The organism is Brevibacillus massiliensis, from assembly GCF_000311785.1.
Taxonomy (GTDB): Bacteria; Bacillota; Bacilli; order Brevibacillales; family Brevibacillaceae; genus Brevibacillus_C; species Brevibacillus_C massiliensis.
Map to the genome: position 1 here is coordinate 113,723 of NZ_HE978540.1, position 57,671 is coordinate 171,393.

Consider the following 57,671-nt stretch of genomic DNA (forward strand, 5'->3'; position numbering starts at 1 on the left):
ATCTGCCGCTGGCAAATCTCCATGGCGTAGTCACAGCGGGCAGCAAACGGACAGCCGTGCGGCGGATTGAACAAATCCGGCGGCGCTCCCTCGATCGGCACCAGCCGTTCTTTGGCTCCGTCGATGCGCGGCATCGACTTCATCAGCCCCCACGTGTACGGATGCTTCGGCCGGGCGAATATTTCTTCTACCGGTCCTGTCTCCACCACGATCCCCGCATACATGACGACTGCGCGCTGGGCTGCCTCGGCGACCACGCCCAGATCGTGGGTGATCAGCACGATGGCCAGGTTGTTTTGTTGCTGTAAATCCCTCATCAAATCAAGAATTTGGGCTTGCACCGTCACGTCGAGCGCGGTGGTCGGCTCATCGGCGATCACCAGCTCCGGACTGCAAGCCAGGGCAATCGCGATGACGACGCGCTGCCGCATGCCTCCGCTGAACTCGTGCGGATACTGTTCGGCGCGTTTCGCCGCGTCGGGAATCCCGACCAGCTTCAACATTTCAACCGCTTTTTGCTTTGCTTCCTGTTTGCCCAGATTTCGATGGCGGATCAACCCTTCGGCGATCTGGGAGCCTACCTTCATCGTCGGATTAAGCGCGGTCATGGGATCCTGAAAGACCATCCCGATCTGGGTGCCGCGGATTCGATGCAGTTCCTCCTTGGACATAGCAGTGATTTCCTGGCCGTTGAAGCGAATGCTGCCATCCACGATGCGTCCCGGCGGACTGGGAATGAGGCCCATGATCGCCTGGGCCGTAACGCTTTTCCCGCAGCCGCTCTCGCCCACAATGGCCACTGTCTCTCCCTTGTCGACGTGGAAGGTGACTCCGCGGACAGCTTTTACCTCGCCGCCAAATGTCTTGAAGTTCACTTTGAGATTTTCCACTTGCAGTAAATGTTCCACTGTCATCCCCTCCTAATCGCGCAGCCGCGGATCCAACGCGTCCTGCAGTCCGTCGCCAAACACGTTAAAGGCAAACATCGTCAGCGAGATCATCAGTCCCGGGAAAAACAATCTCCACCAATCGCCGGTCAGGATTACCCCCAAGGCATCGTTCGTCATCGTTCCCCAACTGGCGACGGGAGCTTGTACACCCAGCCCGAGGAAGCTCAAAAAAGACTCGGAGAAGATGGCAGACGGAATCGTAAATGTCAGATTGACGATAATCACCCCGATCGTATTCGGGATCAAGTGCTTTAAGAGAATCCGCGTGAACGACGCCCCCAGCACTTGCGACGCCAGGATGAAGTCCTGCGACTTGAGCTGCAGAATCTGCCCTCGCACCAACCGGGCCATCCCGACCCAGCCGGTAGCCGACAGCGCGAGGATAATGGTCAAGAGGCCCGGCTCCATCACGACCATCAACAGGATCACCACCAGCAGGTACGGGAGTCCGTACAGGATCTCGATGACCCGCATGATCAGCGTGTCGATGCGGTCCCCTTTTTTGCCGCGGCCGGCCCAGTACCCGGCGATTCCGCCGACAGTAACCCCAATGACCAAATCGATCAGGGCGGCTACAACCCCGATGGTCAGGGAAATGCGTGCGCCGTACCACGTGCGGGCAAACATGTCGCGGCCCAGGTCATCCGTGCCAAACCAGTGTTCCGCTGAAACAGGCTGGTTGGTGTCGAGCAGGCTCTGCTCGGAGTAACTGTAGGGAGTGAGATGAGGACCGATAATCGCCATCACCACCATCAGTACGATCAGCAGAAAACCGGCCATCGCCAGTTTGTTTTTGATCAGCTTGCGAACGACTTCCTGAAAGTACGTGAGACTTGGCCGCTCTGCCAGCGGCACCACCTGCTGCTTGGTCAACGGCCGAAACAACGCATCTGTATTTTGATCAGCGGCCATCCCTTATCCCTCCCTGCTGCTAAGCTTGATACGCGGATCAATGAGCGTATAAGCGATGTCAATAATCAGTATCGTGGTGATTAAAATCGTGCTGTAGAAGATGGTCGTTCCCAAAATGACCGGATAATCACGGTTGAAGATGCCGTCGACAAAGTATTTTCCGATGCCGGGAACCGCGAAGATCTTTTCCACGACGAACGTCCCGGTGATCAAGGAGGCGATCAGCGGCCCCAAAAAGGTGACGACCGGCAGGATCGCGTTGCGGATACCGTGCCTGATCACCACCAAAGCGGTGGGGATTCCTTTCGCCTCGGCCGTGCGGATGTAGTTTTGATTCATCACCTCAATCATGCTGCTGCGCATGTAGCGGGTGATGATCGCCAATGGGCTGAAGGCGAGGGCCAGCGAAGGCAGCACGGTATGCATCCAGGTCCCCCACGTCGCCACCGGAAACAGCGGTATTTTGATCGCCAGGAAGTTGATCAAGAGCGGCGCCATGAGGAAACTGGGGATGGCAATCCCCACAACGGCCAGGCCGAGAAACAGGTAATCGGGCCACTTGTTGCGGTTTAGCGCAGCGATTATGCCGAACAAAATGCCAAAGCAAAGCGCGATTACAATCGCCTGCAAGCCGAGCGTGGCCGAGGCGGAAAAGCCGTCGCCAATCATGTCGTTGACGCTGCGGGTATCCGATTTGAGCGACGGGCCCAAATCGAACGACAGCAGATTTTTCAAATAGATTCCGTACTGTACCGGGAGCGGTTGATCGAGATGGTACTTCGCCTGCAGGTTGGCCAAAACTTGCGGCGGCAATCGGTCCGACTCGGAGGCGAACGGATCGCCGGGAATCAGGTGCATGACCGCAAATGTCAAAGTCACTATGATCCAGAGCGTAAGTATCATCATCAAGAATCGCTTGAATAAATATCGAGCCATCACATTTCCCCCTTCTTTGTCACTTCGCCAGTTCGTATATCGCTTGTGCGTAGATGGCCATTGCCGCAATCAAATCGTTGATCTCCGCATATTCGTCTTTCATGTGGGCAGTCGCCTCTTTTCCGGGGAAAACGGGGCCGAATGCCACACCGGCTTTCAGCGTCTTGGCGTAAGTCGCTCCACCGGTAGACAGCAGGGTCGCCGGCAGGCCGGTCTGCTCTTCGTATACTTTTTGCAGCGTCAGGACGCAGGGATGGTCCTTCGGAACGTAGTGCCCGCTTGAGGTGCGCAGCCGGTCGATCTTCCACCCCAATGAAGCGACCGCCTGCCGCAGCCTCTGCACGCATTCATCGGCGTTGACTGTCGCGGGGTAGCGGATGTTCAGGTGTACCGACGCCCCTTCATCCTGCTTGTACGTCAAAATTCCGGCATTGACCGTCAGTTTTCCGGTCGCCTCGTCCTCGCAAGCGATGCCGAGCTTCGCGCCGAAGTAATCCTCGTAGAGGACGGCCGAAAGCAGCTCCAGAAAGCGTCTGTCATCTCCGCCGAACGGCTGGCCGGCCAAAAAACGGGCCAGGAGCAGTCCGGCGTTCCTTCCTTCGCACGGCTCCATGCCGTGGGCTGCTTGTCCGTCCAGTCTCAGTACGAGTCCGCGCCCATCCTGCCGTTCAGCACGTCCCGAAACCCCCTGCCGAGCGAGGAACTCCTGGTAGTCGCTGACGAGCCCTTCCACAAGAGAGTCATCGCCTGCTTCGGCGGCAAGCACGATCGCCGCTTCAGCGCGGTCAGGCACCATGTTGCCCCGCTCGCCCGCTTGAAAGGAACGCAGCAGCCACCTGGCCGGGGCAGGGTCGCACTTCGCGCCGGCGGCCCGCTCGTCCAAGCGCAGCAGCGGATTGATTTGCCCTTTTTCCGCGTGAATGATCGGAAAAGAAGCGTCCGGCGAAAACCCGATTTCGGGAATCGGTTCCAACTCCGCATACCGCTTCATGCACAGCCAGCCGCTTTCCTCATCCGTGCCGATAATAAAGCGCACCCGCTTGGAGAGCGGCAGGCCGGAATCGCGAACCATCCGAAACGCGAAATAAGCGGCCAACGCCGGTCCTTTATCGTCGATGGCGCCGCGCGCAAAGATCTTGCCGTCGCGGATATCCGGGGAGAACGGCGGCGTCGTCCAGCCTTCGCCGGCCGGTACCACGTCGACATGGACCAGCACTGCTACTTCCTCCCCTTGGCCGAACTCGATATAGCCGGCATAGCCTTCCAGATTCCTCGTGCGAAATCCGTCCTGCTCGCCTAAGGCCAGCATGTACTCGAGCGCTTCCGCCACGCCTTGGCCAAATGGCTTCCCCTCGCCTGCAGTCGACATGTCCTCGACGCTGTCAATCGCCAAAAATTCTTTCAACTTGGCCACAAACACGGCTTGCTGCCGTTTGGCTTGTTCCATCCAATCGTTGCTCAACCGTCCCACATCCTATCTGTGAGTATCTAAAAACCGCAGAAATTCTCTGCCTTTTGCCGTGATGCTGCTTCCCTGCCTGCCCCTGCCCACTTTGATCATCCCGTCGGACTGCAGGATCTTCAGGCGATAGCGAAGCTGTTGTTCGGTGATCGCCAGGCTGCCGGCATGCAGCCTGGCCAGAATCGAGTGGCGGCCGCCGTCCCCGGACAGTTCATCCAAAACGCTCAGAATCGCCTGCATCTCCGCCAAAAATCCCCTGCTTTGATAAGCGAAGCGCCTGACGGAAAACTCCGGATCATCTTCCGCATCGGCAAGCTGGGGAAACGATCCATTTTGAAAGAAGGGAAGATGATAGGGGTACATGACATCTTCGACGACGTGGGCCAGGTATTCGATGACGTTTTCCAATTCGCGGATGTTGCCCGGCCAATCGTATTCAAGCAGTTCCCGCAATCCTTCCGGCGAAATGGTGAACTTGGGGCGGCGCAAATAGGCGCAGTACTTGGTGATAAACAGCTGTGCCAGTTGGGGAATGTCTTCCTTTCGCTTGCGCAGCGGCGGCAGGTGAATCGGGAGGATGTTCAGACGATAGTAAAGATCGGCCCGGAATGTTCCATCCTCTACCTTCTGCAGCAGATTTTGATTGGTCGCTGCGATGACCCGTATATCGATGGGGATCACTTGTGTGCCGCCCACCCGCCTGAGCTGCCGTTCCTGCAGGACCCGCAGCAGCCTGTTCTGGATCAGCCAGGTGGCATCGCCGATCTCGTCCAGGAAGATCGTTCCCTTGTGCGCCTGTTCAAACCAGCCGATGTGACCGCCTTTTCGCGCTCCGGTAAAGGCCCCTTCTTCATATCCAAACAACTCGCTCTCCAGCAGCGACTCGGTGATCGCGGCGAAATTAACGCCGACAAACGGCTCCTTGCGCCGCTTGGACGCATTGTGGATCGCCTGTGCCAGCAGTTCTTTGCCGGTGCCCGACTCCCCCAACAGCAGCACGGTGGAGTGGCTGCGAGCCACCTTCTTGGCGATCTGCAGCACTTTTTGAAAGGTGCTGCACTGTCCGTGGATATCGTCAAAGGTGTACTTGGCGACCAGCCCGTTGCTGGTCATGCGCATCCGGTAATCGTGTTCCAGCTTTTGGATCTCGTCTGCCTTGCGAAACAAAATGACCGTGCCAAACAGCTGTCCTTCGAGGAGAATCTGCATTTTTCGCAGAAAATAGGTGCTGCCTCGCCAGTCCAACATATGCTCTTCGTGATTTGGCAGCGTGGAGACGAGCTGGTACAGATCAGCGGGCAAGCATTCGGCCGCCGTCCTGCCTGTCAGTGCCATGCCGTTTAAATGAAGGGTTTCCGTCGCCTTATGATTGATAAATTGGATGATTTCTGCGTGATCGAGTGCAATGACGGCATCTTCAATCCGATCGACAATCGCACTGAGGTAATTTTGGAGGATAGAGGCCCGCTGAATTTCATTGCTTAGTTCCTTTGATATATACACCAAAGATTGAATAAACCTGCCTGTCACCTTCAGCAGGTTGCGGCTTTCAAAACGAAAATGGGCGTATATCTCGACCCAGGTCGACAAGTCGACTGCCCGCGGGCCGATGTCAACAACCTTGCGAATTCCCGGCGGAACGTATTTTGCCTCGCCAGGTGTGACAGCGATCTGGATGTCTTCCGGATACGACGCTCCGGGGTAGTACGGATAGAAGTCCAGACCCATTCCCGCTTCGTTTAACTGAAACACCGCTTCTTCGGCTGTCTCTTTCCTGTCGCTGACCAGAAGGACCCTGGTTCCTCTGGGGATTTCCAACATTCCGCGGATGTTCAGGTACTGAACCGTCCGTTTGGCGATGATCACCTTGACCCCTGCCGGGATATAGGGTTGAACCATCGGTTCGATTATTTCAGTCGACAGAACGACCAGCGACCCCTGTGGAATCGGATGGATGGCAAGCTGCTGGATCGTGCGAGCCTCAATGTGAAAGTCTCGGGATACGCCTAAATCCCGCGCTTGTTCTATCAGCAGCAGCAGAGTCTCTTCCATTAAAGCGACAAACGTAATGACTTTTTGCTCCATCCAATCATCTCCATAAAATGGAAGAAGAGGGTACAAGTGTACCCCTTTCTTCACCTGATCGATCCATTACTTCTTGAGAATCTCTGCCCACTTGTAGTCAATCGCAGTAACGGGATGACGCAGGATGCCTTTCACGTTAGGCTGCTGCATGTACACTCTCGTATTGTAGTAGATCGGTACAATCGGCATGTCGTCCATGAACACTTTTTCCGCTTCGTGCATCAGTGCAAAGCGTTTCGTCTCATCGCCCTCGTTTTTGATCTGCTCCAGCAATTCATCGTACTTCGGATTGCTGTAGTGGATCCGGTTGCCCTGATGGCCTGTCTGATAAAGCTCCAGGAAGTTGTACGGATCGCCGTAGTCGGCGGGGATCGTCGAGCGGGAGAACTGCAGCTGTCCCGCGCGCTGCTCAGCCAAAAAAACCTTCCACTCTTTGCTTTCCAGTTTCACGTCGACGCCAAGGTTTTTCTTGTACATTTCCTGCAGCACCTGTGCGATCGCTTTATGGGAGTCGTCCGTATTGTAGGTCATGGTGATCGGCGGAAGCGTGGTGTAGCCTTCTTCCTCCATTCCCTTTTTCAGATACTCCTTCGCTTTTTCCACATCGTTGTCCTTAATAAAGCTGCCGCCCACTTCGCGGAAGTCTCTGCCGTCCGGTTCAGGGAATCCGAATGGAACGTGGGCCAAGGCCGGTGTCTGTTTTCCCTGCACTACTTTGTCGATCAACAGTTGGCGATCGATAGCCAGGGCGAACGCTTTGCGGATGTTGGCGTTGTTGAACGGCGGCATTTTCGTGTTCATGCGGTAGTAATAGATCGAAGCCTCCGACACGTAATTCGCTTCGCCGGAATCGAGCAGCTTCTTCTTCATATCGTTTGGGACGGTTTCAATGCTGTCCAGCTGTCCGGTCTTGAACATCTGGTACTGGGTGTTCTGATCGTTCACCATCCCCCAGTCGATCCCGGCCAGCTTCACGTTGTCCTTATCCCAGTAACCGTCATTTTTCACTACTTTGATGGATTGGTCGTGTACCCACTCCGACATTTTAAACGGACCGTTGGTGACGAAGGTGGACGCCTCCGCTGCAAAATTCGGATTGCTCTCCACCGTTTTTTTGTGCACCGGAGAAAACGCCGGGTTGGTCAGGATGTTTAAAAAGTAACCGGTCGGCGCGCGCAGGGTGATCTCCAGCGTTTTTTCATCGAGCGCCTTTACTTTTACGTCATCTGCGCTGCCTTTGCCCTCATTGTACGCTTCGGCTCCTTCAATGTAGAAGGCGAGGAAGGCAGCCGGGAAGGCGTTTTGCGGATCAAGCATCCGTTTGAAGGCGTATTCGAAATCTCCGGCTGTCACCGGATCCCCGTTAGACCATTTGCTGTCGCGGAGGTGGAAGGTGTACGTCTTCCCATCCTCGCTGAGATCCCACTTCTCAGCCATGGCCGGCTGTGGTACGTGGTTTTCGTCAAGGCGGGTCAACCCTTCCATCACTGCCGTAAGCACTTCGTTCGATACGCTGTCATAGCCTTTTGGCGGATCCAGCGATGGCGGTTCGGTTTTCAGATTGGCGCGCAGATGGGCCGTCGTGTCGACCGTGCCACCTGCGGCTGATTCTTGCCCGGAACCTCCTTGTGCTGCATTGTTTGTTGCGCCAGAACTGCACCCTGACATGACGGCAGTGGCTAACAGCACTGCGGCGCTCAGGGCTTTAAGTCCCTTTTTCATCTGCTTTGCCCCCTTAAAGTGTAATGTATGTCAATATGCAACTCCTAAAATAGGCCGCATATTGCTACAGTTTGGAATTCACAGCCTGCAGCGTGAAATCTGTTTCAATGCGTCCAACGACGATGCCGCTCATGTTTTTCACTTCCGGATTGGTGTACGCCTGAAGCTTGTCAAGCGGGCCGTCGGTGCCAATCCCCAATTGACGCAAGACTTCGTTGACGACGGCGTATACCGCACGAGCGCCGCCATCTTCAATTTTCACGGCGATGCCAAGCCCCCGCTCCCGGTCACCCAGGCAGTACACCGCCTCTGCCCCTGCTTTCCCGATCACTCTTCCGGCAAAGGCACTCATCAAGTCGGTGCAGTAACGCTCTTTGCCGCCAACCATCTCCGGATGCGCCGTCATGGCGTCGGTAATCCGGCGAACGGCGGCCTGGCGGATTGGGCTTGTGATCGTCTCCGGCCGGGCCAGTCGGGCGTAGCCCCAAGCGTAGTTGGCTAACGGCAGCCGGTGCACAGGTACGCCGCAGCCGTCAATCCCCATGTGAATCTTTTCTTTTGGATAGCAAACGATGTCCGCCACGGCATCCAGAATCCGCTGCTGAACAGGGTGTTCCGGCAGGTTGTAATCGGTCGGGTCCTCGCCCATGTGGACCGCTGTTGCCACCATGCCGGCATGTTTGCCCGAACAGTTGCTGAAGATCGGCGTCAATTCCTTGCCGTCGCGAATCAGTTGTTTGTAGCTCTCCTCATCGCGGGGAACATGTGTCCCGCAGCGCAGAACAGATTCCGGCTGCCCGGCGGCATTGAGCATCTTCATCGCCCTTGAGCGATGCCGCGGTTCACCGCTGTGAGATGCACAGCACAGGGAAATGTCGGCAGGCTCGAAACCGAAGCGATCGGCGGCTCCTGTCTCGATAACCGGGATCGTCTGAATCGGTTTCATCGACGACCGGGCATACGTCAGCCGGAACGGGTCTCCGTATTGGTAGAGAAGGGTTCCGGAACCGTCAACGACTGCCACGTGGCCCAGGTGAGTGCTCTCGACGACACCGCCCCGGTAAGCTTTGGCGATCACATTCATAACTGGTTGTCTCCTTTGTCACGCAAATAGATATTTTGCTGTATTGAATGTTTGCAGGAGAATGAACGCAATTTTCATGCCAATAGTAAAGGAGTGTAAAAAATATGCTAACATTGCTAATGTTTATAACCAATTGACGTCCTATTCGTTTATGTATCAACAAAAAAACAAACAATAGGATTATACCCAATTAACCAATTACTCTTCCACAAAAAATAAACAGGGTAACCAAAAACCAACCTATTCTTTTTCCCGGATGACAGCTGGCTTGCTGAATAATCCTCCACCTGCGGAGCAAACTACCAGTTAACCCCAAACAGAGGAGTGATTACCAACGATGACGGACAAAAATGCTCCCTCACAGATGGCAAAAGAGGAACTGGAAACGCTGGGCACACATGCCACAGGCTCCCCCGACCAATACAAAACACGCAAGACGGACGATGTCCAAACGATCGACCCTCCCGACCACCCTGGCGGAGCCGGTTCCTCTGGTGTGTATTGAGCAGCAAAACGGCAAAAAGAGGGCATCCTGCAAGAGCCTATACGGCTTGCAGGATGCCCTCCGCTTCTGCAGCTTGACTTCAGATTCATTCCTGTTCGACAGGGGGCATTTTTCTGGTGGAGATGGCAATTCGGTTCCACGCGTTAATGGTTACAATCGCCATGATGAGCTCCGCCGTTTGGGTTTCGTCGAAGTAGCGGCGCACTTCGCTGTAGACTTCATCCGGCACATGTCCTTCCGTGATCAACGTAACTCCTTCTGTCAAAGCCAGAACAGCCCGCTCTTCGGGAGTAAAGAAAGGGGTCTCCCGCCATGCATTGAGGGCGTAGATCCGCTGCTCCGTTTCGCCCATTTTGCGGGCGTCTTTGGTGTGCTTATCAATACAGAAGGCACAGCCGTTGATTTGGGAGGCGCGAATCTTGATCAGTTCTTTCAACTTTTGATCGATACTGGCGGTCTGCAGGTACTTTTCCAGCCCGATCGTGGCTGCGTAGCCGTTGGGGTTTACTTTGCCGGCGGATTTGTGACATAAAAAACAAAGAGACGAAAAAGTACTCCGGCTGACATCGCCAATCTGTATGATTGGAGTGAAATTCAGAAAGCATGCGTAGTCGATCGGGGGGATTGCCAAAGTGGGAAAAATAGGACAATATACCGAAAAAGATGGAGTCTCACCATTGGTAATTTCGTTACTGTACAAACTTGTCACCCTTTTCATACTATAGGGTTACCGCTTCCAAATTTTTACAAAACCGTTTAAAGGGGTGTGACAAACATGGTGACAAAAGAAAGGCATAAGCGCATCTTTCGGCAATTCACCATCCGGACAGTAGCCATTTCGATGGCGGGATTGCTCTGTTTTGTCGGACAGGCTTTCGCTGCGGAAGCAGACTTTCAGGTAAAGTGGGAAAAACGTTGTGTCAAAGAGGAGACGCGGGAATTGGTGAAAATGGTCGTACCTGCTCAAGACGGCGGGGGGCTGGTCTGGGCAGACGTGACGGACTACCAATTTAAGATACTCCCCCCGATGCTGCTGAAAGTGGATGCAGCCGGCCAGGAAGAATGGACGAAGCGGATGCCTGAGGACTTTTTGATCTCCGATGTCAACCAGGCAAAATCAGGCAGGTTTCTTGTCATGGGAGTCCTGCGCCCGGAGCCGGAAAAGCTGCAGCTGATCAAATTAAGCGGCGGCGAAGACACGGAGTGGATGAAAGCGATCGAAGTGGAAGGCGGGGCGATCAACCCTGGGAGTTACAACGTGTACTGGCATTTCAGCAAAGCGCCTGACGGCGGTTTGGTCGCGCTGGGTCCAGAGCGTCTGGTAAAGATCGGGGCATCGGGAGAAATCGAATGGGAAAAGCAGGTAAACAATGCGAGTCACTCCTATCACAAGGTACTCGTTACCGATAGTGGGGACATGTATTTACAGGGCAATGAAATTTCAGAGGATGTTCAGTTGTACATCGCCAAGCTGAACAAAGAAGGGGACCTGCTGTGGGAAAACAGCTATCCAGAGGCCCGGGGGAAGATGACATCCTTGCACTGCACATCGATTCCGGGGGCAATGTCGTCTGGCAGAAGCGTTACGGTGAATATGCCACCGGAGAAAGAGGCTTATCTCTGTCTGAGACAGAAGATGGCGGCTATATGCTGATTGCACAATTGAAGTCGGAGTATACAGAGCCATCCGAATGAAGTTTCCTGAAACTGGATCATTCCGGCGACAAATTGTGGGAGAAAACGATCTCATTCCCGCAAGTAACCGTTAAGCGGGCCGCTCCACTGGGAAATGACCAATTTTTACTGTTGGAGGAATATTGGAAAAAAAGTACTACGTTTGCCGACAGGCTCGTTTTTACCAAGGTAACGAAGCCGCTATAGTAACTCATGCGCTCTCGCGCAACGATGCGACTGCCCGTCGCACACGTAAGCCCCGCTAGCCAGGCTAGCAGGGCCTTATCCTTACTGGGAGTGAGCTGCGCTCTCCTCTTCCCGTTGTCACGATTGTCTGTTACAGTCCAAAGGAAACAAACTTGGTTTCCAGATACTCATCCATTCCGTAATGACCGCCTTCGCGGCCGATCCCGCTTTCCTTGAAGCCGCCAAACGGCGCCTGCGTCTGGGTCGGCGAGCCGTCATTGATGCCGACGATGCCGTACTCCAGCAGCTCGGCCATGCGGAAGCAGCGCTGGTTGTCCCGGGTGTAGACATAGGCTGCCAGACCGTAGCGGGTGTTGTTAGCCTGCTGTACCACTTCTGCTTCATCCCTGAAGCGGACGATGGGCACGACCGGGCCAAACGTTTCTTCGTAGGAGATTTTCATCTCGTCAGTCACGCCCGTGATCACGGTCGGCTCGCAGTAGAAGCCTTTCGCGTACTCGCCCTCGGTCAGGCGGTTGCCGCCGTAAACCACCTGGCCGCCCTTGTCCTTGGCGTCCTCGATATGCTCCAGCACCTTGTTCAGCGCGCGCTCATTTACCAGTGGGCCGATCTCCGTTTCTTTCTGGCGGCCGTCACCCACCTTCGTCTGCTTCAGGCGCTCCACCAATTTCTCGGTAAAGGCATCCGCCACTTCCTCATGAACGTACAGGCGGTTGGTACAGATGCACATTTGACCGGAGTTGCGGAATTTGCTTTCAAACAGTCCTTTGACAGCTGCATCCAGATCGGCGTCGGCGAACACGATGAATGGTGCATGGCCGCCCAGCTCCATGCTGACGCGCTTCACCTGCTTCGCTGCCCCTTCCATCAGGAGCTTGCCGACGCGGGTGGAACCGGTAAAGGCAATTTTGCTCAGCTTGGGATTATCGATGAACTCCTGACCAATCGCTTCCGGTTTGCCGATGACGAGGTTGACGACGCCTTTCGGGAACCCGGCCTGCTCGATCAGTTCAAACAGGCGAATCGCAGACAGCGGTGTGCTTTCCGCCGGTTTCAGCACCACAGTACAGCCTGCGGCCAGTGCCGGAGAGATCTTGCGCGCGACCATGTTGACCGGGAAGTTCCACGGCGTGATGGCGCCTACTGGACCAACGGGCTGCTTGAGCACCATGATTCGTTTGTTCGCCAAGGAGGATGGGATCGTTTCGCCGTATACCCGCTTCGCTTCCTCGGCGTACCAGACGAAGTTGTCGGCAGCTCCCAGCACCTCTCCCTTGGCTTCGCCCAGCGGCTTGCCCATCTCGGCGGAAATGATGCCCGCCAGCTCATCGCGGTTCTTTTTCACCAGCTCGGACAGGTTGTATAGGAATTTGGAACGCTCGCGCGCAGTCAGACGGGACCAGCCAGCAAATGCCTGGTGCGCCGCTTCAATCGCCTTGTTGGCATCGCGGCCATCGCCAAAAGCGACAGTCCCGATCATTTCTCCTGTAGCCGGGTTCACGACCTGAAGCGTCTCCCCGCCTTCAGCAAAAACCCATTCCCCATTGATATACATTTGCTTGCTCTCTCCCACGACACTCGCTCCTTTCAATCTCCTGAGTAGATTGGTTTCAAGGCTTCAAACGGATTTTTGCAGTGCCGGCAGTACAGAATGCTGCGGCAGGCTGCGGGACCAAACAAGTTCTCCAGCTGTGTATACGGTGAATCGCAGTAGGGACAGGTCACTTTCCACACATCGCCCGGTTTGAAATCCAACGGCGGGGGCGCGATACCGAAGCTGCGCAGTTTGTCCCGGGCATCGAGCGCGATGCGGTCCGATGTCCACGGGGGATCATAGACGAAGTGAACATGCACCTCCGAGATTCCCTCTACTTCCACCAGCTTTTCTGTGATGTTATTTTTCATGATTTCCAGCGCCGGACAGCCGACAAAGGTGGGCAGCACCTCGACGTGTGCCACACCCGAATCCACCCGTACATCGTGAATCATGCCCATTTCCACCATGCTGATCACCGGGATTTCCGGATCTTTCACATCTTGCAGCAGTTTCCAGCATGCCGCTTCATGCAGTTCGTTCGTTTCATGCGCCATGCGGATCACCCCTTTTACCAGCTAGCGGCCGGATCAATGCGGTACACTTCAGACAAGGTTTCCAGCGCACTAACCAGATCGGCTGTATGCTCTCCCGCACGACCGCGTTCCTGCGGCTTGCCCGGTTCGCCCGGCCACTCCAGCCCCGCGCCCTTGAATACTTCTTTCGTCTTCGTCAGCCATTTTTGCTTGAGCAGATCTTCGCCGGCAATCAAACCGAAGCGAACGATGCTCTCCGCCTTTGGCCCGAGATCGCTCAGCTCTCCCGCATCCGCCCACACTTTGGCGATGGCGGCTTCCACTTTTTGGCGGGCCGTATCCGTACTGTTTGCCAGCTGCTTCAGCCACACCTGCCAGTGCATTAGATGGTAGCGGTGCTCGGTCAGCATCTTGCGGCTGACCAGCGCGAGCGGCGCGAAGGAGGAGTTGATCAGAGCCTCCAGGCGGACCAGCTTGTGCAGCCCGTACACGTAGTTGCGGACAATCGAATAAGCCCAGTCGTAGTGCGGGTCGTCGTTGTACTCGCCGATTCCGTTTTTGCGTTCGACCAGGATGGCATTGCGGAACGCTTTCGCTTCGCGAAGCTGCGCGAGATCATCCGCTTTGCCCACACCCAGTTCCTCCAGCATTTCGTAAAACATCGCCGCGTGTCCCATCATGTCCTGCGACATGGAGGAAAAGGCCACATCTTCTTCGATATGCGGTGCCAAACCGAGCCATTCCGATCCCCGGTAAGCGAGAATAAAATCGTCATCAGCAAGCTGGAACAGGAGATCCATCAAGGCTTGCACGTATTCCTGGTTTTGTTTCGCTTGTTCAACTGTTTCTACACGTGACATGTCGCCCATATTCCCAAACTCCTCCCTCTCAGTTGCCGTTGCCTTCATGTTTCTGCTGTTCTTCGTACTTTTCCTTGTGTTGGCGCCATCTTGCCTGCAGGTCTCCGTAGCCTTTTGTCTCCCGATAGCTCTTGTTGTCAAGACGCTCCAGCAGCGGACGCTCCTCCGGCGCGAGACCGTGAATGTCATCCCGCTTTACCACCCAGAGGTTGAAGCAGGGCTCGCGGCGCAGGAAATTTTCCCGCGCCATGGTCAGGGCTACCTCCGCGTTGGGCGCAAGCAGGCTGAACTGATGGACAAACGAGCTGTTGACGTTTTTCTGGCTGAATACTTCATATACAGAAAATGTTTCCTTTTTATTCGCTTCCGTGCTCATTCCATTCACCTACCCTGCCTGGCGACCGAATGACAAGATCGCGTCGCGCACCCATTTGGTTTCTTCATAAGACATGGACCGCAGCTTCAGACGATGGGCCGAACGTGGACCGTTTCCTTTGACAATTTGCTTAAACTCTTCCCAATCCGGCTGCTGGTACACCCATTGATCTGTCGCCTCATCATAATGGATGGTTTCGTCCGGTAGCGTAAACCCGAGGTGGAAGATCCGCGGGACATATTTATTCAGAAAAGCTTGGCGCAGCTCTTCATTTGTCTGTGTGCGAATCTTGAAGCGCATGTTCTGTTCCTGGTTGCTGGTAATCGTGCCGTTTTCCGGCGGTCCGAAGAACATCAAGAGCGATGGCCACCAGCGGGTGATCGCTTCTTGGAGCATCTGACGCTGAGCTGCTGTTCCCTCTGCCAGCTCCAGCACGATGCTTTCGCCATGCTGGGCGTGGAACTTCTCTTCCGCGCAAATCCGGTGCAGCGCGCGCGCATACGGCGCGTAGGAGGAATCGAGCGACATCGTCTGGGTAATGATTGCCGCTCCGTCAACCAGCCAGCCAATCACACCAGCGTCTGCCCAGGTTGGCGCTGCCATGTGGAATACGTTGTGAAACTTCAGTCGGCCCGTAAACAAATCATTCATCAGGTCTTCACGCGTCTTGCCCAAAGGAGCCATCAGGTCTTCCGCTACCCGCAAAAGAAGCTGGCCGTGTCCCATCTCGTCCTGAACCTTGGCCATGATCGCCAGCTTACGGCGAAGCGTCGGTGCTTTTGGCACCCACTCCTTCTCCGGCAGTGCGCCCATAATTTCACTGATACCGTGCATCGAGATCAGCTTGATCAGCTGGTTGCGGTAAGCGTACGGCATCCAGTCGTCCGCTTCGATTTTTTCCCCGCGATCAATTCGCGCTAAAAACGCTTCCAATTTTTCATCCTCTGTCAGATGAGAACGTTCAATCTGTGCTTGCATGGAGAAAGACCTCCTTTTGACCGATTTATTATGATTTTTTAATAATACGTTTTTGTAACGTAATAATATCATAACGTCATACCTTTTTGCAATAGGCGCAACTTTCATTTGATTTCAAGCTTTCTTTTGGTTTGCTTATTCTTCGCGGGCCGTTGATTCCGCTGCCTGCTTCAACTGATCCGCCATGTCCCGCAATCGCTGCATGACCGCGTACAGCTCCTGAATCCGCGTAGACTGCTGAATGCTGTGATTTAACGTATGTTCCATTTGCCCGGATACCACGCTCACCAGCTGATTCATTTCATCCAGGATTCGGAAAATGCTTTTGGCTGACGAAGACGTGGTTTGTGACAAGTGCCTGATTTCCTCGGCTACGACTGAGAAGCCGCGACCTGCTGTACCTGCCCGCACTGCCTCCAGCACAGCGTTTAAGCCCAGCACGTTGGAGCGCGTGGAAAGCGTGCGGATCAAATCGTTGATCTGCGAGGTTTCCGCGATCTTCTTCTCCATCTGCACAGCCGCGTCATTTAGTGTATGGCTGGCCTGTGCCAGGTTATCCGCCTCCTTGGCCAGGCTTTCCGTATGGAGCGCGATATCTTCGAGAGCATCGGTCAAATTCTTGGCAATTTCGCGCAGTCGATCCTCCTGCTCGGTAGTCACGCCGGTGGCCAGACAACCAACCACCTGTCCGTCCTCGATAATGGGGTAGCCCACAGCCACATAGGGGATCCCGTAAATCTCCTTGCCGATTTTGCGCACAACACGCCGCTCCTCCGCAACCGCCGTGGCATTGATGCTGCCCGGCCGGAGCGAGTCGCCCACCTTGATCCCCAGGTTTAACCCTGGTGCCGGATAATACGCCAGGAACTTCTCCCTGTCCGTGACTCCTACCATGCAATCGAACAAAAACGCCTTTTGCAGAATCGGCGCAACTGTAAGAATACTGCCTAGCAATTGAGACATGTTCGTACCTCCTTGCGTCTGGTGAGAAAACGGCCATCCCCTCCGCTTCCATCCTTTCGCGGAAAGAACAGCCGTATAGGTTACAGTCTGTATCGGTCGTTTCGCTTTATTTTACGACCTGGTATTTTCCATCCTTCACTTCAACCATGATCATGCTGTCTTCGGTCAGACCGTTGTGATCTTCAGCGGAGAAGGTAAACTCGCCTGTTACCCCCACGTATTTTACCGTTTCCAGCACTTCGCCCAGCTTGGATACATCGCCGCCTGCCTGCTTCAGACCTTCCACCAGCAGATTCAATCCGTCGTAACCGTAACCGGCAAAACCATCCGGCTCCGCATTGTAAGCGGCTTTATAGCTATCCACGAATTTCTTGATGATGGCCGCCTGCGGGTCGTTGGCATCCACTTGATCCGGCACCAGCAGTTTACCCGCTACCATCAGGACGCCGTTCGCCGAATCCCCAGCCAGTTCCAGGAACTTTCTGTTGGCAGAGCCGTGGCTGCTGATGAACGGAATCGTCAAGTTCAGCTGCTTTGCTTCCTTTACAATAGTCGCCGGGCCGGGGTTTGTACCCGCCACGATCAGCGCCTGCGCATCGGTTCCCTTGATTTTCGTCAGTTGGGAGCTCATCGACGGATCTTTGGTCCCGTATTTTTCCTCGGCAACTATGGTGATGCCGTATTCTGGGGCATACTTCTGCAGCTGCGCTGTCCAGCCGCTGCCGTACGGGTTGCTGTCGTTCAATGTGGCAATTTTGGTGATGCCTTTTTCCTTCAGGTATTTAAAGATGCGCTTGGTTCCGTGTACATCGGTATGCGGAGTTTTAAAGATGCCCGCACGAACCGGATTGGTAATCTGGTCGGCGGCTGCCATCGAGATCATCGGCAGCTTTTCCGCTGCGGCAAATTCAGCCATCCCCAGGGACGGCCCGCTTCCGGAGGAGCCCAGTACGGCAACCACCTTTTCTTTGGACACCAGCTTTTTAATCGCCTTCACCGCTTCGGTGTTGTCGGACTTGTCGTCTTCAAACACGACTTCCAGCGGATGTCCATTTACCCCGCCCTCGGCATTGATCTCTTTTACCAGCATTTCAACCGCCTGCTTTGCCGGCACTCCAAGCGGACTGTTCGATCCCGTCAAGGAAAAGATTGCTCCCACCTTGATCGGCTCCTTGCTGGTCTCTCCAGCCGAAGCGGTTTGCCCTGCCCCTGCCCCGGCGTCTGCAGCCGGTTTCGCTCCCCCGCCACAGGCACTGAGCAGGACGAGGGAAGCGAGCGCCAACGGATACAGCCATTTGGTCATCTGTCTTTTTTTCATCGTAACCCCCCCTTGATTTTCGGTTTTCTTGTATAGGTCAAACCGCTTCATGAGCATGGCCCAGATAAGCGGATTGCACACGTGAATCGTTTCTGATCTCTTCAGCGGTTCCCTCCAGCATGACGGTTCCTGTGGAGAGCACGTAGGCGCGGTCAGAGATAGCCAGCGCAGCACGGGCATTCTGCTCCACCAGAAGAACGGTCGTCCCCCACTGGGAACGAATCTCCTGCACGATTTGCAGGATTTCCTTGGCGATCAGCGGCGCCAGTCCGAGCGACGGCTCATCCAACAGCAGCAGCTTCGGCCGTGAAAGCAGCGCCCTCCCGATCGCCAGCATCTGCTGCTGTCCGCCCGAGAGCGTCCCGCCCAGTTGCCACTTCCGCTCCGCCAGAATCGGAAAGCGCTGGTAGACGGTCTCCATTTCTTTGGCAATCTCCTTCTTGCTGGTCTTGGGCATCCGGTGAGATGCGCCCAGCCAGAGATTGTCTTCCACCGTCAGCGTGGAAAAGATTTGCCTGCGCTCCGGCACATGGGCCATGCCCCGGCCAACCACCAGTTCCGCCGAAACGCTTGTAATGTCGGCATCGCGGAACCATACCTTGCCCTCCTTGGCGCTGTGCAACCCACAGATGCAGTTCAGCAGCGTGGTTTTGCCCGCTCCGTTGGAACCGAGCAGGGAGACGATCTCCCCCTCGTTCACTTGCAGGTTGATGCTGTGCAGCACTTCCACGGGACCGTAGCGTGCGGTCAGATTCTCCACTTTCAGAATCGCCTTCTCCATCTCGTCACCCCACCTGTCTCACTCTTCGTCCTCGCCCAGGTACGCCGCGATTACCCGCGGGTTTTCCTGGATTTCGCGCGGTGTTCCTTCCGCTATTTTGGTTCCCTGATCCAGCACCACGATGCGGTCGGCAATCGTCATGATCATGTCCATGTCATGCTCCACCAAGAGGATGGCCGTGCCGTTTTTGCGAATATCCTGAAACATCCGGCTCATCTCTAACGTCTCCGTATGATTCAAGCCAGCCGCCGGCTCATCCAAGAGCAACAGCCGCGGCTCCGCCACCATCGCGCGGGCGATTTCCATCAGTCTCAGCTTTCCGTAAGGCAGACTGCCCGCAAGCGATGCGGACTCCGCGTCCAGTCCGACATGCTCCAGCCAGAGTTGGGCCCGCTTTCGCATCTCGCGCTCTTCGCTCCGTGCGCTTGCCAGATTCATCCCGCAGGCAAACAGGCTGGAGCGCGTCCTCGTATGCATCCCCACCATCACGTTTTCCAGTACCGTCATGTCATCGAAGGTTTGCAGATTTTGAAAGGTTCGCGTGATGCCCAGTCCGGCGTATTCATAGCCTGGCACGCTCGCCATCAGCTTGTTGTCAAACCGGATTTCCCCTTCAGATGGAGGGATGACCCCCGACACCATGTTGAGCACCGTGCTTTTTCCCGCACCGTTGGGACCGATCAGCGCCAGAATTTCCCCCTGCTGCACCTGAAAATCTACCCGATTGACAGCCCGAACGCCACCAAAATCGCGTGAGAGGTTTTGTACTTCCAACAGTGCTGTCATGTCGCCGCCTTCCTTTCCACCACTTGCTCCGACTGTTTCTGAACCTGTTTGGCCTTTGCCCTTTTTGCGGCCGCCTTTTCATAGGCTGCGCGAATGCAGGGGACGATCCCCTCCGGCATGAACATGATGATCAGCATAAGAATGGCGCCGAACACAATTGTATCGAAGTCGCCCTGCAGGCCCGGGATCACTTCACTCAGCATCACAAGGCCTTCGCTGATGGAATTGATCAGCACTGTACCGGCCAATGCCCCCCAGATGCTCGTCATCCCGCCGATGACCACCATCGTCAGAAACTTGATCGAATCGTGCAGCCCGAACGGCTGCGGGTCGAGGATCCCCATGTAGTGGGCGTACAAGCCGCCGGAAATTCCCGCAAACATGCCGCTGATGACGAAGGCATTCAGCTTGAATTTGCGCACATCAATACCCATCGAAGTAGCGGCGATCTCGCCTTTGTGAATCGCCCGGAACGCCCGGCCGACCCGCGAATGCAGCAGATTGAGCGAGAAGAGCAGGACGCAGGTGACCACACCCCAGATCAGGTAGTACATGGACAACTCGCTTTCTCCGAAAAAGGGAATCGGTGGGATGCTGATCATCCCGCTGGCCCCGCCGGTTACCGGTTCCCACTCATTGATTCCGATCTGCACGATGTAGCCAAACGCGAGGGTCGCCATCGCCAGATAGTAGCCCTGCAGTCCGGCGATCGCACGTCCCAGGATAAAAGCGAACAGCCCTGGCAAGAGCCCTGAGGCGATCAGGCCGATCAGCGGGGAAAGGCCGTATTTTGTAGTCAATACTGCCGACGTGTAAGCGCCGATTCCCCAGAACGCGGCTTGACCAAGCGAAATTTGACCGGCAAGCCCCATCACCAGACACAGTCCGATGGAAACAACCGCATGAAGACCGATGATAATCCCTACTGAACGGTAATACTCATCCGGCATGATGAAGGGAAAGAGTATCACCAGCAGCAGATAGATTCCGAAGCTTTTTCCCCATTTGTTGATCGCCTGCATCATCATAAACCTCCCTTGCCTACACTTCGTTCACCAAAGATGCCGGATGGCTTGATCAGGAGCACGCCAATCAACACGAGAAACGCGAAGGCGTCCTTCATCCCCGAGCTGACATAGCCCGCTCCCAGCGATTCCACGATGCCAAGCAGGAAAGCCGCGGCCGTAGCCCCCAGCGGATTGCCCAGTCCGCCCAGAATCGCGGCGGAAAAACCCTTGATGCCGAGCAGCACGCCGACGTCGTAGGAGGTGACGTTGAGCGGCGCAATCACGATGCCCGCGATGGCACCGGTAGCGCCGCTGATCGCAAAAGCAAGCATGCTCATTTTGGCCGGGCTAATGCCCATCAGGCGGGCGGCCATCGGATTGATTGAACAGGCATTGATCTTTTTGCCCAAAATCGTTTTTTCCATCAAAAACCACAGCAAGAACAGAATGATGAGGACTGACAGGAGAATCCAGACGCTTTGCTGGGCGATATTGACGCCCGCAAACGAGATCGGCTCATTGCTGGTAATGGGTGCGAGGGCAAACGCATCCTTGCCCCAGGCAGTGCTGGCAATGCCGCGAATCAATGTGGATATGCCGATTGTCAAAATGATCAAACTAATTGGATTGCTATTTTTCACATAGGCAATGACGTATTTCTGCATCAGCACCCCGATCAGCGTGACAGCGGCGATAGCCAGGAGCGCGGCCTCGCCGTACGGAATATTCATACCGATCAGTGCCACGGTCATCATGCCGCCAAGCATCAGGAACTCGCCCTGCGCCAGATTGATCACTTTGCTGACACTGTAAATCGTGATGAATCCAACAGCTACGATGGCGTAAATCCCGCCGCTGACAAGGCCGTTTGCAACATATTGAAGCAATTCCGTCATATCTGTGCTGTACCCCCTTATTTCGCACATTTTTATCCCATTTGAAACGCTTACAATATATTTTTTGGAAAACACTTAGAAAGAAAAGCCTTAGATGTACTAGGGCTTTTCTTTCCTCGGCCTCCACTATTTTTGCGGCGCTGCCTCATAGACGGACTCGAAGAATCGAACTGCCCCTGGATTAAGCATGGAGTAGTAATTTTGAAACAACTGATCCGCTTCCTTGCCCAACCAGACCTCCGGCAGCAATTCCTGCGGCAGATCAGGGTCGATGAACAAAAATTTGCGGTACTGGTGAACCAACTTGGTTTTTTCCACAAAGCAGTAGCTGTCGGCTACCTCCTTGTTTTGGCGGAGGCAATCTGCCAGCGCCTCATACTGTGGACGATAGGCATCGATAAATTCCTTGTACTTCTCATTGATTTCATCGATATTCCAGCACTTCTGCACCAGTTGCTTGGGATCGCTCCAGCCGAGATGCTCGGCCGTGAAAATCTCCACATGCTCCGTAATCTCGTATGCCTCGGTCAGTTCCTTGACACGGTCGGCGAGGTTGTTGGGACTGATCCAGGTACTGGTCGTCAGCATGCCAAATCCCATCCAGCCCAGGTCCTTGCGCAGTTGATCACGCAATGCTCGGCGCTCCTCGGGTATATTGTAGCTGGCAATGCACCACTTCCCGTCCCAGACATCCGTCTCCACCTTGTAGATCCGTGCGGCCGCCTCCTCCAAGCGTTTCTTGCCCCGGCTGGACACGGAGTAATAGCTGCGGTTCCCTACTTTCCGCGATTCCAGCCAGCCTTGGCGGAGCATCCGGGAAATGGCCGCTCGAACTGCCGGTTCCGACAACCCGAACTCCCCCATCAATTTGGTCAGACTGCCGATCCAGATTTCACTTCCATAGTGGCGGACATATTCACCGTAAATGGTAAAAAGCATGGATTGTGGCTTCACGTATCACTACCCCCAGATCGATTCATACTATTGCTGTGAAATTGTACCATATTCTCTGCAAGCACGTGAATCGACCCAGTGAATATGTCGATAAATTAATATTACGTAATTGCAACGTTATTATATTAAAACGTTTCACGATAGTCAATTTTTTCTGTCACTTCTGTCGCATTTATTTTTCGTGTGGACCTCTTCCTGCAATTGCTGGAATCTCTGCCTGACTTCCTGCTTGTTGAAAATCGCCTGCGTAAACGTGCCCAACCCAACCAGATTGCGGGTGGTTTCCGCTGTGACCTGGCAAACCACTCGTTTTTCCGTCACATCCGTGCACACGGCGCGAAAGGTGACCTCCTGGCCGACTACCGCCGGTCCGACATGCTTGATATTGAGGGCAAAGCCAGAGCCTTCCTCATGCTCCTCCAGATAGGGCAAAATGACGTATCGCCCGGCCTTTTCCATGTAGTAGATCATGCTGACGGTGGACATCACCTGATGGACCACCTCACCGTCAAAGGCCGGGAACATTTCTTCCGTTACCGTGACCGTACACTCCGCTGTCGCACCTGGCTGCAGTCCGCTTTTCAAGGATTCCGCCTCCTTTTGGCCTTACATCCGCTCGATAATCGTGGCGATGCCCTGACCTACGCCGATGCACATGGCGGCCAGGCCGTAACGGGCGTCGCGCCGCTCCATTTCATACAGCAGCGTGGTGAGAATGCGCGCCCCGCTGCATCCCAGAGGATGACCCAGCGCGATCGCTCCGCCGTTCACATTGACCAGCTCGGGATTTACCCCCAGCTCGCGCACGCTGGCTACCGCCTGTGCGGCAAACGCCTCGTTGAATTCAAACAGGTCGATCTGGTCGATCGTCAAGCCCGCCTGCTTCAGTACCTTGCGTGTAGCGGGAACCGGACCGATGCCCATGACGGAAGGATCGACTCCGGCGACAGCGGAAGCCACGATACGGGCGCGCGGCTTCAATCCCGCCGCTTCCGCCGCTTTCTGCTCCATGACCAACAGGGCGCAGGCCCCGTCATTAAGACCGCTGGAGTTGCCTGCTGTTACAGTGCCGTCTGCCTTGAATGCGGGCTTCAGCTTCTGCAGCTGCTCCATCGTCGTCTCCGGGCGTGGATGCTCATCGCGCTCAAACAGCGTGACTTCCCCTTTGCGTCCGCGAATCTCCACCGGAACAATCTCCGCTTCCCATTTTCCTTCGGCCAAAGCACGGGCATAGTTCTGCTGACTTCTCAGTGCAAATGCGTCCTGATCTTCCCGGCTGATCTGGTATTGTTCCGCCACATTTTCAGCCGTTTCGCCCAAGCTGATCGGCGGATACATTTCGACCATTTTATCGTTGACCAGCCGCCAGCCCAGCGTGGTGTCCACCAGCTGCTGATTGCCGCGCTGAAAAGCTGTGCCTGGCTTCATCATCACCAGCGGCGAGCGGGTCATGCTCTCGGTGCCGCCAGCGATATACACCTGGCCGGCACCTGCCTTGATCGCGAGAGCCGTTTGGTTGACAGCCTCCAGCCCGGACCCGCACAGACGGTTTACCGTCACACCGGGAACATCGACCGGCACCCCTGCCAAAAGAAGGGACATCCGGGCTACGTTGCGATTATCCTCTCCCGCCTGATTCGCGCAGCCAAAAATCACATCGTCGATACTCTTGGGATCAATCGGGTTGCGTTCCAACAGTTTGCGAATCACCAGCGCTCCCAGGTCGTCCGGGCGCACATCCTTCAATCCGCCGCCATAGCGGCCGATTGGCGTCCGCAAGGCGTCTACAATAACAGGTGTATTCATCTCCGACTCCTCCATCGCGTACAGACTTCTCCCCTACCTCTACAGTGCCTCCACCAGCGTGGCCAGGCCCTGTCCGCCGCCGATGCACAAGGAGACGACTCCATAGCGCTGCTTGCGGCGGCGCAGTTCGTACAAAATCGTCCCCAGCAAACGTGCGCCGGAACATCCCAGCGGATGGCCCAGGGCAATCGCTCCTCCGTTCACATTGGTCTTCTCTGGAGGGAGCCCCAGCTCGCGCATGCAGGCAAGCGCCTGCGAGGCAAAGGCTTCGTTCAGCTCAAACAGGTCGATCTGGTCTATACTCATGTTGACCTCAGAAAGCAGCTTGCGAATGGCTGCAACCGGTCCGATGCCCATGATGCGCGGATTCACGCCGGCACAAGCAAAATGAACAATGCGTCCAAGCGGTTCCAGACCGGACTCTTTCAGCTTCTCTTCGTTCATGAGCAGCACAGCGGCCGCACCATCATTGATGCCGGACGAGTTGCCCGCCGTGACGCTGCCGTTTTTGCGGAAAGCCGGGCGCAGCTTGGCAAGCGACTCCAGACTCGTATCGCGGCGCGGGAATTCGTCCGTGTCAAACAGCGTTTCTTCTCCCTTTTTGCCAACCAGGGTGACCGGGATGATTTCCTCGCGAAACCGGCCTTCGTCGATGGCGGCCAGGGCCCGCTGCTGGCTCTCCAGCGCAAACTGATCCTGATCCTCGCGGCTGATGCCGTATTGCTCGGCGACGTTTTCCGCCGTATCCCCCATGGTCAGATCGCCATAGAGCGAAACGGGCGCAGAGCGCGGTCCGCCGAACGATTCCATCAGCGTCTGTCCGCCGCGCTGGTACGGCTGCTCGAATTTTTCCATGATATACGGAGAGCGGGTCAGGTTTTCCACGCCGCCAGCCAGCATGACGCGGCTGTGTCCCGCCTGGATCGACTGCGCCGCCAGATTGATCGCTTCCAGTCCGGACGCGCACACCCGGTTGACGGTCAGCCCCGGCACGGACTCCGGCAGTCCAGCCTTCAACAGCCCCACGCGGGCGATGTTGATGAAGGGGCCTGCCGAAATCACGTTGCCCATGATGACGCCATCCACCGCGTCACCGGTCTGGCCTGCCCGCTGCAATGCCCCGTTCAAGACGATAGCCGTCAGATCGTCGATGGGTGTGTGTTTCAGGCTGCCGCCCAGCTTGCCGATGGGCGTGCGAACCGCCGCTGCCACATACGCATCCGATTGTGTCCGCCTCATACGCCACACCCCCCTTTTGCGTCATAGGTGTAAAAGCCCTGCCCGCTGCGCACACCGACTCGGTTGGCCAGCACCAGCTTGCGCAAAAGCGGCGCAGTCCGGTAGCGCTCCTCCGCCAGATCGCGCTGCAGTCCGCGAGTAATCGCATAGATTTCGTCCAATCCGATCCGGTCCGCCCACTCCAGTGGTCCGTATGGGTAGTTGGTTCCCTGTTTCATCGCGGTATCGATGTCCCTGGGTGTCGCCGTCTTTTCCATCAGAGTGAAGGCGGCTTCATTGATAATCAGCGAGAGAATGCGCGGAAACACGAGGCCCACCTCGTCCTCCACCCGTTCCGTCTCCTTGCCGAGCGATTGGAAAAACGATTCTGTCGCCCTGACGGCGGCTTCCTCCGTTTGCAGCGCGGGGGCGATTTCGATCAGTTCCCGTTCCGCCAGAGGCGCCAGAGTTCCAAATCCGCAGACTCGCCCGGGATGCTTTGTCCAGGAGGCTGTCTCCGTCGCGGTGATCGCCAGCGACGTGGTGACGATCGGCACCGCTGGCACAAGCAGTTGATCCAGCTTTCGGATCAGCTCCTCTTTTGCCTGCAAATGGACGCTGTTCACTTCGATGGCGAGGGATACGGCCTCCGGCTGGACTGCCGCTTCCTCAAGCGAGAGCACCCGGTATCCGCGATCCGTGATCAACTGATGCAGCTCCCCATAAAGCGGACTGTCGCCCACCAGTAAAACGGCCTTATTTGTTGTAGTCATAGAAACCTTCCCCCGTCTTTCTGCCCAGGCTTCCGGCCTGTACCATCCGCTGCTGAATCCGGCTGGGCTTAAATCGTCCTTCGTGGAAGAAATCGGTATAGACCGATTGGGTGGTGGCAAAGTTGATGTCGATGCCGATCATGTCCTGAAGCTCAAACGGCCCCATCTTGAATCCGCCGGCCCGCTTCATGATCCGGTCGATCTTTTCCACATCGGCCAGGTTGTCGCCGAGGATGCGCAGTGCTTCGTTGTAGTATGGACGGGCGATGCGGTTGACGATAAAGCCCGGCGAGTCCGTAACCAGCACCGGCACCTTGCCCAGCTCCTCCGCAAAGCGATAGGCTCGCTGGACGTTTTCCTCGCTGGATTTGGTTCCCCGGATCACCTCAACCAACGGCATGACCGGCGCGGGATTGAAAAAATGAAATCCGAGGATGCGCTCGGGATGGGGCAATCCCCCGGCAATTTCCGTGATGGAGATGGAGGAGGTGTTGGTCAGGAGCAGCGCGTCGCTGCGGCAAATCCGGGAAAGTCCGCCGAAAATGTTCTTTTTCAAATCAAGCCGCTCCGGCACCGCTTCAATCACAATGTCGCACACAGCCAGAAGCTCCATGTCGGAGACGAAGTCCACCAGTGCGAGCGTTTCCGCTTTCTGTCCGTCACTTATCCTGCCTTTCTCCACATCCTTGGACAGGGTTGCTTGCAGATAGGTGAGCGCCTTGTCCAATACAGCCTGATTGGTATCCAAGAGCTTTACCTTATGTCCTTTGCGGGCACAGACCAGGGCGATCCCCGCCCCCATCGTACCCGCGCCAATTACACCAACCGTTTCTGTATGCATAGCCACTTGCCGAGCCTCCCTTTCACCTAGCGGCCCTTGAACCGGGGAGCACGTTTCTCCATGAAAGCGGTAACCCCTTCCTTGTGATCCTCCGTGCTGCCCGCCGCCTCCTGCGCGTATGCTTCGTATTCCAGAGTCGCTTCCAGACCCATCTCTAGTCCCTTGTACATCGTGCGCTTGATCAACCCGATGGCCAGGGTAGGCAGCGCAGCCAGCTTGCGCGCGTATGCCAACGCTTCATCGTGGAACCGGTCTGCCGGGTACACCTGATTCACCAGACCGATGCGTAGCGCTTCCTCTGCAGAAACCTTTTCGCCGGTCATCGCCAGCTCCAGCGCCTTGCCGATCCCGACGATGCGCGGCAGGAAGTAGCAGCCGCCCGAATCAGGCATCAGCCCGATGTTGACAAACGCGTTGACAAACGACGCCTTGTCGGACGCGAGCCGGATGTCGCAGGCAAGCGCCACGCTCATGCCCGCCCCCGCAGCCACGCCGTTGACTGCCGCGACGATGGGCTTCTCCGTTTTTTGGAACTGGAGAATCATCGGATTGTAGCGATTGCGCAGAAAGCCGCCGAAGTCCACATTGCCGCCCTGCACATCGCCGAGATCCTGTCCGGCATTAAACGCGCGGCCCGCTCCCGTAAACAGGATGCAGCGGACTTCGGGGTCCTTTTGCGCCTGCTTGAGCGCGTCCGTGATCTCCTTGTTCATCCGCTCTGTAAAGGCGTTAAACTTCTCCGGACGGTTCATCGTAACCACCGCTACGCCCTCTGACACCTCATAGAGAATCGTTTCGTACATGACTGCCTCCTAGTTTCCCGTAAACCGGGGGTTACGCTTTTCCAGGAAGGCCTGCATGCCTTCCTTCCGGTCTTCGCTTGCCAACAGCAGGTAGAAGCCGTTGCGTTCGTAATGCATGCCTTCCTGCAGCGGCAAATCCCCCGCCTTGTGGACGGACTTTTTGATCATCTGCACGGCAAGCGGCGGCTGCTGGGCGATCTGCTTCGCCAGCCTGAGCGCTTCCTTCAGGTAAGCCTCCACCGGTACGACCCGGTTGACCAGACCGTACTGCCATGCTTCCCTGGCGGAGATCGGCTCGCCTGTCAAAAGCATTTCCATCGCCTTGCGCTGGCCGACCGAGCGGGTCAGACGCTGCGTGCCGCCCGCACCCGGCATCACGCCCAGCTTGATCTCCGGCTGGCCGATCTGCGCTGTTTCCGATGCGATCACGATGTCGCAGCTCATCATCAGCTCACAGCCGCCGCCCAGCACAAACCCGCTGACCGCGCCGATAATCGGTTTGGAAATGAGCGAGATGCGATCCCAGACAGCGAACTGATCCCGTTTCATGATTTCAATCGCGGATGCTTCGGCCATCTCGTTGATGTCAGCTCCGGCCGCAAACGCTTTCTCATTGCCGGTGATGACGATGACGCGAATCGCCGGGTCGCGGTCCATTCGCTCAAGCTCCGCTGCCAACTCATCCACTAGCTGTAAATTCAACGCATTGAGAATCTTCGGTCGATTGAGCGTGATCATGCCGACCGCTTCCTCTATGACAACCGTGATAAATTCATAGGACACGGGTTTTTCACACCTTTCACCAAGCAGCTCCGGTTAGATGGCTGCCTGGGGCTTGTTCCGGTTATCGACGATGCGGATCGCCTTGCCTTCGCTCCGCAGCAGGGAGTTGGGCGGCAGAATACGCAGCACGACGGATACGCCCAGCGAGTTCTTGATCATATGGCTGATCTCTTTGATCAGAGGCGAGAGGGCAACGCTTTCATTTCCGCTGATCTCGCTCGAGTACTCCTGCGTCAGCTCGCAATGAACCTCAAAACGGTCAAGCGCCCCATCCCGTTCAATCACGACCTGATAATGGGGAGCCAACTGCTTGAAGGTCAGCAGCACCGACTCGATTTCCGTCGGGAATACGTTTACACCGCGAATAATCAGCATGTCATCCACCCGTCCTTTGATGCGGGACATGCGCATCCTGGTGCGACCGCACTTACAGGGCTCGGGATTGAGTGAAGCGATATCGCCTGTGCGGTAGCGAATCACCGGGAAGGCTTCCTTCGTCAACGACGTGAATACCAACTCCCCTTCCCGACCGTAAGGCAGCACTTCACCTGTCTGCGGATCAACGATTTCCGCATAGAAGTGGTCTTCCGCGATGTGCAGGCCATCCTGTGCTTCATGGCACTCGATCGACACACCCGGACCCATGACCTCGCTCAGTCCGTAGATATCGACTGCCTTGATGCCCAGCGCTTCCTCCAGTTGGACACGCATTTCTTCCGACCACGGTTCCGCACCGAAGATACCGTATTTGAGGCTGGTCTCGCGCGGATCCATCCCCATCTTTTTCATTTCCTCCACGATATTCAGCACGTAGGACGGTGTCGCTGCCAGACCGCGCGGCTGGAAGTCCTGGATCAGTGTGATTTGACGGGAGGTGTTGCCCCCCGATACGGGTACAGCGACTGCTCCCAGGCGCTCGATCCCCATGTGCAGACCAAGACCGCCGGTAAACAGGCCGTAGCCATACGCGTTGTGGAAGATATCTCCTGGCTCCCCGCCAGCGCAGCAGATAGCGCGGGCGACGATTTCTGCCCAGTTCTCCAGGTCCTTTTTGGTGTAGCCTACGACTGTCGGCTTACCTTTTGTTCCCGACGAACCGTGTATACGGGCCACATCTTTCATATCAACAGCAAACAGCTTGAACGGATAATTTTCCCGCAAATGCGTCTTTTTCATAAACGGCAGTTTTTGAATATCCTCAATCGACTGAATATCCTCGGGTTTCACGCCAGCGGCATCAAACGCTTGGGTATGGAACGGAACCCGCTCATACGCGCGCTTCACTGTTTCCTTCAGACGTTGCAGTTGAACTTCCGTCATTTTCTCCCTTGAGAGTGTTTCCATTTCCACATTAAAGATCATGCGTTTCCCCTCATTCCGTTTCGTTCTCGTCTGCCTGTCTCGATGCTTCTATTCGCCTGTAAAGACCGGTTTCCTTTTTTCGCGAAAGGCTTCCAGCGCTTCCAGGCGGTCTTTGGTCGGAATTATCGCTTCATAGCACATGGTTTCCAGATCAAGCCCTGTCTGCAAATCGACGCTCGATCCGCGGTCAATCGCCGCTTTTGCCTGGTAGACGGCAAGCGGGGCATTGGCCAGAATCTCGTTTGCCAGGCTAAGCGCCAGCTCTTCCAGCTGCCCTGCATCCTCGGCCACCCCGTTTACCACGCCAAGCTCGTAAGCGTCTGCCGCCGAAATGCGACGAGCGGTCAAAATCAGCTCCTTCGCCCTGGATGAGCCAATCAAGCGGGACAAGCGCTGGGTACCGCCAGCACCCGGGATAATCCCCAGACTCACTTCGGTCAGTCCCATCTTGGCTTCCGCCAGAGCAAAGCGGAAATCGCAGGCCAGCGCCAGCTCGAATCCGCCGCCAAAAGCAAAGCCGTTGATCAGGGCGATCGTCGGCTGTGGGAGGCGCTCCAGCGCGGTAAACACATCTCTGATTTTGCGTACATTGCGGCGGACCTGCTGTTCCGTCAAGGTGCGCCGCTCCTTCAAGTCTGCCCCCGCGCAGAATGCGCGTCCTTCCGCCTTGATGACGACTACACGAATCTCCCTGGAATCGAGCCGCACCTGCTCGACCAGCTCGCCCAAGCGCTCAAGGGTCTCGTAATTCAAAGCATTCAATTCATCCGGACGGTTCAGCGTGATCAAGCCCACGTGCCCGTCTCGTTCAAATCGCACCGTTTCCTGACTCATCTTCGTCCTCCTCGGGCGGAATTAGGATGGCTTGCCGGTTACCCGGTTACCCGCGCGTAGGTGCCGGTGGCAAAGGCGACCAGCTTTCCGTTGCAGGTGACACGCGCTTCCATGACGATCAGGCTTCTGCCGCTTTTCAGAACGCGTGACTCCGCCTCAAGCCATTCACCACGCGCCGGGTGCAGGTACTGAATCTTGCTTTCCACAGTAACACACTGCTGCACGCCATCCACGTGCGGCGCCGCGCCATGTCCCATCGCCACATCAGCCAGGGTGGCCGTTACTCCGCCATGCACGACCCCCTCGATGCTGTTGTACAGCTCGGGGCGGATTTTCAACGCCACCTTGCAGCCCAGCTCATCCCGGTGCACGACCTCAATGCCCAGATAGTGGTTGAAACGATTTCGGATTTCCACTGTCGCAGCGTCCCCTTTGTCATCATGATCTGCGTTGTTGTTATGCTTCCTCGTCAATTGCGACGAAATAATCATTTTTGCGGTAGGCCAGCGCATCCAGCGTCGCCACCAGGCCATGATCGCTTTCCACTCGAATGCGGTACCAGGCGGTTCGGTTGTTTTTCTTCTCTTCCGTCGCTGTCGCCACCAGCCGGTCACCTTTCATCGCGGCAGCCAGGAAGCCGATATTCATCGAAAGCGCTACGGAGGTTTTGCCGTAGGAGTTGCAGGCAGCGGCAAACACGAAGTCCGCCAGCGAAAAGATAAAAGCTCCATGGGCCGTGCCATGCGCATTCAGCATGTGCTCCTGCACCCTTGCCTCCGCGGTTGCCGTTCCTTCCCCCAGCTCAAGCAGCTTGATGCCGAGAAACCGGGCAAATTGATCCTGACCCAGCTTTTGGTAGATCTCCTCGTAGTGCTTCTGATGAATCGCTCGCTCGTCAACGACACGTTTTCCACTCATTTTTCGACCACTTCTGCGAAATGCATGGAGACGACTTGACCGGCAAAGCCGCGCAGGTCTTTTCCGGCTGCACGACCTTCTGGAGATGACAACGCTTCCATCAATGCCTGTTTGGATTCAAAGTACATTTCAGCGATCAAATGCAGGTCGCTTTCACCTGCGGGAGAACCGTACACTTTGCTCACTTCCATCTTGATCAGGCCAGGCATTTTCTCAGCCAACGGGCCGTGCACCTCGAAGTAATGCTTGTCAAATACCTCGACATCCTCCGGCTTCCGATAAACAGCCACCAATTTCACCATCATGATCCCTGCTTTCCTAGTGGAATTATACAATATGTGACGATTAATTAATATAACGTTATTATAACGCATGTTATTGTTTTTATTATATAAGGTTTTCAGAATTGGCGCAAGTCTTTTTAAAATACCAAAAAACCTCTGCCGAGCCGGAGAGGTTTTTGTTCTGCGACGGGCAGTCGCATCTTTGTGCAAAAGCACATGAGTTACAATTAGAGACAGCGGCTACGTTACTTTGGTAAAAACGAGCCTAGAGTCTGAAAAGTAATTTTCGTGGAGGTGAAATACTCCCTCGGGGGTGCTAGTACAGCCCGAGAAGCCTAATCTAGGGCGATGTCGTGAGGCATCGTCTGAAGGAGATGCGGATAACCATGAGGCCCGCAGGCGATTGAGCAGACCCAAATGCTAGACCAAACCTCGTTCGCCCGCTATATTAACACATCCCGCATTACAATCAATAAGATTCTGCGAAAGTGGAGGCAGCAAGGGTTTATCAAGCTTTCAAATCGGGGGGGTGATTCATCTTGTCGATAGCGATAATATCAAAAAAGTCGTAGAGCGTCCGGAAAATATCTGAGCAGCGGACCCATTCCGATCACTGGCCGACTGCCACATTTTGCTCGTAAAATCTCTCGACATGTGCTGGATCCGCCAAAGGGCCCTGGACCTCTTTCTTCCACGTCTCTTTGTCCTGCAATTCTTTAAATCGGTCGCCGTACCACTGTTCCACCGCTTCTCTCGTTATCGTATACGAGGTTCCGTTAAAGCTTAGTTTCAAAGCCTGCAGGTTGTCTATCAGCACAAAATTGGCCGTGGAGTTGTAGAGAAGCGTTTGTTTCAGCCGTTTTTCTTCCAGATCTGCCGCCTTCCGATCATAGTAAATCTCTGCTGTGAGGTCTTCGGAGTATAGCTGATAAGATGCGACGATAGCGCCAAATGGCAGACGATCGTTCAGATTGGCAAGATTGCCTGCGTTGCCCATGTACTTGTTTTTATACGGCAGGACGCTCTGAAAGTCGTGAGTCAAGGGATTAAGCTGTTCCAAGCGGTACTGCTCCTGCTGTCTTTCCATTTCCGGCTTGATTTTGGCTTCGACAATCGTCATCCCGAGAGCACCCGTGATGTAAAGCGCAATGATCAACAAGTTTCTCTTCCTCACGACGCATTCACCCCGTATTTTTCTGCCAGGATCCGTGCCTGATGAAAGATGATGGGCACGATAATCGATAGGAAAGGCAGAGCAAAGTCTATTGAAACAACGGCAAACTGGTAGGGTCCATCGATCTGGATCGCCCGCCCGAACCACACATTGCTTGCGAATTTCACGGCTGCTGTAAACGCCGTCATCACCAGGACATACATCCCCCAAAGCATCCAGACCGCTTTCCTCAGTTTCCCCAGTTTGACCAGGTTCACCGATGAAACGGAATTGGCCCATCTGCTGTTTTTCAGCGCCAAGAGGATCACGTAGAGCAGACCGCATAAGGCAACGGCGAATGTAAACAGGCTGTTCACCCACATGCCAATCCATACAATCCGCAGCGGAATGGTGACGATCCAGGCGATCAGGACAGAGAGCAGCGCCATCTGGACAAGCTCCGAGATGAACCGATACAAATACACCGACTGATGTCCGTCAATCAGGAAATCAATCGAGTCGATGCTTTTGGTGGCGCGAATAACCGCGTCCTCGTACGTCATTCCGTCCTGCATATGATCCTTCACTTTGGCTTCCAGATTGCTCAGGATCTCGCTTTTCAGTTCCTTCGTCTCGCTTGTTTCCGGATATCTGGCAAATAATCCGGCAACGTATTCCTCCAACTCTTTCACACAGGCTCCCCTTCCTTTCGACAATCGATCAGGCGGTCAATCATATCCCTTGCCGCCCGCCATGCCTCACAATTTTGCAAGTACATCTCCCTGCCCGCCTGGGTAATCTTGTAGTACTTCCTGCGGCCGCCTTGCGTCTCCTCGCCCCAGTACGATTCGATCATCTTCTGTTTTTCCAGGCGGCGCAAACTCGAATAGAGCGTCGGCTCTTTTAAATCAAAAAGATGATTGCTTTTCTCGTAGATTTCCTTAATGATTTGATAGCCGTAATTGTCTGCCTGAAGAAGCACCCGCAAGATAATCGTATCGATGCTTCCCCGCACCAAATCACTGCTGTAGGATGACTCGTTCAATCTGCCCATGCCCCCAATCCTTGCCATGTATAATGTAACACATATTACTATGTCAGGCAAGGTACATTGCCACACAAATTAATTGACGACAGCAAAAACCACCCCGACAGCCTCGCCTGAGGTCACGCGGGGTGGTTTGCTCCGTGAATCTCTCCCATTCGCTCATGGAAACGGATGCGGATGCCCATTGAGCTGTTCGAACGTCAGCGGCTGATCGGCAGCATTCCCGGAATCAGCGCTTTTACGCATTGCAGGCCGTTCCTCCGGATTTCCGGCGTCGTCTGATCCACGACGATCACATCCAGATTCAACCGGCAAAATACCTGCAGAATATCCTTCAAGTTATCGGTGAGGTCGGGATGCCTCGCCTGCTGCTTGAACTCCTGCTCAAACGTTCGCAAGGGGCGGCCTTCATCCAGCAAAAACGACAGGCGCTCTTCCGCCTCCGGCAAACTGTACAGCATGGCATGATCCTCCATCAATTTGTCCTTCATACCAGATAATGAGGGCGCCCCCTGCAAGCCGAAGACTTGAGCAAGCAGGGGATGCCTCTCTTCTGGTAGCTGCCACGACTATCTTCTGCAGCGGCCGCAACCGCCACATCTTCCACAGCCGCCGCAGCGGCAGAACCCGCAGCTGCAAAAACTGCAGCTGCAAAAGCTGCAACTGCAAAAAAAGCAGCTGCAAAACGAAGAACCGCCGCACCATTGAACCAGAACGGTATCATTTTTGCTCGGATTGTTCCAGGAGCTGATTCCGCTAGCCTTATAGTCAGCTACCTTCAACTGTTTGAGGTCCTTTTTGAATTCATCCACTTGTTTCACCCCCTCCTTGTTCACGCACAGAACAGAACAGAAAGAGCTTTCGCGAGGATGATCCGCCCGCGCAGCAGCCTCATGAAGCCAGGTTTTCTAAACGAATTCTACTTTAGATGTATGTAACAGGATCATCTGTCGGATACTGTTCCAAACACCTATTTTCTTGACTTTTCACAAAAATCGTCTGGGCAGAAGGCGGGAAGCCTTGCAGCCCTCGGAAAGAGAAAAGCCGCCCGGATCAGCCCGGACGGCAAAGGGTGAACGCGAGAGCGGCATGCTCTTCCATGATGCAAGCTTGCTGCCTACAACGCTCCTGTCTGCTCTGTTTGCTTCGCAACCCTTCCGCGAAACCACGCCACTACGGTTGCCGCGATCAGCACAAAGCCGAGGTAGCCCATCAACGGGTATACCGTGCCGACCAGTTTGGTAAAACCGGCCAGGCTGGCGACAAACGAAAGAATGCCAAAACCGATAATCGACAGCTTAAACCTGGGGTGTTCAGGCTGTACAAACCGGACCGTGAAGGAATAGAGCATGCCAACCGCCGTGTTGTAGATCATTCCCAGCAAGACGATCGACATAATCCCAGCTAACCAAGGAGAGATCTGGCCGGCCAGGGCCAGAGTGGGCAGGTCTACATCCTTTACCAGATCAAATTTGGAAAAGATTCCGAGATTGATCAAAATAATCAGCAGTCCAAGGCCCAAACCGCCCAGCAAGCCGCCCATTCCAGCCTGTTTGCTGTTTTTTGCGGTAGTACTGATGACCGCCAGCATCGCGACTCCTGCCGCGATGTTGTAGGACACGTACAGGAATGCGCCCAATACCCAGTTTGAGGCAGCCGCTGCCTGAGGGTCGGCGAACTGATTTAGTTCAGAGAAACTTAAGTCCATCGAAGAAAGAGAATAAATGGCAAGAATCACAACGACGGCCATTAAAACCGGAGTAAACATGCCCATAAGAGTAATAATTCTCTGAATATTAGAGCAAACAGTTAAAATCGTTACAACTACCATGAAGATACTTCCCAAATAGCTGGGAATCCCGAATTGCTGTTCAAACAGGGATCCGCTGCCCGCCATCATGACGACCGTTACCCCAAACAGGAAGAAGGTAATGACGATATCTACGGCGATCCCGAGGTAACGGCCGCATATATGGTTAATCACTTCCTTGTGGGATTTCGTCTGAAGCCGGTTTCCGAGCTGTGCAATCTGCATGCCCAGAAAAGCAAAAAGCGCGGTCGCGACCAGCGTGCCTGCCATCCCGACCATACCGAAACTGGTAAAAAACTGGAGCACTTCTTGTCCCGAAGCAAATCCTGCTCCGACGATCAATCCAACAAAAGCGCCTGCGATTTGTAAGCTCTGTCGCATAAAATCCTCCTTGACATCCATTGATAATTCGGGGAGAAGGCCATCTTCCCGAGGGGAATCGACAGCCTTCCCCAGTACACTAGGGGCGAAATGTCTGGCTGGCTAAGGTAAACCGGTCAATCGCGTCACGGTTCGGTTCATAGCCGATCCCCCGCTGCTCGGGAACGCGTATCACCCCGTTTTCCACCGTCACTTCAGGATCGATAATGTCCCTGTCCCAATAGCGCGACGACGCAGCCGTATCGCCCGGCATCGTAAAGTTGGACAGGGTGGTCAGCGCGATATTGTGGGCTCTCCCAACGCCGGATTCCAGCATTCCGCCGCACCATACCGGAATGTTGCGGTCAGCGCAGAGGTCGTGGATTTTCTTCGATTCGGTCAGTCCGCCGACCCGGCCGATCTTGATATTGATAATCTTGCAGCTTCTGAGTTCGATAGCCTTTCGCGCGTCCTCCACGGAGTGAATGCTCTCATCGAGACAGATCGGCGTGTTGAGCTGTCGCTGCAGCTGGGCGTGGTCGACAATATCGTCAGAGGCCAACGGCTGCTCGATCATCATCAGGTTAAACGCATCCAGCTCTTTTAACCTGTCCGCGTGCTCCATGGTATAAGCCGAATTGGCATCGGCCATCAGCAGAATGTCCGGGAAATGGCGGCGCACCTCTGCCATGACGTCTACATCCCAGCCTGGCTTGATTTTTACTTTCATCCGGCGGTACCCTTCGCTTACGTACTGATCGATCAGTGCGAGCAAATCCTTTACCGATTTTTGGATCCCGATGCTAATGCCCACTTCAATCTCTGTTCTCTCTCCGCCGAGAGCCTTTGCCAGCGAGACGTTTTGCCGCTTGGCATACAAATCCCACACCGCCCCCTCCAGAGCAGCTTTTGCCATGTTATTCCGGCGAATATGGGCAAAGCGTTGGGATACCTCATCTGGATGGGTGATGGGCGTTTCGAACAACAGGGGAATGAGAAAATCCTTCATGATATGCCAATTGGTCTCCAGCGTCTCCTCGTTGTACCAGGGCGCGGCAAACGCCACCGACTCTGCCCAGCCGCTGTTTCCCTCCTGATCGCGCATCTCCACCAGGATAAAATCTTTTTGGAGGAACGTCCCAAAACTTGTCGTAAATGGCGCCTTTAACTCCATTCTCATCCTTCTCAGCGTAATAGCTTCCAATTTCATGGCTGTGTTTCCCTTCCTTCTACAGTATTGGCGGTAAAATCAATCGTCAGCCTGTCTCGCTTTACGGCTGCATAATACTGAACGGGTTGTCCTGGCAGCCGAACAACCCCCGCCGCGACGTAACCTTTGGCAAACAGCGTCTCCATGAGCGCCCGCGTTTTCAAACGCCAGTCCAGCGCCAGTGAAAAGTCGGTCCGCTTCAACTGCTGGAACTGAACGGGAATGGGGATGTATGCCGCCTCTTTATCCGCATGGACTTCGCTGACAACATCATCTGTCAGATACGGATACCCCTGTTCAGTCAGCTTCCAGGCGACCTCCTGCAGGTCGGCCTCATCCGCTGGGGGAATCTCCGGTCTCTCTTTGACATGCGGACTGTCAATCCACCATTCGACCAGCAGGCGGTCGGAGGGCAATCCATGATTCAAGGCATCCGACATGCTGCCGTAACAATCCCGCACATACGTCTGGCTGATCCCGCGCAGTTTGCCGAAGTTGAGGTAACCATTTACGCTCTCCAACGGATCAAACGTCCAGGTGATCAAGCGATACCCTTGAGCCAGCGCCCATTCCCGCTGCCCCCATTTCAGCGCCTCCCCCAAACCGCGCCCGCGATAAGCGGGAAGGATGCCCAGCATATGCGAACAGAGATGCACTTTGCCGCCGGCGAAACCGGGAAATCCGTAGTTAAAGCCGACCAGCTTGTCTTGGTCAAAGCCGCCCAGGATCATCCCGCCGTTCTTGATCGCTGTCAGCGTCTGATGAACGGGGATCGGGTCCATTTGCCAAACCTCTCGTTCCAGCTGCTGCACTTCCTTCAGTTCATCGATGGTCTGCAGCAGCTTTAGTCGATACGTATCGCCCATGTTCAGCCCCGCCTTCCCGTTTCAAACGTCAAGAGGACGGTTTTTGCCAGGATCTCGATTCCCGCAAGAAGGGCCTCGCGGTTAAACGTCATCTTCGGATGATGAAGTCCCGGCTTCAAATCACAGCCCAGCCCCAGCATGGTCGCTTTTACATGCGGCAGCTTCAGCGTGTAAAAGTGGAAGTCCTCACCACCGGAAGTGACGACGGGCGCCGCCAGATTGTCATCCCCGAGAACCTCCCGAATCGCCGCGGCCATCAGGTTTTGCGCCTCCGGGTTCACTTCGGCTGCTGCGGTCCTCGTTCCAGGCTCGAGCAGAATTGGCACATCGTACATCTCGGATACGGCCCGGACGATTCTTTCCACTTTCGCAAGCAGCTGATCCATCACTTGATTGGTCTGTCCCCGCAGATCCAGGTTGAATTCCGCCCGGCCGGGAATGATATTGCCGCTTTCGCCGCCGGCGACAAACCGCGTCATCTTCACCGTATACGGAACCATCGGATTGAGGTGGATCTTGCCCAGTTCCTGGACGAGTGTCGCCCCTACTTCAATGGCGTTGACACCTTGGTGCGGTCTGGCCCCGTGGGCGTCGCTGCCGTGAATTTCCCCGCTGACAAACTGGGAGCCTCCGTGAAGGATGGCTGGAGCCGCCTTTCCGTCGGGCACTTCTTCCACGGGACGGAGATGAACCCCATACAGGTAATCCACACCGTCCAACACGTTCTTTTCGATCATCTTTAGAGCGCCTGTGCCTTTTTCCTCGGCCGGCTGAAAAATGAACCTCACCTTGCAGCCGCTTGGGATCCCCGTCTGCTTCAGCGCCAGGAACGTGCCAAGCGCCATGGTCATATGGGCATCGTGGCCGCAGGAGTGATTGGCGCGGAATTCTCCGTCGACCTGCTGCCAGAGCGCATCGATATCCGCCCGGACAGCTACCGTGAACGGTCCCTCCCCCATCTCGGCGACAACGCCCGTGCAATCGTCGAATGTATGTGCGCTGCACCCGTTTTCCCGCAAGAAGGCGGCGATGTACTCTGTCGTGTTGTATTCCTTCCAACTCACTTCAGGGTGTTGGTGCAAATGTTCAAAAATCTCCATGACCATCGGTCTCATCTGTTCAATGACCGGCTTCATTCTAACCCTTCTTCCTGATAAAAAATGTGATCAAGCCAGGTTGAATCGTACGCTTCCTTGCGCTTGTCAAACCGCTCCCGATCCCGCACGGAAACGCCGGCAACCAGAGCATTCAGAAATGAAAAAACCGAGACCAGGACATCAAGGCTGGAACCCTGTGCTGTGCCTACGGGAAAAACCAGATCGGCGTATCTGGAAATCGGCGCCACGGGAGAATCCGTGATCCCGATCACGCAGACTCCCCGCTTTTTCATTGCCTTTGCTATCTGCAGCGTTTCTTTGACGTAACGGTGAAACGAGAATGCCACCAATACACTTTGGGCAGTCATCGCGCTTCCCTTCAGAATGATGTCATCCGTATCGGGCCGAAACAGCTCCACATTGCCCCTGACCAAATTCAGCGTAAACGAAAGCCAATTCGCGTGGGAATAAGATGCCCTCATCCCCGTCACCAGAACGCGATCCGCCGCGATCAAACGTTCAACAGCGAGGTTGAACTCTTCCTCGCTCGTGTGTTCGATGATGTGTTGAATATTGGCGATATCCTGCTTCATCACCTGAACGAACAATCCCGGCTGTCTGTCCAACTCCAACTTGCTGGTTTGGTAGCGGGCCAAGCTGCTCCGCGAGATAAGGTGCTGCCTCAGTTCCCGCTGCAGTTCACTGTATCCGCTGTACCCGAGGGAGTAACAAAAACGAATGACCGTCGTCTCGCTCACTCCTGCTGCCGCTCCGACTTCTGCCGCAGAGTGAATGGTAAAGAAATCGGCATTCTCCAGGAGGAACTTCGCTGCCCTCTTCTGCCCGTTGGGAAGCTGGTTAAAATGTTCCATTACCTTTTGTTGAAAATTCTGCATATTCCCTTTCATCTCCGCAGCCCGCCATCACATGGTGAAATGCAAAAGTTGGAAGTGTAAACTTCATAAAAGTTAATAATGAAGTATAAACTTCAATTAAAGAATACGATATATTTTCGCTCAATTCAACCAGAAATGAGAAAAAAGCGGTGAGCTGTTTTTGACTATGGAAAACATTGTGGTGCCAATCAGGCCCCTTCCTCGCCGGGAGGAAGGGGCCTGAAAAATTGCAGGTTTGACGTACGCTCCGGTCCTTATTTCAATGTCCGATTCAAGAAAGTCCTTGTCCGCTCTGATGCGGGATTGTTGAAGAGCTGTTCCGGCGTGCCGGACTCGATGATCTCGCCGTTGTCCATAAATATGATGTTGTCTGCCACTTCTCTGGCAAAGCCCATCTCATGGGTCACGACGATCATCGTCATGTGTTCTTCGGCAAGCTGCTTGATCACCTGCAGCACTTCGCCTGTCAACTCCGGGTCGAGGGCCGAGGTCGGCTCGTCGAAAAGCATAATCGCCGGATTCATCATCAGCGCCCGGGCAATCGCCACCCGCTGTTTTTGCCCGCCGGACAGCTTGGACGGGTAGGCGTCGGCCTTATCCGACAAGCCAATTTTCTGCAAGAGCTCCCGGCATTTTCTGGCGGTTTCGTCGGCCGCTTCGCCTTTTACCAGCTTTGGCGCAAGCTCCAGGTTTTCCTTCACCCGCAGATGGGGAAAGAGGTGAAAGTGTTGAAACACCATTCCCATCTTCGCAGTGATCCGCTTGATTCCCTGCTGGTTGGCATACACTCCGTCTTTGACCAGGTAGTCGCCTTCTACGCAGATGCTTCCGCCATTTACCTGTTCAAGATGAACCAGGCTTCTGAGCATCGTGCTTTTGCCTGAGCCGGACGGGCCGATGACGGCGACGACTTCCCCCTTCTTCACCTCAAACGAGACATCCTTCAACACATCCAGCGCGTCAAACGATTTTTTCAGATTGGATACTTGCAAGATTGCCATTTATCTCCAGTCCCTTATTCAAATTTGAACCTTTTTTCCAGCCACTTGAAAAACATCGTCAGCACAAAAGCCATCAGCAAATAGATGACACCCGCGAAGAAGAACGGGACGATCGTAAAGTCGCGGTTTACGGCTGTCTGCGCAAAATACAGCAGCTCGGGAACAGCGACGGCATACAGCAGTGCCGTGTCCTTCACCAGCGTAATCGATTCATTGGCGACGGCCGGCAGCGCGACCCGAATCATTTGCGGCACGATGATCTTGGTCGTGGTCTGCCATCTGCTGAGTCCCAATACCTGTGCCGCCTCGTACTGCCCCTTGTCAATCGCCAGCAGTCCCCCCCTGAAGATCTCGGCGAAGTAAGCTGCATAGTTTAAGATGAAGCCGACGCAGGCTGCGACAAACCGATCCAGGACGAGGTATTTCCCGACAAACGGGAGGATTGGCAGGCCAAAGCAGATAAAGAGCAGCTGCAAGAGCAGCGGGGTGCCCCGTACCACGTAGATATAGGTGTGGGCAAACCAGGATAGCGGCTTGCTTTTGCTGTTCGCAAGGATGGTCAGGCCAAAGCCCAGCGGCAAAGACGCGATAATCGCGATAAAAAACAGCAGAACTGTCATTTGCGCCCCTTCCAGCATGGGCCCGGCTATTTTGAGTACGTAATCGATGCTCATCTTGATTAGCTCCCAAAAGCAAAACCGGATCTGGGTAAAAGCCATCCGGTTTCCATTTTTATTTTCGTCATCGTTTTATTTTAAAACCTTGTCTTCCCCGAACCACTTTTCGGAGATCTTGGCGGCCGTGCCGTCCTGGTTCATTTCATCCAGCGCTTTTTGCAGCTCTTCCAGCAGTTTTTCATTTCCCTTCTTCACGCCGACCCCATACTCTTCCGGGGCCAGGCTTTCATCCAGGAGCCTGAAGGTGTCCGGTTCTTTTGACATGTAGTAGCGGGCTACGACTTCATCGATCACGACCGCATCGAGACGGCCTATTTTCAAATCGCTGAGCGCCAGCACATTGTCTTTATACTCGTTCACAGTCTTAATCTTCGACTTGATTTCATTCGCATTCAAGGCGTCCGCGGCAGAAGACTGCGCTTGCAGTCCGACCACTTTTCCGGCGAGATCGTCCAGTTTTTGAATATCGGACTTGGCCAGGACGGCTACCACCTGCGCGTTTTTCAAGTACGGCTTGGTGAACAGGACCTTTTGTTTTCTTTCGTCCGTGATTGTGTATCCGTTCCAGATCAGATCGATGCGGCCGCTGTTAAGCTCCGACTCCTTGGCATTCCAGTCGATCGGTTGGAATTCCGCCTTGTACCCCATTTTTTCTGCGGCAGCCCGGGCGTAGTCGATATCGAAGCCGACAATCTCGTTGTTTTCGTCCCGGAATCCCATCGGTGCAAACTTGTCGTCGATCCCGATCACCAGTTTTTTCTCGCCGCTCCCGACCGTCACCGTTTTGTCACCGCCTGATTCGGAACCCGAGCCCGTACTGGAACTGGAGCATCCCGTAAACAGGGACAGTGCGATAGTAAGTACCATCCCGATTGCCGCCATCTTTTTCATTCCGTGAACCCCCCTAAAATAGATACCATGTTCAAATATATTCTCTCTTCCCTTTTATATACGTCTACGAGTGTATCCTTTATCACGCTAAATTGCTAACTAGATAAACCGATAAAATCTCTTTTTGTGATAAAACTAGAGCCAAAATGCTCAAGATTCCTCTTATTTTCTTTTGTTTTTGTGATAGAGGCTGGTAATCGAAAGAAAAAAAAACTGACAAAAATTGTCGTGTAAACATGCCATATGTTATCTTCCGCAACATTTCTTAAACTTCTTACCGCTGCCGCACGGGCAGGGATCGTTTCGGCCAACCTTTCTTTTACTTTCAAAACTGATGACTTCTGCCTTGGCAGCAGGCATTGAAAAAGTTGTCCTGTTCTTTGGGGCAGATAGCTCATTGGGAGTATAGCCTTTGATAAACCATTGCCTGGTGTGATTGTGAAGCTTGACTATATAATCCATAAAAGCCTTCATTGTTTCTAAATCGTTGATTTCCAATTGGGATTGCAGGAACTTAAGCAAATTGTTCGGTGGTTCCCCGATGCGAATGGCATAGACACATTCTTCAACGAGACTATCTGCCTCGTCTTTGGCTATGGTATAGTTCCTCGTGATAAAATCGACAAAGGCTTGAAACGCAGAATTCCGGTCCACAAAATCCGGTTCCCCTGCAAGTAACAGTTGACGCTTTGAGAATGGATAGAACGACAAATCGGGTCTGAGCTGATGTTCTTTCTTTACTCTTTCAGTATCCCAAACTCTAATATTTGAGAGTCCTTTGGCATCATACCTAACCTCCTGATAAAACGACATGGAATCGTCCAGGACAGATAAATAATCAGCCATATTTAGAATTTTTGCAGTATGGTTCTCTATTAGGTGCACTGCTTCATGAAAACTGAGTGAGCCATAGTAAAATAACATGCCCTGCGTCAGCTTAATCCATTCCGTATTTCTTCGAATCGTTTCATAGTATGATGAGCTATCGATTTTTTTAAAGCATTCGAGAACTTCCCCGGGCATGGCAAGCGTTCGTTTCCCTTTGTATGTCCCAGGGAAAATCAATCCTCTTCCTTTGAAATAAGCAAGCTGACGAGATTCCAATTTTAGAAAGCCATGACCGCCGCCGTTGGCGATTTTTTTCATTATTTTGTAACGTGTCTCGTCAAATTTATGTAGCAGCCCGGGAAGAGCAGCAGGAATTCGCTGTGTTAACTCGGTGATCAATTCTTGTTTTTTTAACGCACTTATTCCCTTGATATTCAGATTCATTCGGATAGATGACAGGTCGTCTTTTGTCAGTCCGGCCAGGCCCCGAGCAAGAGTTAGTGGCAGTTCAAGGTTTGACCAATTCTTCACTTCCTCCCGGACATGCCTTTTTAGTTCAATGTCTTTGAGTGTTTTCAAGGCACTCAGCAGCATTTTCTGATCCTGATCACTCAAGCGCTTGTCCATATTTTCATCCTTTCGCAGCATTCGGCCATATGGATCGATTCACCCATTATCATTCCTTAAATTATAACATAACGAATTCTGCCGTATGATAAAACGATAAAATGCTCGAGGCTCCTCCAATTTCTTTCTATCGATGACAAAAAACCACACGCTGGTCGCCAGCTCCGGCCTCAGCGTGTGGTTTCTTTGTTCTTTCCGCGTTAGTTTCCTGGAAGATGGCCATCTACGCTTTTCAATTCGACGACTTATTGCCCATACTTTGGAATAACACGTACATGTCTCAACTTCCTTCTGGTGTGCCCCAGCTTGCCGATGTTTAGTCGCTGCTTGGTTTTCTGGAAATTGAGAAACTTCTCCTCTATTATGGTGCAATCCTGATTCGTGAACAGGATTTCTTTTCTTGGCACGACCGTATGCAGGAATACAGGGTTTTACGATATATTTTTCGGGATGTCGTAGGTAGTCCTTTATACGCGCAAATAAGGATTTCCAATTTTGAAATACGCTCTGATGACCCATTGACTACTTTGTATCGGAAAGCGATAATCCTTTTATTCCATGATTTTGAATAGACTGTCCAAAAAATGATAGTCAATATAGGGAGTTTTTTTGGGCCCGCCTACACGAAGGGATTGGAGAAGCCGGGATTTCAAAAGCATGTCCAGGATGTCACCGATTCACCTCTCCCTTATCTTCTTGCGTCGCTTGAAGAGGGAGTAAGACTTTCCGTACGATGTAACACGTCCTTGCCGAGATCCGATTGAGGCAACGGAATCTGAATGGAGTATAAGTCCTTCGGGAAATTGCTTAACAGGGGAAGTGATACGCTTGAAGGCATCCAAGAAGCGCCATATCAGCAGCAAGCTGAAAAAAAACCGGGTTCTGCTCAAAAGCAGACGGCTCGCCCGCCATATCCCCAAAACGAAGCGCTTCAGCAGACATTCGCTCGACAAGATGCTGGACCGATACAAGATGGTCTATTTGAAGCCCGTAAACGGCCTTAAAGGAAGAGGCATTATGAGAGCAAAAAAAACGGGAGGGAAATATCAGCTTCGAAAAGGCACTTCCTCGTCCGTTTTCAAGGACGTCCGATCCTTGTACCAATCCGTTCGCAAAAAGATTCGGAAGAAACCTTACCTGATCCAAAAAGGGATCCGGACGCTTCGCTACCACGGCCGCTCGTTTGATTTTCGCATCATGGTGCAGAAGAATGAGCGGCGCAAATGGGAGGTTTCCGGCATCGTCGGCCGGGTCGCACCGCCCAAGCGGATCGTGACGAACAGAAGCCAGGGGGGGAAGTGCAAGCCGGCGGGATTGTTGCTGCGGCCCAATATGAAACATTCCCAAATCAAGCCGTATCTAAAGTCTTTATTCCGTTTGAGCAGAAGAATCGGCCGGCAATTCGAGAAGGCGTATCCCATAGTAAATAAACTTGGCGTGGACATCGCGGTGCGCGATGACCTGAAGCCCTGGATTTTGGAAGTGAACACCAGGCCGGCGGTTACTCCTTTTGTCAAGCTGGGCAATAAACGTATGTACCGGAGAATCGTTCATTTGCTCCGCTGGAATAAAAAACGATCCTCCTAAGACTTGCGCCGAAAGAGAAGCCCGACACATCCCCTGCAAATCAGCGGGGCGTGTCGGGCGTTCTGGTACAAGGTGCAGGTTAGAGCGGTCTTGCCGCACAGAGCTTATAGATGTCCTGCCAGGGTTTGATTCGCTCAAAGACGGAGCTGGCCGTCAGCACGTCGGTGTCGGCGTACCGCCTGCCAATGATCTGCATGCCGACAGGCAGCCCGTCAGCCAACCCCGCGGGAATGGACGCCGCCGGATGTCCCGTGAAGTTGATGAAATAAGTCATACACCAGCCGATCAACGGGTCGACCTCCACTCCGTTGATTTGCGTCGGCCCCGTCGTATTGCCGTCATCCGCATTCTCCACCGGCAGGGCAGCCAGCGTCGGAGTAATCAGCAGCTGGTAGTCATCGAGCACGTTCTGGATGGCGTCATATACCTCGGTGCGGATCTGCTGGTCGCGTATGAGGTCGTGAATCGTCAAGTGACTGCACTTCTCCAGCCACTCCAGAAACTGCGGCGGGAAGTCCTCGCGATGGTCAGCCAGGAGGTCCAATCCTTGCCGCTTAAAGTTCTCAAAGGTTTCTATACTTAACGGCATGATCATCCGGCACCACAAGTCGCTCAGTTCCCGCTGATCGCGGGTAAGTCCCAGTTTTACTTCTTCGACGCGGGCTCCTGCCGCTTCAAACATCTTCACGGCATTGGCTACCGTTTCGGCGACCCGCTTGTCAACCGGATAAACATCCAGGTCAGGACTGTACGCGATTTTCCACCCTTTCACCGAGCCGCGGAGCGCCCCCATGTAATCGATGGCTTGATCGAGGCTGTACGGATCGCGGGAGTTGTAGCCCGTGATGGCGGTGAGTCCGAGGGCGGCGTCTTCCACTGTGCGGGTGAGCGTTCCTTCAAAGACGAAGGGAGCTGTGCCGCCAAACGCATTAGGCCGCAGCACCATCGGTACCCTTCCGAAAGAAGCCTTGAACCCGTACAAACCGCACCACGCGGCGGGAATGCGCACAGAGCCGCCGCCGTCGGACCCCTGTGCAATCGGAACCATCCCGTCGGCCACCGCTGCCGCGCTGCCGCCCGACGAACCGCCGCTGTTGCGGGACAGATCAAACGGATTGCGGGTCGGCCCAAACAGATAGTTGTCGCACGTGCCGCGGAAGCCCATTACCGGGCTGTTGGTCTTGCCCAGCAAAATCGCCCCGGCTTTTTCGATCCGCTCCGGGTAGTTGCTGTAAAAGTCTGAGACGTTATTCTGAAAGGCCTTCACGCCGCCAAAGGTTGCCACCCACCCCGGGCGAAAATCAAAAAGATCCTTCATCGCCGTCGGCACCCCGTGCAGGATCCCCAATTCTTCCCCGCTCATCAAGGCGCGTTCCGCTTCTTTGGCATTTTTTCGCGCATCTTCAAATCCGCGGTAGACAAAGGCATTCAAGCTTTTGTCCCGCTGCTCGATGCGCCCGATGCTCGCCTCGACCACGTCGACCGGCGACAACTCCCGCCGCCTGATGCGCGACGCAAGCTCGGCAGCAGGCATATAGGCCAACTCTTCTGACAATGACATCCCTTCAAACCCCCTCGCATTATTGACAATCTTCGGTCACCGTCTCGCGTCAGGTTGACATCTCTGGGATGAAAACGGATACCTATTATAATTGTTATAGCAATTGCGGGAAAATATCAATTATTTCATCATCTCCTAAGAAAATAAATCAAGCATTTCCATCGTTAATCAGAACCACAGCATGGAAACAAGGAAAAAGTCCGGTGTAATTCAAGCAGATGAGGTTGCTTCAACCGCTTGCAGGCGTAACCGCAGAGTGTTTGACTATCCAATATGGAATGAGACAAATTTATAATTATTATAAAAAAGTATTGATTTTAGATTGATAAATGTTATCATATACATAGCAACAACAAAACTTCTTTGAGGTGATTCGCTCATGAGTATAAACAAGAACAATCTGACGACAAGCTGGGGAGCTCCCGTCGGGGATAACCAAAACTCCATGACAGCCGGTTCGCGCGGCCCAACTTTGATCCAAGATGTCCATCTATTGGAAAAATTGGCTCATTTCAATCGAGAGCGCGTTCCGGAACGGGTCGTTCACGCGAAAGGCGCCGGTGCCCATGGCTTTTTTGAAGTTACGAATGACGTCACGAAATATACCAAAGCGAAATTCTTGTCCGAGGTAGGGAAGCGGACGCCGGTATTCGTTCGATTCTCGACGGTTGCCGGCGAGAGCGGCTCCGCAGATACGGTTCGCGACCCGCGCGGCTTTGCAGTCAAATTCTATACGGAAGAAGGAAACTACGACCTGGTCGGCAACAACACCCCTGTTTTCTTCATCCGCGACGCGATCAAATTCCCTGACTTTATCCATTCGCAAAAACGCCACCCGCAAACCCACCTGAAGAACCCGACTGCCGTATGGGATTTCTGGTCCTTGTCACCGGAATCACTGCACCAGGTCACCATTTTGATGTCGGACCGCGGCATCCCGGCAACGTACCGTCACATGCACGGCTTCGGCAGCCATACGTTCAAATGGGTGAATGCGAAAGGCGAAGGCGTCTGGATCAAATACCACTTTAAAACCGAACAAGGGATTAAGAACCTGACAGAAGAAGTAGCCAGACGAATTGCCGGGGAGAATCCCGATTACCACACGGAGGATTTATTCAATGCGATTAAAAACGGCGACTTCCCATCGTGGAAGCTGTACGTTCAAATCATGCCGCTGGAAGATGCCAATACGTACCGCTTTGACCCATTCGACGTCACGAAGGTCTGGTCGCAAAAGGACTATCCTTTGATTGAAGTAGGCCGGATGGTGCTGAATCGCAATCCGGAAAACTATTTTGCCGAGGTGGAGCAAGCGACCTTCTCTCCCGGCACGCTGGTGCCCGGAATCGATGTTTCGCCCGACAAAATGCTTCAGGGCCGCTTGTTTGCCTACCATGACGCCCACCGGTATCGGGTCGGAGTGAACCATCAAGCGCTGCCCATCAACCGCCCGCGCAATCAGGTGAACAACTACCAGCGCGACGGACAAATGCGCTTCGACGACAACGGCGGCAGCTCCGTTTACTACGAGCCAAACAGCTTTGGCGGGCCGACAGAATCGCCCGAGCACAAGCCGTCTGCCTACCCGGTATCCGGGATGGCCGACAGCGTGGCCTATGACAAGGACGACCATTACACGCAAGCAGGCGACCTGTACCGTCTGTTAAGCGAAGAGGAACGCACGCGTCTGATCCAAAACATCGTCAATTCGATGAAACCGGTAGAAAAAGACGAAATCAAGCTGCGTCAGATCCAGCACTTTTACAAAGCTGATCCCGAATACGGCCGCCGCGTCGCAGAGGGACTGGGACTGCCCGTGCCGGAATAACTTGGATTTCCGCCATGTACGATCATAGGTAACGCTAAAAAACAGCCTGCTGAAATATTTCAGCAGGCTTAAAACCGTCTTTACGTTACCGCAGATTGCGCTTCATCTGTTTTCTTCCCAAGAGCTTCCATTCCCGTTGCGACAATGCCGAGTTTGCAAACAGCAGAGTGTCGCTTGGACCGTGCCGCGGCCGCTTGCGGCAGTTTTGCCGGCAGATTCTGCAATCCGCTGCAGCGTTATAGCCAATCTGCCGGGATGTACAGGTCTCCCTTAAAAAAACCGCCGCTACATACGCTCCTACTTCCTGACGATTCCGTGATCCTGGCAAATCCTCTCCAGCAAGCCTTTGCACCCAAGCTCGACAAGTTGATAGACATGCTCAAACCGCCCTGTATAATAGGGATCTTCTACTTCCCGCTCCTCTTGTTCCCTGGCATAATCCAGCAGCTTCGAGATGTTGCCTGCCTGTGGAGCCAACCTTTTTAGTCCGGCAAGGTTTTCGTTATCCATACAAACAATATAGGTAAACGCCGTAACATCCGCCGTTTTAATCTGTCTTGCCCGCAAGTAGTCATGCGGGATGCCGTTCGCTTTTAACAATCCCAGTGTCCCGCGATGCGGCCGATCACCTGTGTGCCAACCGCCCAGTCCAGCCGAATCCGCCTCAATCTGATCAGCGAGACCCGCTTTCGCGACCATATGGCGAAAAACGGCTTCCGCCATCGGAGAGCGGCAAATATTGCCCATACAAACAAATAACACACGTATCATCCAAATTCCCTTCTCTCTAAAGAAGTCTTCCATTGTTGGCAAGTTTTTTTCTATTTTATCACTTCAGCCGAGAAGATCCCACATCTAGCCGGCATCGGGTCCTGCTGTCGGCCTAACAGGAAGATGTTCGCGCGGTTGTTCTGTTCCCCAAAGGGGAACTTTTACCAATGAAGCACCGGTTGCTTCATCATAAGGGCTGGTCATTGATTGGTTTACGCTCGTTTGGGCAGCCAGGTGAATCAAGACCTGCGGCTTGACTTGGTGAAATATGTGATCGATTTCCTGATCGCAGATCTCCGAAACAAACAGCTTGGCTTCGCGCTGCAGGTTACGGCGGTATCCGGTGGATTATACTGGCTTCCATTTGCTTCTAACTTTATTTTTCGCCCGCTTTGAATATGACAATAGATGACATATATAACAACTAAAATGATGCTGACTGATCCTGCCTTCATCAAAACCATATTTGTGAAAAGGGGAGTTCGCATGAATAATTTGAATGGGAAAATCGCACTGGTTACGGGCGGAAGCAGAGGTGCGGGGAGAGCGATTGCAGTAGAGCTGGCGAAAGCGGGTGCGACGGTCTATGTCACGGGAAGAAGCGTCAAAGGCAGGTCTACGCTCGACTATCCCGGGACGATAGACGATACGGCGGCACAGATCCGATCCTTTGCCGTTCGCTGCGACCACACCCATGATGAGGAGACAGAGTCAGTGATCCGCCGCATCCGGCAAGAGCAAGGGCAGCTGGACATCCTGGTGAACAATGTTTGGGGCGGCAACGAACTGCCGATCGAACAGAAACCACTATGGGAATTGCCGATGCTGCATTGGGATCACATGTTTCAGGCAGGAGTGCGGGCACAGCTTGCAACCAATCGCTTTGCGATTCCACTGATGCGGGAAAAGCAATCAGGCCTCATTGTGCACACAACCTTCTGGGATGACGACAAATACCTTGGGAATTTTTATTATGACTTGGCGAAAAATGCCCTAAATCAAATGGCTTATGGCTTGGCAACCGAATTAAGGCAGGACAATATTGCGGTCATCGCTGTTTCACCGGGATGGATGCGAACGGAGCTGGTATTGGCCGCATTCAACACGGACGAGGAGAATTGGCATACTGTACCTGAACTGAAGCAAACAGAAACGCCACACTATCTGGGACGCGCCATCGTCGCATTATCGTGCGATCCGCTGGTGAGTGAAAAAAGCGGTCACATTCTCAGAGTCGGTCAACTGGCGGAGGAATACGGCTTTACCGATATTGACGGAAGAAAAATACCAGCATTTCGTATGTAAACGCCGAAGAGGGGTGAACTGCCCCTCTTGTCTGTTTCAACCTTTGGAAGCGTTTTTTCCTGCTTCTTTTCATTCCTTTCTCATTGTCCCCATGTTTATTCGTTTTGAGGTTCAAACTCGTACCGATAAGTCTCGATCCCGGCATAGATGTAGATTTTGTAGACATCCTTGCTTTTGAAAGAGCCAGCGGATACAGCCAAACGATCGATGTCGCTCGCGGGTCCTCCGAGCCGCTTCATCTTCTCCTCATAGTGGTGAACGATTTGCTGCCGCATCCAGCTGTCGACCGATTTTTCCTGGTAGGTAATCGTCGCGATCGGAATCGTTGTAACCACGTACAAGAATACCATCGCTCCCATTCCGCTGCGAAGCACGACGCGCCGCTCATATCCTCCCGCGATGAGCGCGATCCAAGCGATCACCGTCATGGCAGCGGTAATCAGGTGCCATTTGGAAAAAAACATTTCCGAATAGAATGTCACATGGGCTCCTCCTGTCGTTGTAGAATCCGCCAACGGAACTTGTCGTCGTCAAACACTGCGTCCATCCCTGCGTCTGTGGCGCAGCCAGTACAGGATACCGTACAGCGGCCAGACGGCAATTACCATCAAGATAACTGCAGCCATCGCGGAAGTGTAATACTCTTCGCCGGGAACGGAACTGCTCTCCGGCATAAAACCGCCGGTCAGCGCCCAACCGAGCAGTGAGATGAGGAGGAAGCGCAAAGGGACCCAGATCGTCGAATGTTTCACCAAGGATTGGTAGACTGCCGCGGCGACAAACAGCACCGCAAGGCATATTCCCGTCGAGTCTGAGGAAATGATGCCCTTGTCTGCCAGCTTGATCGAGACAAAGAGGAAAGCGAAAAGCAGCGTGAAAATGATCCACGTTGACCGCTGCGGTTTCAATCGCATCAGGGCTTTTACTGCGTTCCCGCCGGCGGCCGCGCCGTGCTGCGGATCAGCTTGGGCTCCGTCGCGGAACCCGGCGGGATTCTCCGTTCGTTCCCGGCGCTCTATTTCTTCGAGGATTGAATCTAATTCTTGCTGCAAATGACGTTCGAAAGGAAACGGCATCGAGCCTCCTTCTTCTTCCAACATGCGAAGTTGTTCCTCTTCCGGCAGATCCGATAGCAGCCGATTCGTCGCCCAGAGAGAGATGCCGTGGGTTTGCAGCTCCTTCAGCCAAATTTCGGTTTCGCCATTTTCGTAGAAGGGTACCGCAAGCACTCGCTTCTTGTTCATTCCATCCCGGTAATGGATATACATGATCGGTAAAATGTGAAAGACAGGTTGTGCCTCTCTCAATTTGCTTTTCCGGTAGGCATAGTGATACCGCGCAATATACTTTGAAACATAGACACGATCAATCTGCTCGAACCTGATGGTATCCTCGCAAACCGTATTTTCGGCGTGGTTGTAGATTCGATACTCGATCCGATCCCCGTACAGCCTGTAACGATTGAGCAGACGATTTTTGCGTATCGCCGACCGCAAATAGTGAATCGCAAATTTTACAAGCCATGCCCCCGGCAGCAGGAGGGGGAGAAGTATGTAGGCCCATGATTGATAGAGGTATACCAAATAGATGGGACCGCCCATCAGCGCTATCCCCAATAGGAGGAGAAATGACATGGCTTCGAACGTTAATATCCAGTAGAAAGGTTCCATCCGCCGATCACAGCGTTCGTGGACACAATCCTGATCGGTAGAACGTATCAATAATCTTCCTCCATTCCCAATCTTTTTCCCAACCTATAATACGGGGTGAGCTCATTTAGGTTCCATCACTCCTGTAGTCTCAAGCTCTTCCATATCGATTCCTTGCGCCGTTCTCCTGATGCCAAGGGCAGGAAGCTGGCAGGTCTGCAAATATTCGATGAAGAGATGGCAGCTCGGCTGTTCAAGGAAATGAGGTTTTCCCCGTTTTGGCGAGGCGTGTGAATACCTGGGGTGTTTCAACATCAGCGTCAAGAGGCGAGGGCGGCCCTTGTGAAGCGTCCCACCACGCGGGCTTGTGGAGGCTATACGTATGGATCGGTCTGCTGGAAGGGGTTGTACCGTTCATCCCATATCGGCTGGGGACAGCAGCATATTGGCAGCAGCTATGGATATCATTGGCTGTTAGCGGGCGGGAGGACAGTCCGGCAAGGCGTTCCTGAAAAAGTCAGCTTCGCTGTTGTCCCTTTGCCCAGCTCAGATGTAAAGCTCAGCTCTGCCTCATGATTCACGGCAATCTGCCGGCAAAGCGTCAGACCTAAACCCGCTCCGCCGCCGGCCCGGCTGCGGGAAGGATCTACCCGATAGAACGCCTCTGTGATATGGGCGAGATGCTCCTCTGTCATTCCCTTGCCGTTATCCTGAACGGAGATCACCTTACGTCCCTCCTCCAGATCAGCGGACAGCTTGATGACTCCGCCCGGACTGCATGCTTTTATCGCGTTATCGATCAAATTTACGAGCAGTATGTGCATCAGGTCGGCATCGCAAAACAACGTGTCAAAGCGGTACTCATAGGTAATCTGGATATTTTGTTCGGCTGCCTTCATGCACAGAGCTTGCTCGACCCCGCGAACCAACTCTTCCATGCGAACGTCGCTCCGCTCGGTCTTGTTTTCACGAAGGGTTGCCATATCCAGCAAACGATAAGCGATATTCTGCAGTCTGCGGCTCTCAGACATGATGTAATTGGTCGCAAACAGCTTGTCCTCTTCCGTGCGAACGACCTTCTGAATGTATTCCGCATACCCGTAAATGGCGGTCAGAGGAGTTCTGAGCTCATGAGCCAAATTGTCTACAAATTGCTGCTTCTGTTCTGCCGCAGCAGCCAACTCCTGTATCTGCCGCTGAATTTCCTCCGCCATATGATTGAAACTTTGCGCCATTTCGGAAAGCTCGTCATGCCCGGATACCGGAAGCCTGGTGTCATATGCGCCAGCCGCGATATTGCGGGAGATTTGAGAAATCTGCGAGAGGGGCTTGAATATTCGGTTAAGCAATAAAAGAAGACCGAAAGCAAGCAAACTGGAAAGAATCAGCCCCGCGAAAAACAGCATGTTTTTCATTTGCTCCCATGCAGTGATAGCCTCTGTCGTATCATAAAGATAGACCATCGTATAAAAATCGTAGGGCGCTGGAAGCTTTCCCGAAACCATGATATAGGTACGGCTATCTGATTTTTGTATCGAAACCAGACGTTTTCCATCCTCCGGCGGTTTCGAATAACTGCTTGGCAATACGATTTCCTGCCGATTGGAGTAGACGAGCTGCTTATCCTTGTAAAGCGCCAGTTTCACCTTTTTATCCCCGGACAGATAACTGTACGGCTGGAGCAGAGAGCCTAAAGAGCCCTCAATATCAGTTCCGCGGCTTTCCACAGCTTGAAAATCCTTTATAAGCGCAGATGTTATGAAATAATGCTCGCCCAAACTTTTTTCTTCCGCACGATGAACCGTGTCTTTAAATGTCGTGACACAAATGATTGCGATTCCAAGATTGAAGGAGAACAGAAAAAGGATAAGGGTCGTTAAAAAGGTTCGGTATTTCATCGGCTTACCTTCTTTATTTAAAGAATATCATTCGTGATTCGCTTGAATTTGATCACGGAGGGCGCGACCCATCGTGAAAAGCCGCCAGCATTGTGGCGGCTTGAGGACTGAATGTCTCAATCCTAATCAATAACCATCATCAAGGGTGTTTCGTTTTGTTTGGCAGAGAGAGCCGACTTTTCAAGCTCTCCGGCCTTTTCCTGCACCCGCTTCATAAGCTTTTCACTGAATTCCACTGCGGGCTTATATTCCCCATTATAAACAATGCCGAGCAGCTGCTTATCATATCGCGAGAATGTCATCAAAGCAATTTCCCCATTTTCTCCCGTGATATCGAGTGAAATCGTCGGATCATTGTTGCTGGAACCCTGGCTGGTGTAACCTTGGCCATTGTATGCAACCGACTTGACTTTGCTGTGAACAACGTTGTATTTCTCCGCCAAATTCTTTGCCAGCGCCACATATTCCTGCGGATTTTTATCAAGCTCCGGATCAAAGGCTACTGAAACTTTTTTATCCAGCGTTCTTTCACGGGCCAGGTCTAATAATTCTCCTGTTACCGAGTCCACAGAGAAAGAATAACTGCGCTTGCCGTTGATCAGCACATCAGCGTACCAGCTCGTACGAGGAAGACTTTCGGTTGCCTGGTTGTAGCCCATTTCAATCACCTGACCCTCCAAACTCTGGCCAAATACTTCCCAAAGGGCCTGTGCGCCGATTTCCGCGGCAGCTTCTTTTGTGATGTCCTTGCTGGTTGGCGTTTGGTTGCGGTAGTATTCAAGGTCAATTGCTCCTATCGTGTAGTTTGCTTTCTTGTAGCCTGCCGGCAAGCTTTTTTGTGCCGCTTGGGCGGAACCGGCTGTATAATTCGCATAGCTTGTAGCGATCGTATCCGTTTTTTTGAATTCCGCCGCCGTCACTCCCTGTACGAGCCCCTGGAACAGCAATGTGCTGCCCCCAATGACGACCGCGGCCGCCAACACGGTTTGTTTCAAGCTTTTTCCCGATCTGTTTGCGTTCATCTGAATCTCTCCTTCATCGTTTTATTTGTGATCACAACAGGCAGTATAAGAGGGGCAGATTATAGAATCGTCATCAAGCGATTGTGAAGTTGTAAAACATTCGTCCCTACACCTCGAAACGGTATCCCATTTTATAGACCGTTTTTATTCTGCATTCCATATCCAGCTTCTTCCTCAGCTTTTGAATATGAACATCCACCGTCCTGGTATCCCCTGCATAGTCATAGCCCCAAGCGAGCTCCAGCAGCTTGTCCCGTGATAAGGCAATATTCCGGTTGTTCACCAACACTTCCAGCAAATCGAATTCTTTGGGCGTACATTCGACCGGACGTTCATTCAGAAAGACTTGTCTGCTCGCAAAATCGATTTTTACCCCATCCAGCTCAAAAATCTTGCTTTCCTTCTTGGTGCGTCTCAACACCGCATCCACCCGCGCCAAGAGTTCCAGCATCTCAAATGGTTTGACCAGATAATCATCAGCGCCGAGGGTAAGGCCCTTCACCTTGTCCGATAAACTGTCACGCGCCGTGAGGAAAATGGCAGGTGTCCCGCGGATCTGCCGGAAAACCTCATACCCGTCCATCTCCGGAAGCATGATGTCCAGCAGGACGAGATCCACTTCGCGCTGTTCCAGCTCTTGTATGGCTGCCCTTCCATCAAAAACAGAAATACATGTATGTCCCACCGATTGCAGATTTCTCTTGATCAACTCATTGATTGGAATTTCGTCCTCGACAATTAAGATGGTTGCCACCAGGATCACCTCCCTCTAAGCATAGCACGGCGATGTAATAGAGTTGTAAAAGCCGCACACCACCCAGAACAGGAACATAATCTAAAAGATGACATCAGGAGGAGTGAATGCGTACGATGTACACCTTTCGACCTGTTAACGCTGACGGGGGACGTTTTCCTCCGAGTGTCTCCGCTCAGCAGATGTGTGGACTCGATCAAAAATGGGGCGATGTGAATGGAGACGGCATTCCCGATCTCGTTTATTTGGTCGGCAGCCAGGAACCAGGCAGCCCCTTTATCCAGCATATTACCTTGTACATTCAAGACGGGCGAACAGGGGTAACCAATTCAATTCCCTTGAGACAAAATGCCGGCTACCACCCCACCGTACAATTGGCGGACTTTGCCGGGAACGGCGTAAACGATATCCTCGTCGTGATCGATTCGAGCGGGTCAGGCGGATATATCTACAGTTATGTTTTCTCTTATCGCAACAGCCAACCCTATCCATTATTTGACTTTGAGCAGTTTAATCAAGCACACCAATACACGGTCAATTACCAGGATAACTACAAGGTCAAAGCCGCCAGCAAAAACCCGCAATCAACGTATATCATCGATCTGACTTATAAAGGAAAGCAGTATTTATCGGAAATCTACGACAGCAACGGTAAACGAAAGGAGCCGATTCAAGGGGACG

General features: G+C 53.7%; 59 protein-coding genes and 1 pseudogene (2 of these 60 running past the window's edge). 7 read left to right on the forward strand and 53 right to left on the reverse strand.

From position 1 onward, the window contains the following. From HGBM_RS13145 to HGBM_RS13175, 7 genes are all read right to left on the reverse strand, one after another. A protein-coding gene (locus tag HGBM_RS13145) for an ABC transporter ATP-binding protein (protein ID WP_019121572.1) crosses the window boundary here: on the reverse strand, positions 1–908 show its 5' portion. The gene continues 106 nt to the left of window position 1, outside the view; only the first 908 of its 1,014 coding nucleotides appear in the window; its start codon is at positions 906–908; its stop codon lies beyond the left edge, outside the window. Between the two features lie 12 nt (positions 909–920). Beyond that, positions 921–1,862 (reverse strand): ABC transporter permease, encoded by a 942-nt coding sequence (locus HGBM_RS13150; protein WP_019121573.1) that lies wholly within the window; start codon positions 1,860–1,862, stop codon positions 921–923. 3 nt (positions 1,863–1,865) lie between these two features. Beyond that, positions 1,866–2,798 (reverse strand): ABC transporter permease, encoded by a 933-nt coding sequence (locus HGBM_RS13155; RefSeq protein ID WP_019121574.1) that lies wholly within the window; start codon positions 2,796–2,798, stop codon positions 1,866–1,868. A gap of 19 nt (positions 2,799–2,817) precedes the next feature. After that, entirely contained in the window at positions 2,818–4,260 is a 1,443-nt protein-coding gene (gene pepV, locus HGBM_RS13160) for a dipeptidase PepV (protein WP_019121575.1), read from the reverse strand. 12 nt (positions 4,261–4,272) lie between these two features. Further along, positions 4,273–6,345: a sigma-54 interaction domain-containing protein gene (locus tag HGBM_RS13165; protein ID WP_019121576.1), complete on the reverse strand. Its 2,073-nt coding sequence runs from the start codon at positions 6,343–6,345 to the stop codon at positions 4,273–4,275. 66 nt (positions 6,346–6,411) lie between these two features. After that, positions 6,412–8,067, reverse strand: coding sequence for a peptide ABC transporter substrate-binding protein (locus HGBM_RS13170; protein WP_019121577.1), 1,656 nt, complete (start codon positions 8,065–8,067; stop codon positions 6,412–6,414). 64 nt (positions 8,068–8,131) lie between these two features. After that, positions 8,132–9,151 (reverse strand): asparaginase, encoded by a 1,020-nt coding sequence (locus HGBM_RS13175; RefSeq protein ID WP_019121578.1) that lies wholly within the window; start codon positions 9,149–9,151, stop codon positions 8,132–8,134. Positions 9,152–9,488: 337 nt separating this feature from the next. Here HGBM_RS13175 and HGBM_RS30960 point away from each other — a divergent pair, with 337 nt between their 5' ends. Beyond that, positions 9,489–9,656 (forward strand): hypothetical protein, encoded by a 168-nt coding sequence (locus tag HGBM_RS30960; RefSeq protein WP_019121579.1) that lies wholly within the window; start codon positions 9,489–9,491, stop codon positions 9,654–9,656. An 85-nt stretch (positions 9,657–9,741) separates the two neighbouring features. Here the strand turns inward: HGBM_RS30960 and HGBM_RS27405 are convergent, their stop codons facing one another. After that, complete coding sequence (locus HGBM_RS27405) at positions 9,742–10,137, reverse strand: carboxymuconolactone decarboxylase family protein (protein ID WP_051029674.1); 396 nt, start codon at positions 10,135–10,137, stop codon at positions 9,742–9,744. A gap of 294 nt (positions 10,138–10,431) precedes the next feature. On the opposite strand from HGBM_RS27405, the gene HGBM_RS13190 reads away from it, so the two are divergent. Beyond that, complete coding sequence (locus HGBM_RS13190; RefSeq protein ID WP_020424268.1) at positions 10,432–11,310, forward strand: hypothetical protein; 879 nt, start codon at positions 10,432–10,434, stop codon at positions 11,308–11,310. Positions 11,311–11,667: 357 nt separating this feature from the next. Here HGBM_RS13190 and HGBM_RS13195 read toward each other — a convergent pair whose 3' ends face one another. From HGBM_RS13195 to HGBM_RS13310, 24 genes are all read right to left on the reverse strand, one after another. Then, on the reverse strand, positions 11,668–13,110 hold the full coding sequence (locus HGBM_RS13195) for an NAD-dependent succinate-semialdehyde dehydrogenase (RefSeq protein ID WP_019121581.1): 1,443 nt from the start codon (positions 13,108–13,110) through the stop codon (positions 11,668–11,670). A gap of 14 nt (positions 13,111–13,124) precedes the next feature. Further along, a complete protein-coding gene (gene paaD / locus HGBM_RS13200) occupies positions 13,125–13,628 on the reverse strand; it encodes a 1,2-phenylacetyl-CoA epoxidase subunit PaaD (RefSeq protein ID WP_019121582.1) in 504 nt (167 codons plus the stop codon). Between the two features lie 14 nt (positions 13,629–13,642). Further along, positions 13,643–14,476: a 1,2-phenylacetyl-CoA epoxidase subunit PaaC gene (paaC, locus tag HGBM_RS13205; RefSeq protein WP_019121583.1), complete on the reverse strand. Its 834-nt coding sequence runs from the start codon at positions 14,474–14,476 to the stop codon at positions 13,643–13,645. Positions 14,477–14,495: 19 nt separating this feature from the next. After that, positions 14,496–14,843 (reverse strand): 1,2-phenylacetyl-CoA epoxidase subunit PaaB, encoded by a 348-nt coding sequence (gene paaB, locus HGBM_RS13210; protein WP_019121584.1) that lies wholly within the window; start codon positions 14,841–14,843, stop codon positions 14,496–14,498. Between the two features lie 9 nt (positions 14,844–14,852). Beyond that, on the reverse strand, positions 14,853–15,821 hold the full coding sequence (paaA, locus tag HGBM_RS13215) for a 1,2-phenylacetyl-CoA epoxidase subunit PaaA (protein ID WP_019121585.1): 969 nt from the start codon (positions 15,819–15,821) through the stop codon (positions 14,853–14,855). Between the two features lie 135 nt (positions 15,822–15,956). Continuing rightward, positions 15,957–16,784, reverse strand: coding sequence for a methyl-accepting chemotaxis protein (locus tag HGBM_RS13220; RefSeq protein WP_019121586.1), 828 nt, complete (start codon positions 16,782–16,784; stop codon positions 15,957–15,959). A 106-nt stretch (positions 16,785–16,890) separates the two neighbouring features. Further along, positions 16,891–18,102, reverse strand: coding sequence for an ABC transporter substrate-binding protein (locus tag HGBM_RS13225; protein ID WP_019121587.1), 1,212 nt, complete (start codon positions 18,100–18,102; stop codon positions 16,891–16,893). 37 nt (positions 18,103–18,139) lie between these two features. Further along, positions 18,140–18,883 (reverse strand): ABC transporter ATP-binding protein, encoded by a 744-nt coding sequence (locus HGBM_RS13230; protein ID WP_019121588.1) that lies wholly within the window; start codon positions 18,881–18,883, stop codon positions 18,140–18,142. An 18-nt stretch (positions 18,884–18,901) separates the two neighbouring features. Continuing rightward, on the reverse strand, positions 18,902–19,669 hold the full coding sequence (locus tag HGBM_RS13235; RefSeq protein ID WP_019121589.1) for an ABC transporter ATP-binding protein: 768 nt from the start codon (positions 19,667–19,669) through the stop codon (positions 18,902–18,904). Continuing rightward, the gene (locus HGBM_RS13240; RefSeq protein WP_019121590.1) at positions 19,666–20,694 is read right to left on the reverse strand and encodes a branched-chain amino acid ABC transporter permease; all 1,029 of its coding nucleotides are present in this window, start codon (positions 20,692–20,694) and stop codon (positions 19,666–19,668) included. Before HGBM_RS13240 ends, HGBM_RS13235 begins: the two co-directional genes overlap by 4 nt. Next, positions 20,694–21,572 carry a branched-chain amino acid ABC transporter permease gene (locus tag HGBM_RS13245; protein WP_019121591.1) on the reverse strand — a complete coding sequence of 293 codons (879 nt, stop codon included), beginning with the start codon at positions 21,570–21,572 and terminating at the stop codon, positions 20,694–20,696. The genes HGBM_RS13240 and HGBM_RS13245 overlap by 1 nt, the downstream gene beginning before the upstream one ends. A gap of 126 nt (positions 21,573–21,698) precedes the next feature. After that, entirely contained in the window at positions 21,699–22,526 is an 828-nt protein-coding gene (gene paaX / locus HGBM_RS13250; RefSeq protein ID WP_019121592.1) for a phenylacetic acid degradation operon negative regulatory protein PaaX, read from the reverse strand. A gap of 144 nt (positions 22,527–22,670) precedes the next feature. Further along, positions 22,671–23,111: a thioesterase family protein gene (locus tag HGBM_RS13255; RefSeq protein WP_019121593.1), complete on the reverse strand. Its 441-nt coding sequence runs from the start codon at positions 23,109–23,111 to the stop codon at positions 22,671–22,673. A gap of 21 nt (positions 23,112–23,132) precedes the next feature. Next, positions 23,133–24,332 (reverse strand): thiolase family protein, encoded by a 1,200-nt coding sequence (locus tag HGBM_RS13260; protein ID WP_019121594.1) that lies wholly within the window; start codon positions 24,330–24,332, stop codon positions 23,133–23,135. Positions 24,333–24,371: 39 nt separating this feature from the next. Then, complete coding sequence (locus tag HGBM_RS13265; protein ID WP_019121595.1) at positions 24,372–25,571, reverse strand: thiolase family protein; 1,200 nt, start codon at positions 25,569–25,571, stop codon at positions 24,372–24,374. Further along, positions 25,568–26,323 (reverse strand): 3-hydroxyacyl-CoA dehydrogenase family protein, encoded by a 756-nt coding sequence (locus HGBM_RS13270; protein ID WP_019121596.1) that lies wholly within the window; start codon positions 26,321–26,323, stop codon positions 25,568–25,570. The genes HGBM_RS13265 and HGBM_RS13270 overlap by 4 nt, the downstream gene beginning before the upstream one ends. After that, on the reverse strand, positions 26,307–27,164 hold the full coding sequence (locus HGBM_RS13275) for a 3-hydroxyacyl-CoA dehydrogenase family protein (protein ID WP_026074395.1): 858 nt from the start codon (positions 27,162–27,164) through the stop codon (positions 26,307–26,309). Before HGBM_RS13275 ends, HGBM_RS13270 begins: the two co-directional genes overlap by 17 nt. A gap of 26 nt (positions 27,165–27,190) precedes the next feature. Continuing rightward, a complete protein-coding gene (locus HGBM_RS13280) occupies positions 27,191–27,967 on the reverse strand; it encodes an enoyl-CoA hydratase-related protein (RefSeq protein WP_019121598.1) in 777 nt (258 codons plus the stop codon). Between the two features lie 9 nt (positions 27,968–27,976). Next, a complete protein-coding gene (locus tag HGBM_RS13285; protein WP_019121599.1) occupies positions 27,977–28,750 on the reverse strand; it encodes an enoyl-CoA hydratase-related protein in 774 nt (257 codons plus the stop codon). A gap of 33 nt (positions 28,751–28,783) precedes the next feature. Then, positions 28,784–30,112 (reverse strand): phenylacetate--CoA ligase PaaK, encoded by a 1,329-nt coding sequence (paaK, locus tag HGBM_RS13290; RefSeq protein ID WP_019121600.1) that lies wholly within the window; start codon positions 30,110–30,112, stop codon positions 28,784–28,786. 48 nt (positions 30,113–30,160) lie between these two features. Beyond that, entirely contained in the window at positions 30,161–30,946 is a 786-nt protein-coding gene (locus HGBM_RS13295; RefSeq protein ID WP_019121601.1) for an enoyl-CoA hydratase-related protein, read from the reverse strand. 38 nt (positions 30,947–30,984) lie between these two features. After that, positions 30,985–31,362, reverse strand: coding sequence for a PaaI family thioesterase (locus HGBM_RS13300; protein ID WP_019121602.1), 378 nt, complete (start codon positions 31,360–31,362; stop codon positions 30,985–30,987). Positions 31,363–31,402: 40 nt separating this feature from the next. Next, entirely contained in the window at positions 31,403–31,864 is a 462-nt protein-coding gene (locus HGBM_RS13305; RefSeq protein ID WP_019121603.1) for a PaaI family thioesterase, read from the reverse strand. Next, positions 31,861–32,166, reverse strand: a complete 306-nt coding sequence (locus HGBM_RS13310) for an EthD family reductase (RefSeq protein WP_026074396.1) — start codon at positions 32,164–32,166, stop codon at positions 31,861–31,863. Before HGBM_RS13310 ends, HGBM_RS13305 begins: the two co-directional genes overlap by 4 nt. Before the next feature lie 399 nt (positions 32,167–32,565). On the opposite strand from HGBM_RS13310, the gene HGBM_RS30375 reads away from it, so the two are divergent. Then, positions 32,566–32,697, forward strand: a complete 132-nt coding sequence (locus tag HGBM_RS30375; RefSeq protein WP_245552975.1) for a helix-turn-helix domain-containing protein — start codon at positions 32,566–32,568, stop codon at positions 32,695–32,697. Between the two features lie 61 nt (positions 32,698–32,758). On the opposite strand, the gene HGBM_RS30790 is transcribed toward HGBM_RS30375, so the two are convergent. The 13 genes and pseudogenes from HGBM_RS30790 to HGBM_RS13375 all read right to left on the reverse strand — a co-directional run bounded on the left by HGBM_RS30790 (position 32,759) and on the right by HGBM_RS13375 (position 44,612). Next, entirely contained in the window at positions 32,759–33,322 is a 564-nt protein-coding gene (locus HGBM_RS30790; RefSeq protein WP_026074397.1) for a DUF4825 domain-containing protein, read from the reverse strand. Further along, a complete protein-coding gene (locus HGBM_RS30795; protein ID WP_019121606.1) occupies positions 33,319–33,993 on the reverse strand; it encodes a permease prefix domain 1-containing protein in 675 nt (224 codons plus the stop codon). The genes HGBM_RS30790 and HGBM_RS30795 overlap by 4 nt, the downstream gene beginning before the upstream one ends. Beyond that, a complete protein-coding gene (locus tag HGBM_RS13325; RefSeq protein ID WP_019121607.1) occupies positions 33,990–34,355 on the reverse strand; it encodes a PadR family transcriptional regulator in 366 nt (121 codons plus the stop codon). The genes HGBM_RS30795 and HGBM_RS13325 overlap by 4 nt, the downstream gene beginning before the upstream one ends. 153 nt (positions 34,356–34,508) lie before the next feature. Beyond that, positions 34,509–34,825, reverse strand: a pseudogene (locus tag HGBM_RS13330) (YcaO-like family protein); the annotation flags it as partial. Positions 34,826–35,466: 641 nt separating this feature from the next. After that, positions 35,467–36,540: a YkvI family membrane protein gene (locus HGBM_RS13335; RefSeq protein WP_019121609.1), complete on the reverse strand. Its 1,074-nt coding sequence runs from the start codon at positions 36,538–36,540 to the stop codon at positions 35,467–35,469. Between the two features lie 79 nt (positions 36,541–36,619). Next, positions 36,620–37,729 carry an o-succinylbenzoate synthase gene (gene menC, locus HGBM_RS13340; protein ID WP_019121610.1) on the reverse strand — a complete coding sequence of 370 codons (1,110 nt, stop codon included), beginning with the start codon at positions 37,727–37,729 and terminating at the stop codon, positions 36,620–36,622. After that, positions 37,726–38,595 (reverse strand): GNAT family N-acetyltransferase, encoded by an 870-nt coding sequence (locus HGBM_RS27410; protein ID WP_019121611.1) that lies wholly within the window; start codon positions 38,593–38,595, stop codon positions 37,726–37,728. Before HGBM_RS27410 ends, menC begins: the two co-directional genes overlap by 4 nt. Positions 38,596–38,597: 2 nt before the next feature. Beyond that, positions 38,598–39,731, reverse strand: coding sequence for a M20 peptidase aminoacylase family protein (locus tag HGBM_RS13350; RefSeq protein ID WP_019121612.1), 1,134 nt, complete (start codon positions 39,729–39,731; stop codon positions 38,598–38,600). After that, positions 39,728–40,588: a MurR/RpiR family transcriptional regulator gene (locus HGBM_RS13355; RefSeq protein WP_019121613.1), complete on the reverse strand. Its 861-nt coding sequence runs from the start codon at positions 40,586–40,588 to the stop codon at positions 39,728–39,730. The genes HGBM_RS13350 and HGBM_RS13355 overlap by 4 nt, the downstream gene beginning before the upstream one ends. A gap of 254 nt (positions 40,589–40,842) precedes the next feature. Further along, on the reverse strand, positions 40,843–41,589 hold the full coding sequence (locus HGBM_RS13360) for an amino acid ABC transporter ATP-binding protein (protein WP_019121614.1): 747 nt from the start codon (positions 41,587–41,589) through the stop codon (positions 40,843–40,845). Positions 41,590–41,603: 14 nt separating this feature from the next. Next, on the reverse strand, positions 41,604–42,263 hold the full coding sequence (locus tag HGBM_RS13365) for an amino acid ABC transporter permease (RefSeq protein WP_026074399.1): 660 nt from the start codon (positions 42,261–42,263) through the stop codon (positions 41,604–41,606). Positions 42,264–42,338: 75 nt separating this feature from the next. Next, a complete protein-coding gene (locus tag HGBM_RS13370; protein ID WP_019121616.1) occupies positions 42,339–43,157 on the reverse strand; it encodes an amino acid ABC transporter substrate-binding protein in 819 nt (272 codons plus the stop codon). Positions 43,158–43,403: 246 nt separating this feature from the next. After that, positions 43,404–44,612: a YecA family protein gene (locus HGBM_RS13375; RefSeq protein WP_019121617.1), complete on the reverse strand. Its 1,209-nt coding sequence runs from the start codon at positions 44,610–44,612 to the stop codon at positions 43,404–43,406. 828 nt (positions 44,613–45,440) lie between these two features. On the opposite strand from HGBM_RS13375, the gene HGBM_RS13380 reads away from it, so the two are divergent. Further along, on the forward strand, positions 45,441–46,199 hold the full coding sequence (locus HGBM_RS13380; protein WP_019121618.1) for a YheC/YheD family protein: 759 nt from the start codon (positions 45,441–45,443) through the stop codon (positions 46,197–46,199). A 79-nt stretch (positions 46,200–46,278) separates the two neighbouring features. Here the strand turns inward: HGBM_RS13380 and HGBM_RS13385 are convergent, their stop codons facing one another. After that, the gene (locus HGBM_RS13385; protein ID WP_019121619.1) at positions 46,279–47,760 is read right to left on the reverse strand and encodes an amidase; all 1,482 of its coding nucleotides are present in this window, start codon (positions 47,758–47,760) and stop codon (positions 46,279–46,281) included. A gap of 385 nt (positions 47,761–48,145) precedes the next feature. Here HGBM_RS13385 and katA point away from each other — a divergent pair, with 385 nt between their 5' ends. Next, a complete protein-coding gene (katA, locus tag HGBM_RS13390; RefSeq protein ID WP_026074400.1) occupies positions 48,146–49,591 on the forward strand; it encodes a catalase KatA in 1,446 nt (481 codons plus the stop codon). 297 nt (positions 49,592–49,888) lie between these two features. Here katA and HGBM_RS13395 read toward each other — a convergent pair whose 3' ends face one another. Both HGBM_RS13395 and HGBM_RS32495 read right to left on the reverse strand, forming a co-directional pair. After that, positions 49,889–50,362, reverse strand: coding sequence for a low molecular weight protein-tyrosine-phosphatase (locus tag HGBM_RS13395; RefSeq protein WP_026074401.1), 474 nt, complete (start codon positions 50,360–50,362; stop codon positions 49,889–49,891). 84 nt (positions 50,363–50,446) lie between these two features. Beyond that, a complete protein-coding gene (locus HGBM_RS32495; RefSeq protein WP_147512884.1) occupies positions 50,447–50,689 on the reverse strand; it encodes a GDP-mannose 4,6-dehydratase in 243 nt (80 codons plus the stop codon). A 159-nt stretch (positions 50,690–50,848) separates the two neighbouring features. Between HGBM_RS32495 and HGBM_RS13405 the strand changes: the two genes are divergently transcribed. Continuing rightward, entirely contained in the window at positions 50,849–51,667 is an 819-nt protein-coding gene (locus HGBM_RS13405) for an SDR family NAD(P)-dependent oxidoreductase (protein ID WP_019121623.1), read from the forward strand. Between the two features lie 95 nt (positions 51,668–51,762). On the opposite strand, the gene HGBM_RS27415 is transcribed toward HGBM_RS13405, so the two are convergent. The 5 genes from HGBM_RS27415 to HGBM_RS13430 all read right to left on the reverse strand — a co-directional run bounded on the left by HGBM_RS27415 (position 51,763) and on the right by HGBM_RS13430 (position 56,990). Continuing rightward, the gene (locus HGBM_RS27415) at positions 51,763–52,149 is read right to left on the reverse strand and encodes a hypothetical protein (protein ID WP_019121624.1); all 387 of its coding nucleotides are present in this window, start codon (positions 52,147–52,149) and stop codon (positions 51,763–51,765) included. 48 nt (positions 52,150–52,197) lie between these two features. After that, positions 52,198–53,388 (reverse strand): hypothetical protein, encoded by a 1,191-nt coding sequence (locus HGBM_RS13415; protein WP_147512882.1) that lies wholly within the window; start codon positions 53,386–53,388, stop codon positions 52,198–52,200. Positions 53,389–53,780: 392 nt separating this feature from the next. Beyond that, positions 53,781–55,043 (reverse strand): sensor histidine kinase, encoded by a 1,263-nt coding sequence (locus HGBM_RS13420; RefSeq protein ID WP_245552977.1) that lies wholly within the window; start codon positions 55,041–55,043, stop codon positions 53,781–53,783. A 293-nt stretch (positions 55,044–55,336) separates the two neighbouring features. Then, positions 55,337–56,236 (reverse strand): hypothetical protein, encoded by a 900-nt coding sequence (locus tag HGBM_RS13425; protein ID WP_019121627.1) that lies wholly within the window; start codon positions 56,234–56,236, stop codon positions 55,337–55,339. Between the two features lie 106 nt (positions 56,237–56,342). Then, positions 56,343–56,990: a response regulator transcription factor gene (locus HGBM_RS13430; protein ID WP_019121628.1), complete on the reverse strand. Its 648-nt coding sequence runs from the start codon at positions 56,988–56,990 to the stop codon at positions 56,343–56,345. Positions 56,991–57,097: 107 nt separating this feature from the next. Between HGBM_RS13430 and HGBM_RS13435 the strand changes: the two genes are divergently transcribed. After that, positions 57,098–57,671: the 5' portion of an FG-GAP repeat domain-containing protein gene (locus HGBM_RS13435; RefSeq protein WP_019121629.1), read on the forward strand. Its footprint extends 188 nt past the window's final position; the window shows 574 of its 762 coding nt (coding positions 1–574); its start codon is at positions 57,098–57,100; its stop codon lies beyond the right edge, outside the window.

Bases quoted from the DNA above. Each gene is read 5' to 3' on its own strand.
- HGBM_RS13305 (WP_019121603.1), bottom strand. From the start codon at position 31,864: ATGAGTGGAAAACGTGTCGTTGACGAGCGAGCGATTCATCAGAAGCAC.
- HGBM_RS13325 (WP_019121607.1), bottom strand. From the start codon at position 34,355: ATGGGCAGATTGAACGAGTCATCCTACAGCAGTGATTTGGTGCGGGGA.
- HGBM_RS13350 (WP_019121612.1), bottom strand. From the start codon at position 39,731: ATGAAGCCGGTCATTGAACAGATGAGACCGATGGTCATGGAGATTTTT.
- paaC (WP_019121583.1), bottom strand. From the start codon at position 14,476: ATGGGCGACATGTCACGTGTAGAAACAGTTGAACAAGCGAAACAAAAC.
- HGBM_RS13310 (WP_026074396.1), bottom strand. From the start codon at position 32,166: ATGGTGAAATTGGTGGCTGTTTATCGGAAGCCGGAGGATGTCGAGGTA.
- HGBM_RS13170 (WP_019121577.1), bottom strand. From the start codon at position 8,067: ATGAAAAAGGGACTTAAAGCCCTGAGCGCCGCAGTGCTGTTAGCCACT.
- HGBM_RS13405 (WP_019121623.1), top strand. From the start codon at position 50,849: ATGAATAATTTGAATGGGAAAATCGCACTGGTTACGGGCGGAAGCAGA.
- HGBM_RS13425 (WP_019121627.1), bottom strand. From the start codon at position 56,236: ATGAACGCAAACAGATCGGGAAAAAGCTTGAAACAAACCGTGTTGGCG.
- HGBM_RS27410 (WP_019121611.1), bottom strand. From the start codon at position 38,595: ATGGGCGATACGTATCGACTAAAGCTGCTGCAGACCATCGATGAACTG.
- HGBM_RS13175 (WP_019121578.1), bottom strand. From the start codon at position 9,151: ATGAATGTGATCGCCAAAGCTTACCGGGGCGGTGTCGTCGAGAGCACT.
- HGBM_RS13155 (WP_019121574.1), bottom strand. From the start codon at position 2,798: ATGGCTCGATATTTATTCAAGCGATTCTTGATGATGATACTTACGCTC.
- HGBM_RS13245 (WP_019121591.1), bottom strand. From the start codon at position 21,572: ATGACGGAATTGCTTCAATATGTTGCAAACGGCCTTGTCAGCGGCGGG.
- HGBM_RS13260 (WP_019121594.1), bottom strand. From the start codon at position 24,332: ATGAATACACCTGTTATTGTAGACGCCTTGCGGACGCCAATCGGCCGC.
- HGBM_RS13385 (WP_019121619.1), bottom strand. From the start codon at position 47,760: ATGTCATTGTCAGAAGAGTTGGCCTATATGCCTGCTGCCGAGCTTGCG.
- paaK (WP_019121600.1), bottom strand. From the start codon at position 30,112: ATGATCTTTAATGTGGAAATGGAAACACTCTCAAGGGAGAAAATGACG.
- HGBM_RS13295 (WP_019121601.1), bottom strand. From the start codon at position 30,946: ATGAGTCAGGAAACGGTGCGATTTGAACGAGACGGGCACGTGGGCTTG.
- HGBM_RS13335 (WP_019121609.1), bottom strand. From the start codon at position 36,540: ATGCGACAGAGCTTACAAATCGCAGGCGCTTTTGTTGGATTGATCGTC.
- HGBM_RS13280 (WP_019121598.1), bottom strand. From the start codon at position 27,967: ATGTACGAAACGATTCTCTATGAGGTGTCAGAGGGCGTAGCGGTGGTT.
- HGBM_RS13395 (WP_026074401.1), bottom strand. From the start codon at position 50,362: ATGATACGTGTGTTATTTGTTTGTATGGGCAATATTTGCCGCTCTCCG.
- HGBM_RS13265 (WP_019121595.1), bottom strand. From the start codon at position 25,571: ATGAGGCGGACACAATCGGATGCGTATGTGGCAGCGGCGGTTCGCACG.
- paaD (WP_019121582.1), bottom strand. From the start codon at position 13,628: ATGGCGCATGAAACGAACGAACTGCATGAAGCGGCATGCTGGAAACTG.
- paaB (WP_019121584.1), bottom strand. From the start codon at position 14,843: ATGAGCACGGAAGCGAATAAAAAGGAAACATTTTCTGTATATGAAGTA.
- HGBM_RS13240 (WP_019121590.1), bottom strand. From the start codon at position 20,694: ATGATGCAGGCGATCAACAAATGGGGAAAAAGCTTCGGAATCTATCTG.
- HGBM_RS13375 (WP_019121617.1), bottom strand. From the start codon at position 44,612: ATGGACAAGCGCTTGAGTGATCAGGATCAGAAAATGCTGCTGAGTGCC.
- menC (WP_019121610.1), bottom strand. From the start codon at position 37,729: ATGAAATTGGAAGCTATTACGCTGAGAAGGATGAGAATGGAGTTAAAG.
- HGBM_RS13275 (WP_026074395.1), bottom strand. From the start codon at position 27,164: ATGCATACAGAAACGGTTGGTGTAATTGGCGCGGGTACGATGGGGGCG.
- HGBM_RS30960 (WP_019121579.1), top strand. From the start codon at position 9,489: ATGACGGACAAAAATGCTCCCTCACAGATGGCAAAAGAGGAACTGGAA.
- paaA (WP_019121585.1), bottom strand. From the start codon at position 15,821: ATGCAAGCACAGATTGAACGTTCTCATCTGACAGAGGATGAAAAATTG.
- HGBM_RS13220 (WP_019121586.1), bottom strand. From the start codon at position 16,784: ATGTCTCAATTGCTAGGCAGTATTCTTACAGTTGCGCCGATTCTGCAA.
- HGBM_RS13370 (WP_019121616.1), bottom strand. From the start codon at position 43,157: ATGAAAAAGATGGCGGCAATCGGGATGGTACTTACTATCGCACTGTCC.
- HGBM_RS13360 (WP_019121614.1), bottom strand. From the start codon at position 41,589: ATGGCAATCTTGCAAGTATCCAATCTGAAAAAATCGTTTGACGCGCTG.
- HGBM_RS13355 (WP_019121613.1), bottom strand. From the start codon at position 40,588: ATGCAGAATTTTCAACAAAAGGTAATGGAACATTTTAACCAGCTTCCC.
- HGBM_RS13165 (WP_019121576.1), bottom strand. From the start codon at position 6,345: ATGGAGCAAAAAGTCATTACGTTTGTCGCTTTAATGGAAGAGACTCTG.
- HGBM_RS13190 (WP_020424268.1), top strand. From the start codon at position 10,432: ATGGTGACAAAAGAAAGGCATAAGCGCATCTTTCGGCAATTCACCATC.
- HGBM_RS13150 (WP_019121573.1), bottom strand. From the start codon at position 1,862: ATGGCCGCTGATCAAAATACAGATGCGTTGTTTCGGCCGTTGACCAAG.
- HGBM_RS13230 (WP_019121588.1), bottom strand. From the start codon at position 18,883: ATGGAGAAGGCGATTCTGAAAGTGGAGAATCTGACCGCACGCTACGGT.
- HGBM_RS13225 (WP_019121587.1), bottom strand. From the start codon at position 18,102: ATGAAAAAAAGACAGATGACCAAATGGCTGTATCCGTTGGCGCTCGCT.
- HGBM_RS13270 (WP_019121596.1), bottom strand. From the start codon at position 26,323: ATGACTACAACAAATAAGGCCGTTTTACTGGTGGGCGACAGTCCGCTT.
- HGBM_RS13365 (WP_026074399.1), bottom strand. From the start codon at position 42,263: ATGAGCATCGATTACGTACTCAAAATAGCCGGGCCCATGCTGGAAGGG.
- HGBM_RS13235 (WP_019121589.1), bottom strand. From the start codon at position 19,669: ATGACAGCACTGTTGGAAGTACAAAACCTCTCACGCGATTTTGGTGGC.
- HGBM_RS30375 (WP_245552975.1), top strand. From the start codon at position 32,566: ATGCTAGACCAAACCTCGTTCGCCCGCTATATTAACACATCCCGCATT.